The sequence below is a fragment of the Streptomyces sp. GS7 genome (assembly GCF_009834125.1).
GTDB lineage: Bacteria > Actinomycetota > Actinomycetes > Streptomycetales > Streptomycetaceae > Streptomyces.
Genome location: NZ_CP047146.1, coordinates 6,808,016 through 6,865,686, shown reverse-complemented (window position 1 = coordinate 6,865,686; position 57,671 = coordinate 6,808,016). Strand labels below are relative to the sequence as shown.

Below are 57,671 nucleotides of genomic sequence, written 5' to 3'. Positions count from 1 at the left end.
CGCGGGGTCCTTGTCGGCCCACGAGCGGGGCGGCGGCGGGCCGTTGAGCGGCTGGCCGGGCTGCGGCAGCTCGCTGTCCGGCAGCGCCCGGGCGCGGTCGACGGCGGCCTGCCACTGCTCCAGCTGGCGCCGGCCCATCCGGTGCCCGAAGCCGGGCAGCGCGGCCAGCGCATGGCTGTTCGGCGGCAGATGCAGCGCCGCCTCCACGATCGCGCCGTCGCCGAGCACCTTGCCCGGCGACACGTCGCGCCGCTGGGCGACCTGGTCGCGGGTGGTCCACAGCTCCCGTACGACCGCCATCTGCCGGCGCCGGCGGACCTTGTGCATCCCGGACGTACGGCGCCAGGGGTCCTTGCGGGGCGGCGGCGGGGGAGCGGCGGCGATGGCGGCGAACTCCTGCCGGGCCCACTCCAGCTTCCCCTGCCGCTCCAGCTCCTCCTCCAGCGCGTCGCGCAGGTCCACCAGCAGCTCGACGTCGAGCGCGGCGTAGCGCAGCCAGGGATCGGGCAGCGGGCGGGTGGACCAGTCGACGGCGGAGTGGCCCTTCTCCAGGGCGTAGCCGAGGACGTTCTCGACCATGGCGCCGAGGCCCACCCGGGCGAAGCCGGCCAGCCGCCCGGCCAGCTCGGTGTCGAACAGCCGGGTGGGGACCATCCCTATGTCGCGCAGGCAGGGCAGGTCCTGGGTGGCGGCGTGCAGCACCCACTCGGCGCCGGCGACCGCCTCGCCGAGCGAGGAGAGATCGGGGCAGCCGACCGGGTCGATCAGCACGCTGCCGGCGCCCTCGCGGCGCAGCTGGACGAGGTAGGCGCGCTGGCCGTAGCGGTATCCCGAGGCGCGCTCGGCATCGACGGCGACGGGGCCGCGGCCGGCGGCGAAGGCGGCCACGACCTCGGCGAGCGCCTCGGTGGTGGCGGTTACCGGGGGGATGCCTTCGCGGGGTTCCAGTAGGGGTACCGGCGCCGGTCGGGAATCCGGAGGCGAGTCTCCGGGTGCTCGCAGTGTCGTGTCTGCTGCGGTCTTTTGGGCGTCGGTCACCAGTCAAGGGTATCTGTGTATGCACGTCGCCCGTCGGGGGAATGTTCCCTCGACGGGCGAGACGGGTCGGAAGCGGGGGTTCAGTGGATGATGCCGGTGCGCAGGGCCACCGCCACCATTCCGGCCCGGTCGCCGGTTCCCAGCTTGCGGGCGATGCGGGCGAGGTGGCTCTTGACGGTCAGTGCCGACAGCCCCATCGACACGCCGATGGCCTTGTTGGACTGGCCCTCCGCCACCAGCCGCAACACCTCGACCTCGCGCCCCGACAGCTCGCGGTAGCCGCCGGGGTGTCCGGGCGCGCCCGGAGGGCGGCGCTGCATCCGGGCGGCGTTGGCGCCGATGGGCGCGGCGCCCGGCCGTCCCGGCAGGCCGAGGTTGGTGCGGGTACCGGTGACGACATAGCCCTTGACGCCGCCGGCGAGGGCGTTGCGTACGGCGCCGATGTCGTCCGCGGCGGACAGCGCGAGACCGTTGGGCCAGCCGGCCGCCCGCGTCTCGGACAGCAGCGTGAGGCCGGAGCCGTCGGGAAGGTGGACGTCGGCAACGCAGATGTCGCGCGGGTTGCCGACGCGGGGACGGGCCTCCGCGATGGACGACGCCTCGATCACGTCACGTACTCCGAGGGCCCACAGGTGGCGGGTGACGGTGGAGCGGACACGAGGGTCGGCCACGACGACCATGGCGGTCGGCTTGTTCGGGCGGTAGGCGACCAGGCTCGAAGGTTGCTCAAGGAGAACTGACACCGGGCCTCCTGGGGGAGTGGCGGGGACGGAAGCCGGCTGGGGAGAGCCGGAATGATCCGTGTTTGAAGGGTCACTGACCTCTTCGGCAGCAAACCGGCGGGACTTTAGACTTTGATCACGATTTAGTTAGGGGCAATTCGGGCAAATCGGATGCGTGAGCGATCAAGGTGAGCATGGAGTGCATATCGAGGTGATCACAGGCGTACGCGATGCCGCCCGGACCCTTCACGAGTCGGTGCCGAGGTGATCACGGCAGGGGCCGGGGCGGCGGACGAAGCGGCCCACGGCCGGCCCGCACACGGCGGCCCGCCGCCCGCGGGCCGCATCAAGAGGAAAGCGCCGCAGCTCAGTGGGGCTGCGGACCGCGCCGCTGGGGGAGCGGTACGACACCGCCGCGCGGCGCCGGGTCGAGCGGGGTCGGCGGCAGCCCGGCCACCTGGCACAGCAGATCGCACCACGCGGACAGGTGCGCCGCCAGATCCGGCACCCCACCCGGCCCCTCGGTCGGCGTCCAGGAAGCCCGGATCTCGATCTGGGTCGCCGGCTCCCGCGCCGCCAGCCCGCCGAAGTAGTGCGACCCGGCCCGCGTGACCGTGCCGCTGGGCGCCCCGTAACGCACGCCGCGCGCTTCCAGCGCGCCGGTGAGCCAGGACCACGACACCTCCGGCAGCAGCGGATCGGCGCCCATCTCCGGCTCCAGCTCCGCGCGCGCCAGCGTCACCAGCCGGAACGTGCCCTGCCAGGTGTCGTCGCCGGCGGGCTGGTGCAGCACCACCAGCCGCCCGTCCGCCAGGTCCTTGTCCTCCCCGCCCGGTCCCGCCTCGCGCTCGACCACGGCGGCCTCCAGCGCGTACGCGAAAGGGGCGAGCCGTTTCGGCGCGGGGGTCGGGTCGATCTCGATCTCCGGCCGCAGTCGTGCCGCCCGGAGCGCCTCGACCGCCTTGCGGAAGGGGATCGGGGTCTCGTCCGCGCTGTCCGCGAGGTGTTCGTGAGCCGCAGCCATGCCCGGAAGATTAGGCGGAAGACGGCGCTCATACGCGGAGGACACCCGATGCGCGCGTCGCCCGTTCGGAGGTGTCGACGGGCGCATGCGAAGATTCGGGTCGTGAGCGCCAACGACATTCCCCAAGCTCTCAACTCCGATCGAGCAGGGGAGACCCCAACTGTGGGCCAGCAGCAGACCGCGACGTACGACTCGGCATTCCTCAAGGCGTGCCGGCGCGAGCCGGTGCCGCACACGCCGGTGTGGTTCATGCGCCAGGCCGGGCGCTCGCTGCCGGAGTACCGCAAGGTCCGCGAGGGCACCGCGATGCTCGACTCCTGCATGCAGCCGGAGCTCGTCACCGAGATCACGCTCCAGCCCGTGCGCCGGCACGGTGTCGACGCCGCCATCTACTTCAGCGACATCGTCGTCCCCCTCAAGGCCATCGGCGTCGACCTCGACATCAAGCCCGGCATCGGCCCGGTCGTCGAGAACCCGATCCGCACCCGCGCCGACCTGGAGCGGCTGCGCGCCCTGGAGCCCGGCGACGTCCCGTACGTCACCGAGGCCATCGGGATGCTCACCCGCGAACTGGGCGGCACCCCCCTGATCGGCTTCGCGGGCGCGCCGTTCACCCTCGCCAGCTACCTCGTCGAGGGCGGCCCGTCCCGCAACCACGAGCACACCAAGGCCCTGATGTACGGCGACCCGCAGCTGTGGGCCGACCTGCTCGACCGGCTCGCGGACATCACCGCGGCGTTCCTGAAGGTCCAGATCGAGGCCGGCGCGAGCGCCGTGCAGCTCTTCGACTCCTGGGTCGGCGCGCTCGCCCCCGCCGACTACCGGCGCTCCGTCATGCCCGCCTCCCGCAAGGTCTTCGACGCGGTCGCCTCCTACGGCGTCCCCCGGATCCACTTCGGCGTCGGCACCGGCGAACTCCTCGGCCTGCTGGGCGAGGCGGGCGCCGACGTGGTCGGCGTCGACTGGCGGGTCCCGCTGGACGAGGCGGCCCGCCGGGTCGGCCCCGGCAAGGCGCTCCAGGGCAACCTCGACCCGGCCGTCCTCTTCGCCCCGCGCGAGGCCGTCGAGACCAAGGCCCGCGAGGTGCTGGACGCGGCGGCGGGCCTGGAGGGCCATGTCTTCAACCTCGGCCACGGCGTGCTGCCGAACACCGACCCGGAGGCGCTGACCCGGCTCGTCGAGTACGTCCACACGCAGACCGCGCGCTGACCGGACCGCACCGCGGTCGGCGGGGTCAGGCCGTCCCCCAGCCAACCCTGGGCGGTGCCCCAGCCGCCCGCACCGCCGCCGTCGCCTTGCGGGCCGCCATCAGCGCGCCCATGTCCGGGTCGGGTCCGGTGACCTCGGTGCGCATCCGCAGGGGCCGCGCGCTCAGAACGGGTACCCGGCGGGCGTGGCGCGCACCGTGGTCCAGCGGGTCTCGGTGAACGCGTCGAGGTTGGCCTCGCCGCCGAAGCGGGAGCCGGTGCCGGAGTCGGCCAGCCCGCCGAAGGCCGCGACCGGCTCGTCGTTGACGGTCTGGTCGTTGATGTGGAGCAGGCCGGTCGGGATGCGGTCGGCGAGGTCCAGCGCGCGGGCCGCGTCACGGGTGACGATGCCCAGGGCGAGTCCGTAGGTGGACTCGTTGGCGAGCGCCACCGCCTCGTCGAGGGTGCGGAAGGCGCGGACCGGGGCCACCGGGCCGAAGACCTCCTGGGTGTAGGCGGGGCAGGCGCCCACCGACCCCGGCCCGCTGCCCGCGCCGGGGTCCGCGTCGGCGAGGACCGTCGGGCGGTAGAAGAGTTCGCGATGGGTGCCGCCGGCCGCGATCCGCACACCGGACGCGGCGCTCTCGCGGACCAGCGCGTCGATCTTGTCGAGCTGGCCGCGGTCGATCACCGGGCCGAGGTGGACCTGCTCGCGAAACGGGTCGCCGACGGCCAGCGCGTCCGCCTTCGCCGCCAGCCGCTCGACGTACGCGTCGTAGAGCGAGGCGTGGACGAGGTGCCGCCCGGCCGTCATGCACACCTGGCCCTGGTGGAAGAACGACGCCCAGGCGGCGGTGGACATCGCGGCGTCCAGATCGGCGTCCTCCAGGACCAGGAAGGCGCTGTTGCCGCCCAGTTCCAGATGGGCGCGCTTGAGGTGCCGGGCGGCGAGGGCGCCGACGCCGCGGCCCGCGGCGGTCGAGCCGGTGAACGAGACGACCCGCACCCGCGGGTCCTCGACGAGCGCCCGCCCGGTGTCAGCGCCGCCGGGGAGGACGTGCAGCAGCCCTTCGGGGAGCCCGGCCTCGGCGAACACCGCCGCGAGCACCTGCCCGCCGCAGACCGCGGTGCGCGGATCGGGCTTGAGGACCACGGCGTTGCCGAGGGCCAGGGCGGGCGCCACGGAGCGGGTGGCGAGGATCAGCGGGGCGTTGAACGGCGCGATCACGCCGACGACCCCGGCCGGCACCCGCGTGGTGTACGAGAGGCGGGGCGCGCCGGAGGGCAGCACCTGGCCGAGCGGCCGGTGGGCGAGCGCGGCGGCCTCGTAGCACTCCTCGGCCGCGGTGCCGATCTCGAAGTCGGCCTTGCCCCGGATGCTGCCGGCCTCCCGGACGATCCACTCGCCGATCTCCGCCGCGTGCCGGTGGATCAGGTCGCCGGCGCGGCGCAGCACCGCGGCCCGTTCCGCGTACGGTCTGCGGGCCCAGTCGCGCTGCGCGCCGGCGGCCATGGCCGCGGCCTCCTCGACGTCCGGGCCGGCGGCGAGCGTCAGGGCGCCCAGGACCTCGCCCGTCGCGGGCTCCACCGCCTCGGCCGCGCCGCCGTGCAGGGAGAGCCAGTCCTTGGGATCGAGCAGGGGCATCGCGTCAACCTCCGGGAGACGGGCGACAGTTGATTGCTGAACGAGGGTGCCCCACGGTGGTCGGTGAGCCCTATGGAGCCGCCCGCGCCACCGGGACGGGCCCGCCGGCCCGCGGGCGGCCCCGCGCGGTGGCCCACCCGTCGGACGGGGCCTAGCGCTCCAGCACCAGCGCGAGCCCCTGCCCCACGCCGATGCACAGCGCGGCCAGCCCGGTGCCCGAGCCCGCGGCGGCCAGCTGATGGGCCACCGCGCCCGCGAGCCGGGCACCGGACGCGCCCAGCGGGTGGCCGATGGCGATCGCGCCGCCGCGCGGATTCACCACCGAGGGGTCCAGCTCCGGCCACTCGCCGAGGCAGCCCAACGCCTGGGCCGCGAACGCCTCGTTGAGCTCGAACGTCGCCAGATCACCGAAGCCGCGCCCGGCCCGGGTGAGCGCCCGCCGTACCGCCTCGACGGGGCCGAGCCCGAACAGCTGCGGCTCGACACCGGTCACCGCGCTCGCCCGGATACGGGCCAGTGGCTCCCGCCCGGTGGCCCGCAACCCCTCCTCGCCGACCAGCAGCAGCGCCGCCGCGCCGTCGTTCAGCGGCGAGGAGTTCCCGGCGGTCACCGTGCCGCCGTCGGAACGGAACACCGGCTTCAGCTTGGACAGCGACTCCAGCGAGGAGTTCTCCCGCACCGTCTCGTCCCGGGCCAGTGCCACGTCCGGCAGCGGCACCACCTCCGCGTCGTACGCGCCGGCCTGCCAGGCCCGTACCGCCTTCTGATGGCTGGCCAGCGCGAACACGTCCTGCTGCTCGCGGCTGATGCCGTGCTTCTCGGCGATCAGCTCGGCGCCCTCGCCCAGCGCCACCGTCCACTCCGGCGCCATCCGCGGATTGACCATCCGCCAGCCCAGCGTCGAGGAGAACAGCTCCTGATGGCCCGCGGGGAAGGCCCGTTCCGGTTTGCGCAGCACGTAGGGCGCCCGGCTCATCGACTCCACCCCGCCCGCCACCGCGATCTGCGCGTCGCCGTGCGCGATGGCGCGGGCGGCCTGGATGACCGCCTCCAGGCCGGAACCGCACAGCCGGTTGACGGTCACCCCGGGCACCGTCACCGGCAGTCCCGCCAGCAGGACGGCCATCCGCGCCACATTGCGGTTGTCCTCGCCCGCGCCGTTCGCGTCGCCGAAGTAGACATCGTCGATCCGCGCCGGATCGAGCCGCGGGGTGCGGTCCACCAGGGCGCGCACCACGTGGGCCGCGAGGTCGTCGGGGCGGACCGGGGCCAGCGCGCCGCCGTATTTGCCCACGGGGGTGCGGACCGCATCGACGATGTAGACATCCCGTACGCGTGGGTCGGTCATCAGGTTCTGTCCTCGCTGCACTCGCGGTCCCGGCTCGGCGGCCGGCGGGCGGTACGAAAGATCGCCGCTCGCCGCCCCGAGTCTTTGCCCGGCACCGCCCGCTGTCAACGGCAGGCTCGGCCACCTTCTCCGGAGGTACCGGGCCCGCCGCCCCGGCCCGGTCCGCCGGGCGCATCGCCGCCGGGTGCGCTCCGGTGCCCGGCCGTCCGGCCCGCCGATGCCGGGCGCCCGTCCCCCTGCCCCGTGATCCCCGCACGACGCCGTCCCCTCCTGATTCCGGCCTGCTGTGCCAACTGGCTTGATCTGGGCGCCGGTTCGACGCCGGGTACCCGAAGCGGGTTGCCGTCCGGGCCTCTCGACGAGGTCACGGTCCGGGCCCGGAGGGGACTCTGAGAGAGTGGAGGCATGAGCGCAGCGCACACCAGCAGGGGCCGGGCGCCCGGTCATGTCGTGGTCATCGGCGGGGGCATCGCGGGGCTGACCGCCGCGCACCACCTGCTGGAGGGCGGCGCCCGGGTGACCCTCCTGGAGGCGTCGGGCCGGCTCGGCGGCAAGCTGCTCGCCGGCGAGATCGCGGGCGTACCGGTCGACCTCGGCGCCGAGTCGATGCTGGCCCGGCGGCCGGAGGCGGTCGAACTGGCACGGGCCGTCGGGCTCGGCGAGCGCCTCCAGCCGCCCGGCACCGCCACCGCGTCGCTGTGGACCCGCGGAGCGCTGCGCCCGATGCCCAAGGGCCACGTCATGGGTGTCCCCGGCGACCTGGCGCCGCTCGCCGCCTCCGGTGTGATCTCCCCGGAGGGCATGGCGCGGATCGCCGAGGATTCGACGCTGGCGCGCACCGAGGCCGGGACGGACGTCGCGGTCGGCGAGTACGTTGCGGCACGGCTCGGCCGGGAGGTCGTCGACCGGCTCGTCGAGCCGCTGCTCGGCGGCGTGTACGCGGGCGACGCGTACCGCATCTCGATGCGCGCCGCCGTCCCGCAGCTCTTCGAGGCGGCCCGCACCGAGCGCTCGCTGATCGAGGGCGTACGCGCCATCCAGGCGCGCGCCGCGGCCCTCGTGCCCCCCGGCGGCCCGGTTGCCGGCGGCTCCGTCTTCATGGGCATCGACGGCGGCATCGGGACCCTGCCGGGCGCCGTCGCCGACGCGGTACGCCGTGCCGGCGGCGAGATCCTGCTCGGTACGGAGGTGCGGGAGCTGCGCCACACGGCCGCGGACGGCTGGCGGATCGCGGCCGGCGACCGGCGGATCGCGGCGGACGCGGTGATCATGGCGGCGCCCGCGGGCGCCGCCGCGCGGCTGCTCCGCGCCGGCTGCCCGGCCGCGGCCGACGAGCTGGAAACCGTCGACTACGCCTCGATGGCGCTGGTCACCATGGCCTTCCGCCGCTCCGACCTGGGCACCGTGCCCAGCGGCAGCGGCTTCCTCGTACCGCCCGTCGACGGCCACCGCATCAAGGCGTCGACCTTCGCCAGCCACAAATGGGACTGGATCGCCCGGGCCGACCCGGACCTGTTCGTGCTGCGCACCTCCCTCGGCAGGTACGGCGACGACGCCGACCTCAAGCGGGACGACGCCGAGCTGGTCGAGCTCTCGCTCACCGACCTCGGCGCTGCCGTCGGCCTGGCCGCCCGGCCGGTGGCCACCACGGTCACCCGCTGGGACGGCGGGCTGCCGCAGTACGCCGTCGGGCACGTCGACCGGGTGGACCGGATCCGCGCCGCGGTCGCCGGCGCGCCCGGCCCGCTGCGGGTGTGCGGCGCGCTCTACGAAGGCGTCGGCATCCCGGCCTGCATCGGCTCGGCGCGACGCGCCGCCGACGAGATCCTCGGGACCCTGGCGGCGGTCCCCGCCGAAGGCGAGTGAGAATGGACCACATGACAGACGCTTCCACCGCCCCCGAAAAGATCCCCAACGCCGGTAAGAAGGCCAAGGACCTCAACGAGGTCATCCGCTACACCCTCTGGTCGGTCTTCAAGCTGCGCGACGTCCTCCCCGAGGACCGCGGCGGCTACGCCGACGAGGTCGAGGAGCTGTTCGCCCAGCTCGCCGCCAAGGACGTGGTGGTCCGCGGCACCTACGACGTGTCCGGCCTGCGCGCCGACGCCGACCTCATGATCTGGTGGCACTCGGAGAGTTCGGACGCCCTCCAGGAGGCGTACAACCTCTTCCGCCGGACCCGTCTGGGCCGCGCCCTGGAGCCGGTGTGGTCGAACATGGCGCTGCACCGCCCCGCCGAGTTCAACAAGTCGCACATCCCGGCCTTCCTCGCCGACGAGGAGCCCCGCGCCTACGTGAGCGTCTACCCCTTCGTGCGCTCCTACGAGTGGTACCTGCTCCCCGACGAGGACCGCCGCCGGATGCTCGCCGACCACGGCAAGATGGCCCGCGGCTTCCCGGACGTCCGCGCCAACACCGTGCCGTCGTTCTCGCTCGGCGACTACGAGTGGGTGCTGGCCTTCGAGGCCGACGAGCTGTACCGCATCGTCGACCTGATGCGCCACCTGCGCGGCTCCGAGGCCCGGATGCACGTCCGTGAGGAGATCCCGTTCTACACGGGCCGCCGGAAGCCGGTCGCCGAGCTGGTCGCGGGCCTGGCCTGACCCGCCGGCCGGTCCGACCCGCCGGCACCCAGCGCCACGGGCCGCCCCCTCGGGGACGGCCCGTGCGTCGTGCGTGGTGCGCCGAGGGATCCCGGCCGCTACTTGCCCTGCGCCTGCTGCACCAGCTGACGCGCCCGCTGGAGCTGCTGGCCCGGCACCGGCTCGGCGCGCGGGCCGCAGTACACCCGGTGCCCCGGGACCCTGCCGCGCACCAGATACGCCTCGACGTAGGCGTTCACACAGGCGTTGCCGCCGAGTGCGATGCCGTGGGTGCCCGCCTTCCGCTCGGTGACCAGCGAGGAGCCCGGCAGCCGCCGCTGCAGCTCCAGCGCGCCCGGGTACGGCGTGGCCGCGTCCCGCTCGGCCGCCAGCAGCAGCACCGGGGGCAGCGCGCCGGGCTCGGTCCGGATGTCGAGCGGACGGCGCCGGCCGTGCAGCGTGTCGTCCAGGTCGTCCGCCGCCTGCAGCGAGGCGTCCGCCAGCTCCCCGGCGCCCAGCGTGCCCTGCGCCGCGCGGTCGGCCGTGCCGCGCACCGCGTCGTCGACGCCCGCCTGGGCCGACCGCGCCCGGTCCGGCCAGAACGCGCAGGGCAGGTTCATCCAGACGTTGTCCCAGGTCTCGAACGGCGCGGTCCGGGCGATCCGGGTGTTGTCCCGGTCCCAGACGCTCCAGTTGCGCGGCCAGGCCGCGTCATTGCACTCGACCGCCGTGTAGACCGCGTTGGAGTTCTCCTCGTCCTTGCCGTCGCCCGAGGGCATGGCCTGGGCGATCAGCTGCTTGGCGTCGCCGTGCAGGTACTTCGACAGCGCGTGGGCGCGCATCGGCCAGAAGAGGTCGTTGTAGCCGGTCTTGAGGAACGCGGCCTGCAACTGCGCCGGTCCGATCTTGCCGTTGACCGGCTTGCGGCGCAGCTGCTCGACGGCGGTGTCGTACGCGCGCTGGACGGCCGCCTTGCTCGTGCCCAGGTGGTAGGTGTCGTTGTGCTTGGCGACCCAGCGCAGCCAGTCGCTCCAGCGGCTCTCGAAGGCGACGCTCTGGTCGAGGTTGTTGCGGTACCAGATCTGCTGCGGCTGCGGGTTGACGATGCTGTCGAAGATCATCCGGCGGACATGGCCCGGGAAGAGCGTCGCGTAGACCGCCCCGAAGTACGTCCCGTAGGACGCGCCCATGAACGTCAGCTTCCGCTCGCCGAGCGCGGCCCGCAGCATGTCCAGGTCGCGGGCGTTGTTCAGGGAGTTGTAGTACGGCAGGTCGGCACCGGCCCGCTGCGCGCAGCCGCGCGCATACGCCTTCGCCTCCGCCACCTTCTGGCGCTTGAAGGCGTCGCTGGGGTACTTCGGGCTGTCCGTCGGCGCCTTGGTGAACTCCTTGGGGTCCTGGCAGGACAGCGGCGCCGAACGCCCCACCCCGCGCGGTGCGTAGCCGACGAAGTCATAGGAGCGGGCGGTCTGCCGCCAGGTGGGCAGCCCACCGTAGAGCGGGAACTGCATGCTGGACGCGCCCGGCCCGCCGGGGTTGAAGACCAGCGCGCCCTGCCGCTCGCCGGGCGCGGTGGCCCGGGCCCGGCTGACGGTGAGCCGGATCTTCCTGCCGTTGGGGCGCGCGTAGTCGAGCGGCACGGCGAGGGTGCCGCACTCGACGGCGGCTGGCAGACGCTCCACCGCCGCGCACCGGCCGAAGGAGATCGGGTGGACGGGGGCGGGCGGCGCGGCGGGGTCCCGGACCGCACCACCCGCCGGTGCGGTGGCGAGGGGGGTCAGGACCAGCGACCCGAGGGCGCTGTACAACGCAAGTGCTCTCACGAGCCGTCCCTTCGTATGGTGCGTGGCGCGCGGTGCGGGGCTCCCGGAGGGGCTCGCCGGCCCTAGGCCGCACGGTGTGCATACAAAAGGGATAGTTGGGCCGGATGGTGACGAAGTAAAGCACCGCGCTCCGGTGTCGGACGCTATGCCCCGGAAGAGTGGCGCGCCATGCGCAAGGCCGCGTCGCCGAGCCCGGCGGGCCCGCGGCGGAACCCCCGCAAGGGCGGCGAGCCGGAACCCGGCGCCGGGCCGCCCGCCCCGCACGCCGCCGGCCCCCGCACCGCCTCGACGGTGGCCAGGGTTGCCCGTATGGCGGGTATGCGGCGGCGGGGAGCCGCGTGGCGAATGGACCTATGGGGCGAACGGGCCTGCACGACGAAGGGCGGGGTGGCCCTCAACGTCGGTGCAGCGCACGCCGCACGGCGCGCGCGAGCCGGGCCACCGGTCGCGCGGACGGCGGCCGGGGACCCGCGCGCTCGCGCCACCAGCGCGTCAACTGCCGCCGCGCGGCCGGGTCTTCGGGGCGGCCCTGGGTCAGCAGGTACGCCGCGAAGTCCAGTGCGTCCTGGCGGTAGCCGCCGCGCAGGGGGCGGTACCGGGCGTAGCCGAGGAAGGCGGGACGGTAGGCGTCGCCGAGGATCTCCGGGAGTTCCGGGGCGACCTTGGCGACGACCGCGGCCCGCTTGGCGGTCAGCGCCCGGCTCTGCACCCGCAGCCGGCCGTGGTCGAAGCCCTCCGGCGCGGGCGTCCCCGCCACCAGTGCCGACAGCAGCGCGGCCTGCGCCAGCGCCAGCCGCTCCCGCGCGGCGTCCGTGGAGGAGGCCGGGCGCCGCTCGGCCCCGCCGGCACCGGGCGACGGCTGCGGGCCGGTCGCACCCGAGGACGGCGCCACCGGGTCCGCCGGGACCGCCTCGTCCCCGCCCTGTGCGGCGCCCTTGCTGTCCCCGGTTTCCCGGGCGGCCCTCCCGGTTCTCCCGGTTCTCTCGGCCCCCTCATCCCTCGCGTCCGCCGCGACGGTGCCTTCGCCGGCCCGTCCCGGGGCTTGCTCCTCCCGTACCGCGTCCTCGTCCCCCCGTACCGGCTCAAGCCGCCTGCGCATGACGGACGCCCCCCTTCACCACCGCGCGGATCGCGTCGAGTTCACCGGCCAGCTCGCCGCCCTCGGGGAAGTCGTCGTCGCGCTCCAGCAGTACACCGGGCGGGGCGATCCGGGCGCAGAGCTCGGCGAGCACGTCCAGCACCGGCTGGGTGACCGGGTGGGCGTGGCTGTCGTGCCACACCCCGTCGCGCTCGACACCGCCCGCGACATGCACGTACGCGATGGCCTCGACCGGAAGCCCGTCGAGGGTCGCGGCCGGGTCCTCGCCCCGGTTGACGTGGTTCGTATGGAGGTTGGCGACGTCGATGAGCAGCCGTACGCCGGTCCGCTCGACGAGTTCGGACAGGAACCGGCCCTCGGTCATCTCCTCGCCGGGCCAGTTGACGAGCGCGGCGATGTTCTCCAGCGCCAGCGGCACCGGGAGCGCGTCCTGGGCGATCCGGACGTTCTCGCAGAGCACGTCGAGCGCGTCGCGGGTGCGCGGCACCGGCAGCAGATGCCCGGCCTCCACGACCGGGGACGCGGTCAGCGGGCCGCCGGCACGGACGAACGCGATGTGCTCGGTGACCAGCGGGGAACCCAGGGCCGTGGCGCGTTCGGCGAGCGCGGCCAGCCGCCCGGCGTCCGGACGGTCGGCGCCGCCGAGGCCGAGCGAGACGCCGTGGGGTACGACGGTGGTGCCGCGCTCGCGCAACTCCCGCAAGGCGGACGGCAGATGTCCGGGGCAGACGTTCTCGGCCACCACCTCGACCCAGTCCACGCCGGGCAGCGCGGCGATCTCCGCGGCGATCTCCGGCCGCCAGCCGATGCCCGTACCAAGCCGCTCCATTGCTCCCCCTCTTGCCCCCCTTGTCCTGCTCCGTGCTTGTCTAGCTCCGTGGTCGGAGTACTCATGACCTCGTCAAGGCGGGCTAATCATGCGCCCGTGTGCTTCAGAGCTTGATTTGAGCTTCGGGGCGGGGCGGTTGCCGGGTGGGTCGGTTGACCGCTCGACGGGCGTCGACCGGTCAGCGCACCGGCGACGGCCAGGACCCCTGAAGTGCCGGATGGTCCGCGACGACCGTGCACGAGCCCGGCGCGATCTCCGTATACCCGGCATCCCGCACCACGGGCAGCCCGCTCCGGGTGAGCGCCTCCCACGCCGCGGGCTCCGCGACCCGTACGGCCAGCGGGAATCCCGCCTCCCGCCAGGCGACACGTGCCGCCTCGGGCAGCGTCCACCACGCCACCTGGGCGCCGTGCCCCGCCTGGGCCATTGCCTTGCCCGCCGACATCTCCAGCCCGGGATTGAGCCACAGCACCGGCTCCCCGGCGGCCGGCTCCCCGCACGGCTCCGGATCGTCGAGCTCGGTCCCCGAAACCTGGAGCCGCGCCAGATCCTTCGGCCAGCCGTCCAGCGGCACCGGCGGGAAGACCCGCACCTCGGCATCGCGGCCGGTGACGGTGATGCCCGGCAGCGCCTCGGCACGCCGCCACTCCGCGCCTCGGGCCCGCCGTACGACCTTCCGGATCCGGGAGTCCTCCCAGTCCCGCACGGCCTGGGCCCACTCGCCCTCCCCGGCGGCCCGCTCGTCGGACAGCAGCACCAGCACCGCCCGCGCCGCCGTCTCCAGCGCGTCCGTACGCGCAGGCGGTGCGGCCCGCTCTATTCGCACGACGAGCGGCAGCACGAACTGCGGTGCCTCCTCCGCGCCCGCCTCGTCCCGCACGCTCCGGTCGTCCTCGCCGGGCCGAGCCTCACGGCGAGCGGCCTCGTGGCGACCGGCGTCGGGGTGGGTGGTCTCGATGCGGTGGGTCGCGGGGCGGTCGGCCACGGGGCGATCGGTCGGGGTGTGGCCCGGCTCGGCGTGGTGGGCCTCAGCACGCCCAGACGGGCTGCTGGCGCTGTCGCCGGCCTGCCCGGCGGTCTCGGTACTGGTCACTCGCTCAGTGTGCCAGCGGGCACTGACAACGCGGGGAGTGAGGGGAGGGGGGAGTAGCGAGAGACCTCAGATTCTGAGACATGGTTGAAGCTCGGGTCCGGGCGTGCAAACGGCCACCCTCCGTGATGACGGTGGGTGGCCGTACTTGGTCTGGCGAACTTGGCTCAGGAGCCGTCGGGCGCAGCCTCGAAGCTGTATTCATAGCCGACGGTCAGCCGGTAGGGCAGGCACCATTCACCGAATTCGATGACACCATCGTTGTCCCAGAGCCGATGCGCACCAGCCAGGATGGGTGAACCGGTACGGAGACCAAGGTAGTTCGCTTCCCGTACGTCAGCGTCCCTGCCGTGGATGTCGTCGCGACCCGCGACGACGCGGCGCCCAATGGCCTTCTGGATCTTCGGCAGTAGCCCGGCCGAGGATTTCGCGGCGGTAGAGAGCAGCTCGGGAACGGCTGCGGCGAAGTGGGCGGGGTACCACGTCACGAATAGGCCGGTCCGCTGCTGCCCCTTGCCGGTGTGCCACTGACGGCGCACCACCTGGTCACCCTCAGAAAGATCGAAAATCTCGGAGATGTACTGCGGTGGCCTGATCAGCTCGGCGTGGGTGACGATCATCGTCTCCCCATCGGCCAGGACTGAACCAGTACGCAGGACGCGAGTGATTCGGTCGTAGCCCGAAGGCGCAACCTCCGGGGCGTTGGCAACGAACGTCCCCCTGCGTGATGTGGTGATGTACCCCTCCACCTGCAGTTGATCGAGGGACCGACCGAGGGTGGCGACCGACACCCCTTCTTGTCGGGCCAGCTCCCGCACGGGCGGGAGCTTTTCACCCTCCTTCAGGGCGCCATCCAGGATGCGGCGTCGGATGCGTTCCGCAACCTGCATGTACGGGTGATTGGCGTCCGTCATAGCGCCTCCTGTCGTCGGCATCCTAGGTCACTGATCAATGTACTAGGACACGCGTAATCCGTGCGGGCGAGATCGGCCGATCCCCTGTTGTGCTGTCCTAGGTCACGCTATGTTCTGACCTAGGACACGGATGTCTGAACCCCCGCGACGGGGGCAATCCGTCCGGGGGCATGGCCTTCAACTTCAAAGGAGTTGACAGCATGTCCAACGCTACAGCGAGGTTCTTAATCGCGCTGCTGCGCCTGCTCTTCCCGGCCCGTGGCTGCCAACGGTCGGCCAGCACGCCGCCCATCGCGTCGTGTGAGGACGACTCGACGGTCGCACTCCCCCGAGTCCCCGCTCGCCGACCGGAGTTGACGCTGCTGCGTGGTGAGGACGTCGCGTTCCTCCGTCCGTACGTCCTCACCCCCAAGGAGTGCCAGGAGCGGCGCTTGCAGCGTGGCCGGAGGCGGGCGTTGTGGCTCTGGACGCACGGCATCGATGCCGGGCCGCGTTGGATTCACGGTGTGGAGGTGACCGGCTGATGCCCAGTCTGAGCGGCCCCGTGCACCTGCCGGACCCGTACGGGAACCCTGAACCGGCGCCGGGGTGCGACGTCTGCCGGGAGCTGGTGAAGCAGCGAGCCGAAGCTCGGAAGCGCCAGGAGCACGGTCGCCCCGCTATGTGCACGGTCGAGATCGGGCAGCACCCCCACCCGAAGGCGGGCCGCAAATGAGCGCCTGGTGGCGGTCGTGCGACCGGGGAGAGCGAGCGTGGAACCAGCCTGCAAGGCAAGGGGAGTTGGGCGAGCAGCTTGATCTGCTGCGGACGGCACTCCAGGACCGTACCGCGTGGATGGATGGCCTCACGGAGCAGGATCTCGAAGAGATGCTGCGTGGTCTGCACGTGTGCATCGATGCCGTACAGGCAACAGGCAGTGATGCCCCGGAGCGTCCGGCGGGCACGTCATGAGGGCGCGTAAGAGGTCGCGGGAATGGACGCTCTTGGTCCATCCGGGGTGGCAGCAGAGGCACGTGGGGAAGTGCCAAATCTGCGGGGAGTTCTGCGTCGATACCGCAACGCCGGAGGAAGCTCGGGAGTGGTGTCTTGGGCACGCACGTGCCACTGGTGACGACCTCTTCGAGTTGACGGCGTTCGACTACTGCAGGGCTGTCTTCAGCGGCTGCCCGTCGGTGAACGGCACTCCGCCGACTTGGACCAGGGCGGGACTGACACCCACAACCCAGCCCCGCCCACCCCGCACGGCCGCGACCGCCCCCGGCAAGGCGCCGGTTGACGGTTCCGGCTACCGTCGACGGCGTAAGGAGGCCGGAGCGCCCGCCGGCGAGACCGTCGTGCCGGGAGCGTGCTACCGGCCGGCACGAGCCACCACAGGCCAGCGGGCGTCGCAGCGGTCCACGGCCTCATGGGTCGCCGTGGCCATAAGGACGGGGGAGGGGAAGCGTTGTCGCAGCGGATGAGGATGGACGGGGTCGGGCGGCGTTACGGGATGCGGGGACCATGGGTGTTGCGCGATGTGCAACTCGACGTTCCCGTAGGTGCGTTGCTGCGTATCGAGGGGACCAACGGGAGCGGTAAGTCCACGCTGCTGCGGCTGCTCGCCGGTATCGACCGGCCCACCGCCGGACGGATCACCGGACGCCCGCGTACCGCCTACGTACCCGAACGGTTCCCGGCGGCGCTGCCGTTCACGGCCGCCGGCTACCTCACCCACCTCGGCCGCGTTCACGGCCTGCGCACCCCGCAGGCCGCCCGCCGTGCCGCCGAGTGGCTCGAACGGTTCGGTGCGGCCGGGCACGCGCACACGCCGCTGGCCGAGCTGTCCAAGGGGACGAGCCAGAAGGTCGCGGTCGCCCAGGCGCTGCTCGCCGAGCCCGAACTCCTCGTCCTGGACGAGGCGTGGACCGGCCTGGACCGGGCCGCGCGCGGGCTTCTCGACCGCGCGGTCGCCGAGCGGGTCGCCGGCGGCGGCACCGTCGTCTTCGTCGATCACGATCCGCGCCGGCTGGCGGGCGCCGCGGATTCCGTACACCGCGTCGCGGACGGGCTGTTGCTGCCCCAGGAAGACGGTGCGGAGGAGCGGCGGGCGGCCCCGGTGGGCCCGCGGGTCGTCATCGAGGCGGAGGGGCCGCCGGAAAGCGTCCCGGGGAGCGCCGGGCCCCTGCCCGGGGCGCCGGACATCGTCCCCGGCCCCGGCGGTACGACCCGGCTGACGGTCCCGGCCGCCCACTCCGACGCGCTGCTGCGCGCCCTGCTCACCGCCCAACCCCCCTGGCACATCCGCGCGGTCACCGCCGCCGCGCCATCCCAGGGCACCGCCCACGAACCCCCGCACGACACCTCCCGGGCCGCCCAGCAGGCCACTCTCCAGGACACCCCTTACGAGGCCCCCCTCTCATGACCGCACTGCTCCGCTATCAGGCGGCCCTGCTCGTCCGCTCGCACCGCTGGCTGCCGCCGGTCATCGCCTACGCGGCGTTCCTGGCCATCGGGGTCCAGACCGGCGGCCCGATCCTGGACGCGTACGGCTATGCCGCCGCCGGTCTGCTGCCGGTCGCCGTCTGGCTCACCCGGGTCTGCGTCACCAACGAGCCGCCGGCCGCCCGCAATTGCGCCGCGGCGGCCACCACGCCCAGCCGGGTGCACCTCGCCTGCGTACTGACCGCGATCGGTGCCGCGCTGCTCCTCGCGCTCCTCGGTACGGCGTTTGTCGCCCTGTCGTCCGACCCGCGCTCCAGCGATCACCAGGTCGCCGTTCCGGTCCTGCCCGCGACCGGTGCCGGGCTGCTCACCGCGCTGACCTGCCTGCTGCCGGGCGTCGCGACCGGTGCGCTGTGCAACTGGCCCGTGCTCCGCCGCCCCGGCTGGGGCGTCCCCGTCGGGCTGGTCGCCGCCCTGCTGCTCCTCGTCCTGAGCGGCTCGCCCGCCAACGCCGCGCTGACGGGCATGATCACCGGTTCCGAGCACGGCACGGTCACCGCCCCCTGGATGCCGTTCGCCGCCGCCCTCCTGGGGGCGGCCGGTGCCACCGCCGCTTCCTGCACACTGAGTGCGCGCCGCGGCTGACCCGCCGCCTCGGGGGTCCGGCACAGCCTCCGCCCCGGCCGTCGGACACGGCCCGCGCGCAGAGGCCCGGGCAGGGAAGGAGAGGGCAGGGCCCGGCCGGGCAGGGACCGGTCAGGCCCGTTCGGTGCGCCTCTGCGGTCCGTCATGCTCCCGGGCACGCCGCCGCCGGGTAAGCGTTCCGCGCGGCGGCGTAGGCTCGCCCCATGGCGGGCACCGACGAGCACCAGGATGAGCGGGACAGCGCTTCCAGCACCTCAGCCGGCGTGGAGTCCCCCGGCGTCCCGGGTGCCGCGGTGGGACGGGAGGGGACCGCCGCGCCCTCCGAGGGCGGCTGCTACGCCGATGCGCGCCCGGATGCCGAGCCCGCGGCCGTGCGGGGGAGCGCCGTCGGCCCGCCCGCCGCGGACTCCGGGCAGTCCTTCGCCGACTGCGTGCAGTGCCGTCGGCCGACCGAACACCCGGTCTCCCGCCCCGGCATCGTCCTGTGCCCGGTGTGCGAATGGCAGGAGGCCCAGCGCTCGGCTTGCTCCGGCTAGCGCGGACTGCTTCCGATCCGGCCGTCGTCTCCGACCGGGCAGCGCACCCGATCCGGCCATCGGCGCTCCGCCGGGCCGAGGCGCCCGGTGCCCGGGCGGCCGACGGGGCCGAGCCGAAGCGCGCCCGGCGCCGCGCCCTGTCGCGTCGACTCCGCACGCCCTGCCAACTCCGCACGCGGGAAACGGGAACGGAGCGTCGCCCGTTACGGCACCAACGTCCCGGCGTCCCGGGCCAGTGCCGTCAGGCGGGAGATGGCGCGGAAGTACTTCTTCCGGTAGCCGCCGCGCAGCATCTCGTCGCTGAACAGCTCGTCGAAGGGCTTGCCGGAGGCCAGCACCGGCACCTCCCGGTCGTAGAGCCGGTCGGCGAGGACCACCAGGCGCAGCGCGGTGGACTGGTCCGGCACCGCCTGGACGTCGGTCAGGCAGACCGCCGCGATGCCGTCGCACATCGCGCCGTAGCGGCTGGGGTGCACCTTGGACAGATGCTCCAGGAGGGCGGGGAAGTCGTCGAGCGAGGCGCCGGGGGTGCGGTGCGCCGCGCGGGTCACGGTCTCGTCGTCGTACGGGGCGGGTGCCTCGGGCAGGCCGCGGTGGCGGTAGTCCTCGCCGTCGATGCGCAGCGGGCGGAACTGGGCCGACAGCCCCTGGATCTCGCGCAGGAAGTCGGCCGCCGCGAACCGGCCCTCGCCGAGCTTGCCCGGCAGGGTGTTGGAGGTGGCGGCGAGGGCGACGCCGGCGTCCACCAGCTTGCCGAGGAGGGTGGAGACCAGCACCGTGTCGCCCGGGTCGTCGAGTTCGAACTCGTCGATGCACAGCAGCCGGTGGCTGCTGAGGGTCCGTATGGTCTGCTGGAAGCCGAGCGCGCCGACCAGGTTCGTCAGCTCCACGAAGGTGCCGAACGCCTTGAGTTCGGGGGCCGCGGGGGTCGCGTGCCACAAGGAGGCGAGCAGGTGGGTCTTGCCGACGCCGTAGCCGCCGTCCAGATAGACGCCGCGCGGGCCCTGGGGGGCGGCGGGCTTCTTGGGGCTCCTGGAGAACCAGCGGCGCCTTCCGCCGCCGATCGCGGTCGCGCCGCACTCGATGCTCGCGGCGAAGGCGCTCAGCGTCCGGACGGCCTCGGCCTGGCTGGCCTGGTTCGGGTCCGGTATGTAGGTGTCGAAGCGGGCGCCCTGGAAGCGCGGCGGCGGCACCATCTCGGCAACCAGGCGGTCGGCCGGTACGTGCGGTGCGCGGGCGGTGAGCGCGGCGGGGGCCGCGGCAGTGTCCCCGTTGGCCGGGGTGCCGGCTATCGGGGAGGGCTGCGGGGAGGACGAGGGCTGGGAAGGTGACACGGCTGTCCAGCCTAGTCGCTGTGCGGGACCGCCCGGACCGGTGAGCGAGGCATGTCACACTGCGGCCATGCGACGCCTGTTCCCCCTCCCCGCCCTGCCCGCACCGGCCTGTGAGGCCGGCGACGCCCTTGCGGAGGCGGTGCCGCAGGCGCCCCCCGAGCCGGGCATTGTCCGCGACTGGACGGTCGACCGCGAGTGGGCGCTGGACGAGCTGGCCGATGCCTATGCGTATCCGGAGGCGGGCGATCCGGTGCGGTCCGGCCGGGCCGGGTGGCTGCGCGCGAACATGGTGTCCTCCCTGGACGGCGCGGCTCATCACGAGGGGCGTTCGCAGCCGCTCTCCGGAGCCGCGGACATGCGGATCTTCGGAGTGCTACGGAGCCTCGCGGACGCGGTGGTGGTGGGTGCGGAAACGGTCCGGCAGGAGGGCTACCGGCCCGCCCGCGCCCGGGACGCCTTCGCCGCACGGCGAGCCGCCGCGGGCCAGGGACCGGCCCCGGCGATCGCGGTGGTGAGCGCGGGCCTCGGGCTGGACTTCTCGCTGCCGCTGTTCACCGAGCCGCTGGTGCCCACCCTGGTGCTGACCGGCGCCGGCGCCCCGGAGGACCGGGTGCGCGCGGCCCGTGCCGCGGGCGCCGAGGTGCTGTTCGCGGGAGAGGGGACGGGCGTCGACCCGGAGCGGGTGACCGGGGTGCTGGCCGAGCGGGGGCACACCCGGCTGCTGACGGAGGGCGGGCCGCGGCTCCTCGGGCAGTTCGCCGCGGCCGGGGCGCTGGACGAGATGTGCCTGTCGCTGGCCCCGGTGGTGGCGGTGGGCGACGCGTCGCGGATCATGGACGGTCCCGCGGTCGCGGTTCCCGGGCGGTTCGCTCTGGCGTCCGTGCTGGAGGAGGCCGGGTTCCTGTTCACCCGTTACCGTCGGTCCTGACAAACAGCGGAATTGTCTGTTCCGCTTAGCTTCGGCTGGGCACACTAAAAGCCGACAGGTCCCGTGTGGCGACGGGGCAGGATGGTTTCTGTGGGCTCCGTGCCATGCGGCGCCCGGGAGAGAAGAAGGGCGTCCGTCGTGTTCACGAGCGTATTGATGATCGAGAAGCCTCTGACGCCCACCGACGTCGAGTTTGTGACCACACTGCACGGCGATGACCAGGTCTCTTTCGTGGTCCTCATGCAGCCGCGCGGCAAACAGGACGTCCTGTTGCGGGCGATCGACGATGTCGCCCTGGGGGAGTTCGAGGACGCCGTTCACGAAGGCGCGGAGCCGGGGGGCGCCAACGCCGAGGTCCCTGCCGAGCGCGCCCTGGCGCACACCCTGGCCCAGCTGCGCGCCGCCGGCGCCGAGGCCCTTGGGCAGGTGGTCCAGGACCACCCGCTGGACCTGTTGAAATCCGTCGTCGACGAGACCGGCGCGGACGAGGTGATCGTGCTGACCGCCCCGCACTTCGTCGAGGAGTTCTTCCACCGCGACTGGGCCTCCCGCGCCCGGCACAAGGTGGGCGTCCCGGTCCTGAAACTGTTCTCGCACGCGGCCGACGACCAGCCGGAGGCGGACGGCGGCGCCTGACCCCCCGGTGGGAGCGCCGCGCCCGCCGCGACCGACTCGTCAACCTCGCGTCAGCCGCTCACTCAAATGGATTGCTTGGAGCGCGCCCATGGCCCGAATCGGTGCGTTCCTGGTCAGAAAGCGCCATCTGAGGAAAGCCGGAACGAGACGAGGGATCGCCATGGCGGAGCAGCGGGAGTCGAACCCGGGCCGGGAGCGCGGACGCGAGCGGGACGGCGACGAGGGCACGGAGCGCGGCGAGGAGGCGGGGCGCACGGCCGCCGCGGAGAACGAGAAGCCGAAGTCCGCGGCGGACCGGGCGTACAAGGGCCGGGCGTCCGGCGAGCCCGGCCTGTTCCCCACCTTCTCGCACCGCGACGACTAGAGCCTGCCCGGTGGGTCAGGCTGCAGGGCCTTTCCGACGCTGACCCACCCGACAGACCCCAGGGCCGTTCCGACCCCGGCCCACCGGACGCGAGCCGGGGCGGCTCGCCCCCCGACGGACGGGTCGCCCGCCCGGCCCGCGTCACCCCGCTTCGCCCCGCACCGTCAAGTCCGGGAGCCGAGGCGGGAGTTCAGTCGCCCGTCCCGTACCTCCGCGATCTCGTCCACCGCGTCCAGATGTGCCCGGTCGTGGGTGACCAGCACCGTCGCGGTGGCCCGCTGGCGGGTGAGGGTGGTCAGCAGGTCGAGGACGGCGGCGCCCCGTTCGTGGTCCAGGGCGCTGGTCGGCTCGTCGACGAGCAGCACCGCGGGCTCGTTCATCAGGGCCCGCGCGATGTTGACCCGCTGCCGCTGGCCGCCGGACAGCTGGTGCGGCCGGCGGTCGGCCTGGTCCGCCAGGCCGACCGCCGCCAGCAGCTCCAGCGCACGGGACCGGGCCTTGCGGGGCGAACGGCCGTCAAGATGGGCCATCACCTGGAGCTGTTCCGCGGCCGTCAGCGAGGGCAGCAGATTCGGCTGCTGGAAGACCGTTCCGATGGTCGTCCGGCGCAGCGCCGTCAGCTCGGCGCGGCCCAGGCCCGCGGTGTCCGTGCCGTCGACCACCACCCGTCCGCTGTCCGGCGTGATCAGCGTCGCGGCGACCGCCAGCAGGCTGGACTTGCCGGACCCGGACGGCCCGATCACCGCCGTCATGCTGCCCGCCGGTACGGCCAGGGAGACCGCGTCCAGCGCGGTCAGCCGGCCGTCGCCGTCGGGGTAGGTGAGGGTGACATCGGTCAGTTCGAGGCTCATCGGGCACTTCCCAGGGCGGTCAGCGGGTCTACGGACGTGATGCGGCGGATGGACAGCGCGGCGCCGACGGCACCCAGCGCGATCATGATCAGGGCCGGGATCAGCACGGTGGACGGGTCGAGGACGAACGGCACGGTGCCGCCGACCGCGGCGCCGACCCCGGCCGCCACGGCGGTGCCGAGGCCCGTACCGAGCGTCAGCAGGACGACGGCCTGTCCGAGCGCGTCCCGCAGCAGCGAACCGGTCGAGGCGCCGAGCGCCTTGAGGACCGCGACGTCGCCGCTGCGCTGGATCGTCCAGACCGTGAAGAACGCGCCGATGACCAGCGCCGAGATGGCGAACAGGAAGCCGCGCATCAGCTGGAGCGAGCCGTTCTCGGCGCTGTACGAGCCGATGGCCTGGAGGGCGTCGTCCGCCGTCACCGTCCGGGTGCCGAGCCGTGTGTCGGCTCCGGCCAGACCGGACGTCCCGGTGGTGGAGAGGGCGAGGACGGTCGCGCCCCCGGAGCCCGCGTCCCCGCCGGGGCTCCCGGCCAGCCGCTGCCAGTCGCCGAGCGAGGTCCACACGACCGGGGTGTGGCTGTACATCGCCGCCCCGGACACCGCCGCGACGCTGACCGTGCGGCCGCCCAGGGCGAGCCGGTCCCCGGCCCGTACACCGAGGGCGTCGGCGGCCTTGCGGGACAGGACGGCGGTACCGTCGCGGACCGCCCCCGGGGACGGCGCCAGGTGCGAGCCGGGCCGTACGCCGAAGACGGACACCGCCGCCGTCCGGCCGCCGTCCGCCGCGGCCTTGGCCGTGGCGATCCCCAGCGGGTCGGCGCTGCGCACGCCGGGCACCCGGGCCCAGTCCCGTACCGTCCGCTCCGGCAGCCGGGAGTCGGCGAACGACAGCGAGCCGCCCTCGGGCGGGGCGGCGAAGACCAGGTGGTCGGCGGGCAGCGCGGTGATCGCCGAGGTGTTCTCCCGGCCCAGGCCCGCCGTCAGGCCGGACAGCAGACCCACCAGCACCGTGATCAGCACGATGACGGTGCCCATGAGGGCGAACCGGCCCTTGGCGAATCTCAGGTCTCTCCAGGCGACGAACACAGGCTTTGCCATCCTCGGGTCCACGGCGCCGGGCCCGCTTGCCCGGCTGTCGTCCCCACCGTCGCCCGCCGGCGGGGTACCGGGCATCGCGCCGAGGAGTGGTTCGCGGCCGTCGAAAGGTGCGGCCCGGCCTCCACCTTTGGATGCCGGTGGTCCACCTTTCGATTGATGCCGGGCGCCGGGCCGGCGCTTAGCCTGAAGAGGCCGTGACTGAAGAAGCCGGGACCGACCACTCCCTCACCCCCGTCCTGCGCGCCCTGCGCCTCTGCCTCCATCTGATGGTGGCCGCGCTGCTCGGGCTCGCCGCCGTACGCGCCGTGGCCGACCGGTCGGCCGCCGCCCCGGCCGTCATCGCCACCGCCGTCGTGCTGCTCGCGCTGTACGTCCTCGGCCCGGCACTGCCCCGGGTGCGCACGTCCTCCCGGGCCGCCGTGCTCTGGCTGGCCGCGGTCGTCCTGGTATGGATGGTGCTGCTGGCGCTCACCCCGGACGGCGTCTGGCTGGCCTTCCCGCTCTACTTCGTCCAGCTGCACCTGCTGCCGCTGCGCTGGGCGCTGCCCGCCGTCGCCTCCAGTACGGCCCTCGCCATCGCCGGCTTCGCCTGGCACACCCACTCGCTCAGCGTCGGCACGGTCATCGGCCCCGTCCTGGGCGCGGCCGTCGCGGTCGCCGTCGTCCTCGGCTACCAGGCCCTCTATCGGGAGAGCGAGCAGCGCCGCCGCCTCATCGAGGAGCTCACCGAGGCCCGCAGCGAACTGGCCGCCGCCGAACGGGCCGCCGGTGTGCTCGCCGAACGGGAGCGGCTGGCCCGCGAGATCCACGACACCCTCGCCCAGGGCCTGTCCAGCATCCAGCTGCTGCTGAGGGCCGCCGAGCGCGCCATCCCGGAGCGGCCCGAAACCGCCCTCGGCCATGTCCGGCAGGCCCGTACGGCCGCCGTCGACAACCTCGCCGAGGCGCGCCGCTTCGTGCGCGCGCTGAGCCCGCCGGACCTGGAGGCCGGGTCGCTGCCCGCCGCTCTGGAGCGGCTGTGCGCCGCCACCGCCCGCACGTCCGGCCTCGCCGTGCACTGCCAGGTCTCCGGCGCTCCCACCGCCCTGCCCACCCCGCACGAGGTCGCCCTGCTGCGCATCGCCCAGTCCGCGCTCGCCAACACCGTCCGGCACGCCGCCGCCCGGCGCGTCGAGCTGACCCTCAGCTACATGGACACCGAGGTCGCACTGGACGTCGTCGACGACGGCGCCGGGTTCGTGCCCTCCGAGGTGCCGCCGCCCGGCTCCGACGCGGCCGCCGGCACCGGCTTCGGGCTGGCCGCGATGCGCGCGCGGGCCCGCGCCCTCCAGGGGACCCTCGCCGTGGAGTCCGCCCCCGGGGAGGGCACCGCCCTCGCCGTCACCCTGCCCTGCCCCGCCGCCACCTCTGCCCAGGAGGCCGCCCTGTGACCACGACCGGCGCCCCCGTCCGGCTGCTGCTCGCCGACGACCACCCCGTCGTACGGGCCGGGCTGCGCGCCGTCCTGGAGACCGAACCGGACTTCACGATCGCCGCGGACGTCCCGACCGCCGAAGCGGCCGTGGACCTCGTCGGCCGGCTGGAGGTCGACGTGGTCCTGATGGACCTCCAGTTCGGCGGTCGGATGCTCGGCGCCCAGGCCACCGCCGAGATCACCGCCCGCCCCGGTGCGCCCCGCGTGCTGGTCCTGACCACGTACGACAGCGACGCCGACATCCTCGCCGCGATCGAGGCGGGCGCCACCGGCTACCTCCTCAAGGACGCCCCGCCCGAGGAGCTGGCCGCCGCGGTCCGCACCGCCGCCGCCGGGAAGTCCGCGCTGGCCCCCACCATCGCGCTGCGCCTGATGGACCGGATGCGCACCCCGGCCACCGCGCTCTCCCGGCGCGAGACCGAGGTGCTGCAGCTGGTCGCCGACGGCCTGTCGAACGCGAAGATCAGCAAGCAGCTCTTCCTCAGCCAGGCGACCGTCAAATCCCACCTCGTCCACATCTACGCCAAGCTGGGTGTCGACTCCCGTACGGCCGCGGTCGCCGCCGCCACCGCCCGCGGCCTGATCCGCCGCTGAGCCGGTCCGGCCCCCGCGGCGGGCCCGGCCGCGGTCCTCGGACCGGCGCTGTCGGTGCCGGGTGCGAGAATCGTCGACAGCACGACGACACCACGCACGACAGCACCACCGCACGCGACGCTCGACGATCAGGGAGATCCACCCATGGCACCCGCCATCCCAGCCTCGATGGACCGGCCGCACTTCATCGGCATCGGCGGAGCCGGCATGTCGGGCATCGCCAAGATCCTCGCGCAGCGCGGCGCCCGGGTGGCGGGCAGCGACGCCAAGGACTCCGCCACGGCCCAGGCCCTGCGCGACCTCGGCGCCACCGTCCACATCGGGCACGCCGCCGAACACCTCGCCCCGGACGCCACCAGCGTCGTCGTCTCCTCCGCGATCCGCGCCGACAACCCTGAGCTGGCCGCCGCCCGGCAGCGCGGCATCCCCGTCGTCCACCGCTCCGACGCCCTCGCCGCCCTCATGGACGGCCTGCGTCCCATCGCCGTCGCCGGCACCCACGGCAAGACCACGACGACGTCCATGCTCGCCGTCTCCCTCGGCGCCCTCGGCCTGAAGCCGTCGTACGCCATCGGCGGCGACCTCGACGCCCCGGGTTCCAACGCCGAGCACGGCAGCGGCCGGATCTTCGTCGCCGAGGCCGACGAGAGCGACCGCAGCTTCCACAAGTACGCCCCCGAGGTCGCCATCGTCCTCAACGTCGAGCTGGACCACCACGCCAACTACGCCTCGATGGACGAGATCTACGAGTCCTTCGAGACGTTCGTGGGCCGCATCCGCCCCGGCGGCACCCTCGTCATCGCCGCCGACCACCCCGGCGCCCGCGAGCTGACCGCCAGGGTCGCCGGCCGCCACGACATCGAGGTCGTCACCTACGGCGAGTCCAAGGACGCGGACGTCCGCATCCTCCAGATCACCCCGCACGGCCTCGCCAGCGACGTCACCGTCACCCTCACCAGCGGCAAGATCCTCACCTTCACCGTCTCCGTCCCCGGCCGGCACTACGCCCACAACGCCGTCGCCGCCCTGGCCGCCGGAGTCGCCCTCGACCTGCCGCCGCACACCCTCGCCGACGCCCTCGGCAAGTACACCGGCGTCAAGCGCCGCCTCCAGCTCAAGGGCGAGGCCGCCGGCGTCCAGGTCATCGACTCCTACGCCCACCACCCCACCGAGATGACCGCCGACCTGGAGGCCATCCGCGGCGCCACCCAGGAGGACGGCGGCCGGATCCTCGTCGTCTTCCAGCCGCACCTCTTCTCCCGCACCCAGGAACTCGGCACGGAGATGGGCCAGGCGCTGGCCCTCGCCGACGCCTCCGTCGTCCTGGACATCTATCCCGCCCGCGAGGACCCGATCCCCGGCGTCACCAGCACCCTGATCATCGACGCCGCACGGGCCGCCGGCGCCGCGGTCACCCCCGAGAGCGACAAGGGCGCGATCCCGGACCTGATCGCCGGAATGGCGAAGCCCGGTGACCTTGTTCTCACCATGGGCGCGGGCGATGTGACCGACCTCGGCCCCGCCATCCTGACCCGCCTGGGCAGCTGAGCTGAGGAGGCACCCCAGATGTCGTACGAGATCGACAAGCCCGACGAGCAGTGGCGCGCCGAGCTGACCCCCGCCGAATACCAGGTCCTGCGCCAGGCCGGCACCGAGCCCGCCTTCGTCGGCGAGTACACCGACACCAAGACCGCCGGTGTCTACTCCTGCCGGGCCTGCGGCGCGGAACTGTTCCGCTCCGACACCAAGTTCGAGAGCCACTGCGGCTGGCCCTCCTTCTACGACCCCAAGGACTCCGACGCCGTCGAACTCCTGGAGGACCGCAGCCACGGCATGGCCCGCACCGAGGTCCGCTGCGCCCGCTGCGGCTCCCACCTCGGCCATGTCTTCGAGGGGGAGGGCTACCCGACCCCGACGGACCAGCGGTACTGCATCAACTCGATCTCGCTGCGGTTGGCCCCGGACGAGGGCTGAGCGGGCCGGCGGCGAACGAAGCTGTGGTCGGCCGGGAGCGGCGGGCGTAAGGCGCGTGTGTCGGAGGCAAGGCCCGGTGGTCCTGGGGGAGTCGGCGTGCCCCGGTCCGTGGTGCCCGCCGGCCGGTGTGATCCGCTGAGGCGGTGCGGCCCGCTCGCCGGGAGGAGCGGGCGCAGTGGGGCGACCACACCGCCCGCGCGATCCACAGGCGCCCGTTTTCGCCTTGCCTCACCCGGCCATGATGATCCAACCGCATTGCCGGCGGGCCGAGTTGACGATGTCTTCTCCTGCTCCGGGGCCGGCGGGGCGGTGTGCGCCGCGCCGGGGGAGCGGGCCGGTCACCCCGTCGCCGCCGGTACCGTCACCGCCGTCAGCACCAGGCCCGACCCGATCAGCCACCGGCCGCTGAACTCGTCCAGCCGCCGGCCGTCGACGACCGGGCCGGGGACGAGGAGGCGGGCGGTGAACGTGGCGTCGGTCGGGTCGAGGGTCAGCCGGGCCTCCTCGAAGCCCAGCCAGCGGCCGGTGAGCGGGTACCACGCCTTGTAGACGCTCTCCTTGGCGCTGAAGACCAGCCGGTCCCAGGAGACCTCCGGCTGGTGGGTGGCGAGCCGGGCGATCTGGTCGCGCTCCTCGGGGAGCGACACCAGGTCGAGGACGCCGGGGTCGTCGATGGGCTCGTTCGGCTCCGCGTCCAGGCCCAGCGCGCGGACGTCCGCCGCGCGGGCCACCGCCGCGGCGCGGTAGCCGGTGCAGTGGGTCATCGCGCCGACCACGCCGGCCGGCCAGCGCGGGGCGCGGCCCGGCCCGGGGAGCACCGGGGCCGGCGCGACACCGAAGGCGGCCAGCGCCCGGCGGGCGCAGTTGCGTACGGTGCCGAACTCCCGCTGGCGATGGGGAACGGCGTTCGCGACCAGGGCCCGCTCCTCCGGGTACATCTCCTCCACCGGGTCGTCGTGGAAGGACTCGGCGGCGGATATCGGGGCGGGCAGCAGCTTCTCGATCACGCAGGGACTCCGGTGGTCGCGACGGGGAGGATCTGGACCGGGCGGCCGGGGGAGCCGGAGCGGCGCCGCCATTCGCGAGGGTAGCCCAGTGACACCTCCTGGTGCGGCACACCGTCCGAGATGATCAGGCGGGGGATGTGCAGGTGCCCGTAGACGACGGACGCGGCGCGGAAGCGGCGGGGCCAGTCGGCGGTGGCCTCGGTGCCGCACCACAGGGCGAACTCCGGATACCACAGGGGCCGGGTGGGTTCGCGGACCAGCGGCCAGTGGTTGACGAGAATGGTCGCGGCATCCTCGGGGAGGGCGGCGAGCCGGGCCTCCGTCTCCGCCAGCCGGGCCCGGCACCACGCCTCGCGCGTCGGATAGGGGTCGGGGTGGAGGAAGTACTCGTCGGTGCAGATCACCCCGGCCTTCTCGGCGAGGGCCAGCGCCTTCTCCTTGGTGTCCGCCCCCGGCATCCGGAAGGTGTAGTCGTAGAGCAGGAACAGCGGCGCGATGACGACCGGGCCGCCGGCGCCCTCCCAGACCGGATAGGGGTCCTCGGGGGTGAGGACGCCCAACTCCCGGCAGATCCCGACCAGATGCTCGTAGCGGGCCACCCCGCGCAGCTGTACGGGGTCCTTGGCGGGGGTCCACAGCTCGTGGTTGCCCGGCACCCACACCACCTTGGCGAACCGTTCGCTCAGCAGGGTGAGCGCCCAGCGGATATCGGCTTCGTACTCCCCGACGTCCCCGGCGACCAGCAGCCAGTCCTCGTCGGACTCCGGCCGTAAACGCTCGACGATGTCGCGGTTCTCCTCGTACCGGACGTGCAGGTCGCTGACGGCGACCAGCCGGCCCTCCCGGGACGCGGGGGCCGGCCTGATGGTGGCGTGCTCGGCGCCGGGGGCGAAGGTGCGGATCTCGTAGGTCACCTCAGAAGTAAAGACGGTGACGCGGGGAGAGTGAAGCGCGGCCCGGCCTCCGGGGGAGGATGCCGCGGGGCCGTCATGGGGCCGTCACCGGCCCGTCACCGTCCCCCGGGGCGGGGGCGCCGCCGCGGCGGATGCGGGTGGCGAGCCAGAGGTCGAAGCGGTCGTCGGGGTCGTCGAGGCGGCGCCCGGTGAGGTCCATGGCCTTGTCCAGGCGGTTGCGCACGGTGTGGCGGTGCACGCCGAGGCGGCGGCTGGTGGCGTCCCAGGCGCCGCCGGTCTCCAGCCAGGCGGCGAGCGTCGCGATCAGCTCCGCGCCGTTGTCCGCCAGGTCCAGCGGGCCCAGCACGGCATCGGCGTAGCCGTGCAGCGTACGGCGGTCGCCCAGGTCCAGCAGGAGCCGGGCGGCCTCGCTCTGCCGGGCCTCCGCGGGCCGGCCGCTGCTCCGGCTGACGGCGAGCAGCCCGGTCGCCTGGCGCAGCGACACCCGCACCGCCTCCGGCGCGGCGGCCGGGCCGATGCCCGCCGGGCAGTGCGGGGCGAACCGGTCGAGCACCGCGTGGATGTCCAGTTCCTCGCCCACCACCGCCTCGATGACCGGGCCCGGTACCGACGCCGGGCCGGCGGCCACCCGGACCAGCCCGCCGGGCATCGCCAGCGCCAGATCGGCGGCCGTCTCCTGTGCGGCGCCCTCGGCCGCCCCGGCCTCTGGCGGCGGGCCGCCGGGCCGCGCCCCCGGCGGCGCGGCCTCCACCACGACCCCCCGCACCCGTTCCGCGGTCAGGCCCGCCGAGGCGAGCAGGTCCCGGGCCCGGTCCGCCGGCAGGTCCTCGTCCGCCAGCAGTTCCGACAGCAGCGCCGACCGGCGCCGCCGCTCCGGCTCGTCGCGCAGATGGCGCCGCTCCAGCTCCAGGGAAAGCAGCGAGATCAGCCCCGGGACGACGGAGCGGGCGGCGTCGTCCGGGCGGCCGGTGAGCAGCAGCAGCCCGCGCAGCCGGCGGGCGCCCAGCGGCTGCACCTCCAGCTGCTGCCCGCCGGCGGTGCTCGACGCGCTGCCGCGCAGCCCGCGGGCGGCGACCCGCTCTATCAGATCGCGGGCCTGCGCCAGCGGTGCCCGCGCCGCCGGCTCACCGGCCGCCAGCTGCCGCCCCAGCGGGTCCAGGACGGTCGCGCCGACACCGGTGGCGGCGGTCCACTCCTCCAGCATCGGCTGCAGCCCGTCGCTGGTCGCCGCCGCGGCCGTCAGCCGCCGCTGGGTGGCGAACGCCCGGTGCAGCACCTCGCGCTGCTCGTCGGCGCGGGCGTCGAAGACCGCCTTGGTGACGGCGATGAACGGCACCTCGTCCGGCACCGTCAGCAGCGGCAGGCCGGCTTCCCTGGCCGCCGTGACCAGTGGCTCCGGAGCCGCCTCGTACGGGAGCCCCTGCCCGAGCCCGAGCGCCAGGCAGGCCGCGCCCCCCTCGGCCACGTCCCGGACGTACGCCCGGCAGGCCGCCGGTTCCATCGGCAGCAGCAGGCCGATGGTCATCAGCAGCTCACCGCCCTGGAGCCACTTCCCCGGGGCCGGCAGATCGGACACGGTCGCGGCCTCGACGGTGCGCGCCAGCAGCTCCGGCGGTACGTCGTAGGCCACCGCCAGATGCAGGCCGGGCCGGTCCAGCAGGTCCGAGATTCGCAGAGGCATGGACATAGTGTCCATCACATAGGGAGGGGATGGACGATCCGGCGCGGCGTGGAGTGCTCGCCGCCGGGTGCGCGGGCGCTACTCCGCGACATCCACATCCACCGCCGCCTCCACCACCGTCACCGACTCCGCCGCCAGCCGCAGCACCCCGTCGCCGTCCGGAAGCCGGGGCTCCGGCCAGCCCGCCAGCGCCCGGAACGCCGGCGTCCGGGCCGCCGCCGTCCGGGCCGCCCCGGCGACCGGTACGGCGGCCGTACCGGTCGCCGCGAGGTTGACCGCCAGCGCGAGCGGGCCGCGGCGCAGCAGCAGCCAGCGGGCCTCCTCGTCGTAGGTGACCCGGGTGCGGGCCGGATCCGGGTCGGTCAGCGCGGGATGGTCGCGGCGCAGCGCGAGCAGGGTGCGGTACCAGGCCAGCAGCGCGGCGTGCGGCGCGGCGGCGGGCTCGGTCCAGTCCAGGACGCAGCGGTCGCGGGTGGCCGGATCCTGCGGGTCCGGCCAGTCGGCGGCGGGGCCGCCCCCCTTGGCTGCCGCGCCGCCCTCCTGGGCGGCGAACTCCCGCCGCCGCCCGGCCCGTACGGCCTCCGCCAGCTCCGGGTCCGTGTGGTCGGTGAAGTACTGCCAGGGCGTACGCGCCCCCCACTCCTCGCCCATGAACAGCATCGGCGTGAACGGTGCGCACGCCACCAGCGCGGCGCCGCAGGCGAGCAGTCCGGGGGAGAGGTGGGCGGTGAGCCGGTCGCCGAGCGCGCGGTTGCCGATCTGGTCGTGGGTCTGGGCGTAGCCGAGCAGCCGGTACGGCGGCGTCGCCCGCAGGTCGAGCGGTGCGCCGTGGGCCCGGCCGCGGAAGCCGGAGTAGCTGCCGTCGTGGAAGAAGCCGCCGGTCAGCGTCTTGGCGAGGGCGGCGAGCGGGGCGCGCGCGAAGTCCGCGTAATAGCCGTGCGATTCGCCGGTCAGCGCGGTGTGCAGGGCGTGGTGGAAGTCGTCGTTCCACTGGGCGTGCAGGCCGTGCCCGCCGTTGGTACGCGGTGCGGTGGTGCGCGGATCGTTGAGGTCGGACTCGGCGACCAGGAACAGCGGACGGCGCAGATGCCCCGCCAGCGCGTCCACGGCGGCGGACAGTTCGGCCAGGAAGTGCCGGGCGCGGCCGTCGTGCAGGGCGTGCACGGCGTCCAGCCGGAGCCCGTCGACGCGGTAGTCGCGCAGCCAGCCCAGCGCGCTGCCGACGAGGTAGCGGCGCACCTCGTCGGAGCCGGGGGCGTCCAGATTGACCGCCGCGCCCCACGGGGTGTGGTGGGTGCCGGTGAAGTACGGCCCGAATTCCGGGAGATGGTTGCCGGACGGGCCGAGGTGGTTGTGGACCACGTCGAGGACGACGCCGAGGCCGTGGCCGTGCGCCGCGTCCACGAAGCGCTTGAGGCCGTCCGGTCCGCCGTACGGCTCGTGCACCGCCCAGGGGGCGATCCCGTCGTAGCCCCACCCGTGGGTGCCGGGGAACGGGCAGACCGGCATCAGGGAGACATGGGTGATGCCCAGGCCGGCGAGGTGGCCGAGGCGGGCCGCGGCGGCGTCGAAGGTGCCCTCGGGGGTGAACGTCCCGATGTGCAGCTCGTAGAGGACCGCGCCGGGCAGCGGGCGGCCGGGCCAGGGATGCCGCCAGGCGAACCGGCCGTGCTCGACGACCGCGCCGGGCCCGCCGGGGCCGTCCGGCAGCCGGGCGGCCCGCGGGTCGGGGCGCGGCGGGCCGCCGTCGATCCGGAAGGCGTAGCGGTCGCCGTGCCGGGCCGGCGCCTCGGCGCGCCACCAGCCGGCGCGGCCGGCCTCGCGCGCCAACGGGACGGCCGGTTCGGCGGACCGGTCACCCGCCCACTGGAGAGCGACCCGCCCGGCGTCCGGCGCCCACACCTCGAACAGCACGGCTGTCCTCCTTCGTTCGCTCCCGGCCGGGAACGCCCCGGCCCCCACGACGAAAGCACGTCGCCGCGCCGCCCGACAGTGCGACGTGGCGCGGCGGGCCGGTATCGGGCCGGTGCGCTGGGCCGTTCCGGCGAGCCGCGCCGCGGCCCCGCCGCGACCGCCGCCGCCCACCGCACCCACATCGCCTGGACACCGGCTCAACGGGACCGGAGAATCACGGTATGACTTCGCTCCAGTTCCCCGCGCGGCCCTCGGACGCCGACCGGGAACGCGCCCTTGAGCTGCTGCGTGACGGCGCGGCGCAGGGACGGCTGTCCCAGGACACCTTTCTCCGGCGGCTGGAACTCGTCCTGTCCGCCCAGCAGCAGTCCGAACTTTCCCTGGCCACCGCCGACTTGGAGAGCCGCGGCAAGATCCAGGGCGTGGTGCTGCGGATGGTCGGCCGGGTGTCGGCGTTCCACATCCGGGTGCGCAGGGCATGGCGTACGGAGCGGCTGCCGAAGCTGATGCTGCCGGAGCCCGGTCCCTTCCCGCTGCTGATCGGACGGGCGCCGGGCGTCGGGCTGCGGCTCAACCACGAGACCGTCTCCCGCAACCACGCCGAACTGCGCAGCGAGGGCAAGGGCTGGATGCTGCGCGACCTCGGCTCCACCAACGGCACCTGCGTCAACGGGCGCCGGGTGGTGGGCGAGATACCGGTCGGGCCGGGCGACCACATCCGCTTCGGGCAGGTGGACTACGTCCTGACGGAGCGTTGAGGGACCGCCCGGACCGTCCGGACCGGCCGCCCGACCAGAGCCCGTCCGGTGGGCCGGGGTCGGAAAGGCCCTAGGCTCCCCGACCCGTTCCCTCGCCCTCCGGTCCCGCCGGCAGGCACCAGGCGCCCTCGCCCCGCACCGGCCGGTCCCCCGACGGGGCGGACGTCCAGACCCCTTCCCCGTGCGTCAGCCCCGGCAGCGCCGCCTCACAGGCCCGCACCCGGCGCGCCGGGACCACCCCGCCGACCAGCCACATCGGCCGCCCCCCTGAGGTCTCGGCGGAGGTCTCACCTATCTCCGCGCCCAGCGCCCCCAGCCGCGCGGCCACCGGGGCGAGCGCGTCGAACGGCAGCTCCGCCTCGAACGCGTGGTACGGCTCGTGGATCCGGGTGCCCGCACGGCCAAGTGCCCGCAGCAGGACGGCGGACGTGACCGTACGGAAGTGCCCCGCGACGCTCACCGGCCCGACGAATCCGGAACGGGTCAGCACCACCCGGCAGTCGGTCACCGCCAGCCCCCGCGGCCCGCGCCGAAGCGTCGCCAGGGCGGTCTCCTCGACGGCCTGGTGGAAGCCGTGCGGCAGCGCGCCCAGTTCGGTCTCGTACGCGAACACCGGGCCGGAGCCGCGGGGGCCCGGCTCGACCCGCAGGCCGACGGTCGCCCACGGCCCGGTGTGGCCGCGCCGGGCGATCTCGTGGCACGCCTCGCCGGTCCCGCACGGCCGCTCGAAGCACACCACCCGGCTCGGCGCGAACTCCGCCTCGACGCCGTACTCCTGAAGCAGCGTCGCCGCGATGATCTCCTTCTGCACCTCGCCGTGCAGCAGCAGCGAGGTCGCGCCGCCGTCCGCGGGCCGCGCCTGGAGCAGCGGGTCCTGGTCGGCGAGGGCCAGCAGCGCGGCTCGCAGCGCGGCGGCGCGCGCCGGGTTCCGGGCCCGGACGAGGGTCTCCAGGGTGGGCGCGGCGAAGAGGCCGAGGTCACCCTGCCCGCCGGACCGGGCGTCGCCCCCACGGCCACCGGCGCCGGAGTCCGGGAGCGGCGTCCCGAGCCGGTCGCCGGTCCGGATGCCGGGCAGTCCGCGCAGTACCGCGATGTTGCCCGCGGTGAGCGGCCCGCCGTCTCCCGGCGGCCGGCCGACGACGTCGAGTCCGGTGATCCGCCCGGCCAGCGCCGTGCTGCCGCCGTCCGCGGTGCGGCGGTGCAGCACGACCCGCTGCCGCGGCCGCAACTCGCCCTCGTACAGCCGGACATGGGCCGTCCGCTCGCCGCCCGGCGGCTGCCGCACGGCGAACACGGTGCCGCGTGGCCCGCCGCCGGACCGCACCGGCGCCGGCGGGATCAGCCCGGCCATGCCCGCGATCAGCGCGTCGACGCCCTGCCCGCCGAGCGCCGACCCGAAGTACACCGGGTGCAGCGAGCCGTCCGCGGTCCGGGCGGCCAGCGCGGCGCGCAGCTGCCCGGCGGACGGCGCCCCGCCGTCGACCAGCCGCGCCAGCACCGCGTCGTCCGCCTCCGCGACCACCTCGGCGATCCGCTCGCGGACCAGCGGGTCGGTCAGCGGGTGCGCGCTCGCGCGCGCCCGGGGAGTGCCGAGCCCGGTCACGGCCGTCATCGGGACGGCGACCGGGGCGAGGCCGCGGCGGATGTCCGCCAGCAGCGCGTCGCCCCGGGCGCCGACCCGGTCGATCTTGTTGACGAAGAGCAGTGTCGGCAGCCGCAGCCGCCGCAGCGTCCTCATCAGCAGCCGCGTTCCGGCCTGTACGCCCTCCACGGCGGACAGCACCAGCACGGCGCCGTCGAGCACCCCGAGGGCGCGTTCGACCTCGGCGATGAAGTCGGCGTGGCCAGGGGTGTCGATGAGGTTGATCTGCACGTCGCCGGCGGTGAAGGAGGCGACGGCGGAGCGGATGGTGATACCGCGCTGCCGCTCCAGGTCACCGGTGTCCGTACGGGTGTCGCCGGCGTCCACGCTGCCGAGCCGCTCGATGGCGCCGCTGTCGAACAGCAGCCGCTCGGTCAGACTGGTCTTACCCGCGTCGACGTGGGCCAGGATCCCGATGTTCAGGGTGTGCGAAGGCGAAAGGGCCATGGAAGGTGGATTCCTCGAGAACTGTCGTCCGGCTGGGGCGATGAGTAGTTCCGAGGAATCGGCGCATTCCGGGCTCCTTGGTCAGGGGATACGGGCGTACGGGCCGATGGTGCCAGCCGTACGCCCGGACGCAACCGAATTAGTCCGTGACGGGCCCGCGGCCCGCGCCCGCCCGTGGCCTCAGTGCTGGTGCAGCCCCCGCCCCGCCAGCGTCAGAAACGCCTCGCCGACCGCCTCCGACAGCGTCGGATGGGCGTGGATGTGCTGGGCGACGTCCGCCGGCTCGGCGTCCCAGGCCACGATCAGCTGGCTCTGCGCGATCATCTCCGAGACCTGCGGCCCCACCAGATGGACGCCCAGCACCGCACCGGTGGCCTCGCCGCCCGCCCCGTCCGCCGCCGCGATCACCTTCACCATGCCGCCCTGACCGTGCACCATGCCCTTCGCGGTGGCGGTCAGCGGCAACGTGTTGACCTTGATCTCCAGCCCTCTGGCGCGCGCGTCGGCCTCGGTCAGCCCCACCGACGCGGTCTGCGGGCTGGAGTACGTCACCCGGGGCACCGCCGCGTAGTCCACCGGCCGCGACGGGATGCCCGCCAGCGTCTCGGCGACCAGCAGCCCCTCGGCGAACGAGGCGTGCGCCAGGCCGGGCGACGGCGGCGGCAGCAGATCGCCCACCACGTGGATGCCCGGCACGGCGGTCTCCAGCCGCGACCAGTCCGCCGGCGGAACGAAGCCCCGCTCGTCCGCCGTCAGTCCGGCCGCCGCCAGATCGAGCCCGTCGGTCACCGGGACCCGGCCGACCGCGACCAGCAACCGCTCGGCCTCCAGGACCAGTTCCGTCCCCTCGGGTGTGCGGACGGTGGCCCGTATCCCGTCCGGCAGCAGCTCCGTACGGGTCAGCGTCGACCCCGTACGGACCGCGATGCCGCGCTTCTTCAGCCCGCGGGCGAGATGCCGGCCGACGTCCGCGTCCTCCAGCGGCAGCAGCCGGCCAGCCGCCTCGACGAGGGTGACCTCGGCGCCCATCGAGCGGTGGAAGGACGCGTACTCGACGCCGATCGCGCCACCGCCCAGGACCAGCACCGACCCCGGCAGCCCCGGGGCGAACAGCGCGTCGTCGCTGGTCACCACCCTCCGCCCGTCGGCCGCCAGGCCCGGCAGCATCCGGGGCCGGGAGCCGGTCGCCAGGACGGTCCCGCGCCGGGCGGTGAACGAGCCGCCTTCGGTCCCGTCGACGGCCACCGAACGCGGCCCGGTCAGCCGCGCCGTACCGCGCACCACCCGCACCCCGGCCTGCGCCAAGTGCCCTGCCACGCCTCGGTGGTTGCGGGCCACGATGTCGTCCCGGGTGGCGGTCAGCGCGTCCCAGTCCACCGCGTCCAGGGTGGCCTTCACCCCCCACCGCGCACCCGCCTCCGCGATACCGTCCACCAGCTCCGCGGCGTGCAGCATCGCCTTGCTGGGGATGCAGCCGCGGTGCAGGCAGGTGCCGCCGACCAGGTCGCGTTCGGCGAGCACCACCCGCAGGCCGAGCGCGGCGGCCCGCAGCGCGGTGCTGTAGCCGCCGGTCCCGCCGCCGATGACGACGACATCCGTGACCTCCGCCGCACCCCGCGCGGCCGACTCCCGGTACGTGCCCAAGTCCGTGTTCATGTCCCTCAGCCTCCGCCCGCCTGGGCGGATGAGTCCAAGGCAATGTTTGTATGGGGGCGATGAGCGGTGTGCATGGGCGCCGTCGGGGGAGTTCAGGGGGAGGGCCGGTGAGCCTGCGGCAGATGGAATACCTGGTGGCGGTCGTCGAGGAGGACTCCTTCACCCGCGCCGCCGAGGCGCTGCACGTCACCCAGTCCGCGCTCTCCCACCAGATCAAGGCGCTGGAACGGGAGGTCGGCGGCCCGCTGCTGGAGCGGATGACCCGCGGCGTGCGGCTGACCGCGATGGGCCGGGCCTACTTCCCGCATGCCGAACTCGCCGTCCGCAGCGCCCGGCAGGCCCGCCGCGCCGCGCTGGCGGCGGGCGGCGCGGAGAGCGGCGAACTCCACATCGCGACGGTGCACGCCCAGGCCGTCGGGGTGCTCCCGGAGGTCTGCGCGCGCTGGGCCCGGCGGCGCCCCGGCGTCCGCCTGGTGCTCCACGAATACGCCACCACCGGCGAGCTGTCCGAGCAGATGGCGCGCGGCGTCGCCGACATGGCGCTCGGACCGCGGCCCGTGGACTGGCCGGGGCCGGTCACCGTCGTCGGCCGGGAGCGGATGGTGCTGGTCGTGCCGCACGACGATCCGCTCGCCGGCCGGGCCTCCGTACGCCTGGCCGATCTGGCGGACCGCTCCTGGGTGCGGTGCGGTCTGGAACCGGTGGTGGACGGGCGGCGCTGGCTGGACCGGGAGTGCGAACGGGCCGGTTTCACCCCGCGCACCGCGGTCCGCACCCAGCACACCTCGACCGCCGTCCGGATGGCCTCGGCCGGCGTCGGGGTGCTGCTCACGGCCTCCCACGAACTCGCCGGCCTGGACTGCGTCCGGATCCCCACGGACCCGCCCTGGCGCCGCGAGATCACCGTCTTCTCGCGGGTGGAACTGACCGGCGCGGCAGCGGAGTTCACCGAACTGCTGAAGGATCGCGGCGACCGGGACGACAGCTGAAGCACCATCAGTCGCGCGCCCCCTGCTCCTCCCGTACGAGCAGCGCCACCGGCCAGCCCGCCAGCAGCTCCTGCACCGCCACCGCGGCCCCGCCCTCCAGCGCGCGGCCGGTCAGCAGCTCGCGCCAGGTGCCGCCGGGCGGCAGCCGCAGCACCGTGTCCCACCAGCCGCCGGTCTCCACCATCCGCAGCGACAGCCGGGTCACCGCCGTCACCACACGCCCGCCGCGCGCGAAGGCCACGCAGTGCTCCGCCGCCGGGCCCTCCGCGGTCAGCGGCTCGTACGGCGCGGCGGCGCCGAACCACTCCGGATGGTCGCGCCGCAGCCGCAGCGCGGCCGTCGTCAGCCGCAGCTTCTCGGCCGACAGGTCGCCCGGTGCGACACCCCCGCCCGGTCCGTCCGGTCCGCCCGGTCCGTCCGGCGGCTCGGGCCAGAACCGCGCCGGCTGCCGGTTGTCCGGGTCGACCAGCGCCGCGTACTCCCGCTCGGTGCCCTGATAGAGGTCGGGGACACCGGGCATGGTCAGGTGCAGCAGCGTCGCCCCCAGGACGTTCGCCCGGACGAACGGGGCGAGTTCGGCATCCAGCGCGGCCAGTGCGGCGGCCGCCGGGCCGCACGGCCCGCCGCGGACGAACTCCGCCACCGCCTCCTCGTACGCCGCGTCCGGCTCCGTCCAGGACGTCCGCAACCCGGCCTCCCGTACGGCCTTGAGGACCGCGGGCGCCACCCGGCCGCAACCGTCGCCGGGCGCCTGGGCCGCCGGGCCCCCGGCGGCCGGCGACCCCAGCCCGAACGCGGTCTGCCAGGCCGTCCACGCCGCCATCGGATCCACCGGAAGCGCGTCCTGTGCGAGCTGGCTCCCGTCGCCCACCTCGCCCAGCACATCGCGCCAGCGGTCCGGGCACTCGGAGAGCACCGCGATCCGCGCCCGCACATCGGCACTGCGCTTGGTGTCGTGCGTGGAGAGCACCGTGCCGCTCGCCGGCCAGTCCCGCTGGATCCGCGCGCAGTACTCGTGGAACGTCCCGGGGCCCAGCGCGGGTTCCCCCGGATCGCCGCCGACCTCGCAGGCCGACAGCAGCACCGGATAGCGGTAGAAGGCGGTGTCCTCAACGGACTTGGCGTGCAGCGCGGACGCGGTCTGGGCGAACCGCACCGCGAAGTCCGCGATGTCCGCGGCGTTTTCGGTCTCCGCGATGCCTTCATCGGCCGCGGCGTTCGCGGTGTCCGGGTCCTCCCCGGCGCCGGCGCGGAAGCGCCCCAGCGCCAGATCGCGGACCAGGTCCACCGCCGCGGCCTCCTCCGGTACCCGGAACGCGGTCCGCGCCCGCTCGGCCGCCGCGTCCAGCATCGCCGCGTCCGCCGCCGCCCGCGCGGCATCCGCGCCCTGCGCCGCGTACGGCCGGTAGACCGGCAGCCGCACCAGCAGTTCGCGGATCGCCCGGCGCAGCGCCCACGGCGCATGGTCGCCCGGCCGCGGTGCCCGGTCGCTGATCCGGACCGCGGTGCGCACCAGCCGCGCCACCTCCGCGGCCAGATCGTGCGTCACCACCTCGTAGGCGGCCCGGCGCACCGTCTCCTCCCAGTCGCCGCCCTCGTCGGCAAGCGGGGTGACGAAGTCCCGGTAGTGCGAGAACAGCCGCCCGGCGCCCTGCGGGCAGACGAACAGCCCGTCGATGTGCCGCAGCGCGTCATAGCCCGTGGTCCCCGCGCACGCCCAGCCGTCCGGCAGCCGCTCGGCACCGGTCAGGATCTTCTCCACCACCGTCCAGCGCCCGCCGGTGCGCTCCCGCAGTCGCGCCAGATAGCCGGCGGGGTCCGCCAGCCCGTCCGGGTGGTCGATCCGCAGCCCCTCGATGACGCCCTCGCGCAGCAGCCGCAGCACCGTGCCGTGCGTCGCCTCGAAGACCTCGGGGTCCTCGACCCGGACCCCGATCAGCTCCGAAATGGTGAAGAAGCGGCGGTAGTTGAGTTCGGTGCGGGCCAGCCGCCACCACGCCAACCGGTACCACTGCGCCTCCAGCAGCCGCCCCATCGGCAGCCGCTCGGTCCCGGGCCGCAGCGGAAAGGCGTGCCCCCGGTAGCGCAGCACCCGCCCTTCGACCGCGAACCGCCCCAGCTCGTCGCCGATCCGCCCTTCCAGTACGGGCAGCAGCAGCCGCTGCCGGTGCCCGCCGTCCCAGTCGATGTCGAACCAGCGCGCGTACGGCGACGCCGGTCCGTCGCGCAGCACCTCCCACAGCGGGCCGTTCAGCGACACCGGCGCGGGCACCGCCATGTGGTTCGGCACGATGTCGGCGACCAGCCCGAGGCCGTGCGCCCGGGCCGTCGCCGCCAGCGCCCGCAGGCCCTCCTCACCGCCCAGTTCGGCCCGGACCACCGTGTGGTCGGTCACGTCGTAGCCGTGCGCGGACCCCGGCACCGCCTCCAGCACCGGCGACAGGTGCAGATGCGACACCCCGAGCCCGGCGAGATACGGGACGGCCCGCTCGGCGGCGGCGAACGGGAAGTCCGGCTGGAGCTGCAGCCGGTAGGTGGCGGTCGGCGACGGACTCGTGGGCTGCGTCATGGGAACACCCGTACCCCGCTGGCGGCTCGTTGTGTCATCGTGTTGCGTCATCTCGGGCCGCCCCGCATGTCATGTGTTCGTCCACACCAGGGGCCGGCGGCGCCGTGGATCTTCGTACGTCCCGCCCGTACGGTTCCCCGCCGGGCCTCGATAGCGTCGTGCGATGACCGCTGGCACAGCCACCTACCGCCGGGTGATCGCGCTGGGCGGGCCGCTGCTGCCCGTCGTCTCCTTCCTGGGGCGGCTCCCGACCGCCATGTGCCAGCTCGGCAGTCTGCTGCTGGTGGCCGAGACCAGCGGTTCGCTGACCGCCGCGGGCCTGGTCGGCGGTGCGCTGGCGGCGGGTCAGACGGTCGCCGGCCCGCTGATCGGCCGGCTCGCCGACCGGCACGGGCAGCGCCCGGTGGTGCTCGCCGCCTGCTGGGTCAACGCGCTCGCGGTCGCCGCCCTGGTGGCCACCTCCCTCGCCGGTCTCGCGACGTTGCCGCTCGCCCTGATCGGCCTGCTGGCCGGGGCGAGCGTGCCGCAGATCGGGCCGCTGGCCCGCACCCGGCTCGTCGCCCTCGCCCACCGGGCGGCGGCCGGCGACCAGGTGGTGGGCGCCGCGCTGTCCCTGGAAGGCACGCTGGACGAGGCGTCCTTCGTGCTCGGCCCGGCGCTGGTGGGGCTGGCCGCGTCGGTCGCCCACCCGGCCGTGGCGCTGGCGCTGGCCGCGGTGCTGCTGGCGGTCTGCGGCTCGGCGTTCGCGCTGCACCCGACGGCGCTCGCGGTGCGGCCGGCGGGCGGCCCGGGGCCCGGGGCCGGCCGGTCCGCGGGGCGCCCCGGGGAGCCGCCGCACAGCCGCCCGGCCCGTACGAGAACGCCCCGCGCCGTACACGCCATGCGGCTCTCCACGGCGCTCCAGGGCGCCATGTTCGGCGCCTGCCAGGCCGGCATCACCGCGCTCACCGAGCGCCTCCACCAGCCCGCCCAGGCGGGGCTGGTCTATGCGGCGATGGGCGTGATGAGCGCGGTCGCCGGGCTCTCACTGGCCCTGGTGCCGGACCGGATCGGGCTGCCGGCCCGCTGGCGGGCAGCCGCCGTGGCGCTGATCGCGCTCTGCGCGCCGCTGCTGTTCGTACGGTCGCTGGGCGCGCTCTATCTGGTCGTCGTGGTGCTCGGCGTCGCCTTCGCCCCGCACCTGATCACCCTCTTCGGCCTCACCGAACGGCTGGTGCCCGCCACCCGGCTGGCCGAATCGATGGCCTTCCTCACCAGCGCCGTGGTCGGCGGCCAGGCCCTCGCCCTGGCCGTCTCCGGCCGGCTCGCCGACGCCCACGGGCCGTCCGCCGCCTTCGCGGTCGCCGTCGGCGCCGCCGTGCTCATCCTCGTCGTCGCCCTCACCACCCGCGCCGGCGCCCGTCCCGCGCCGCCGGTACGCGGCTCCCGGCCCGCGCGGGAGCCGACCGCGGACGCCCCGGCACCCTAGGACCTGCCCGACGGGCCGGCGCCGGACAGGCCCCGGCCCGGCCGCCTTCAGGCGGGCCGTTGCAGCACCAGCAGGCTGCGCCCGACGAGCGTCAGCCGGTCGCCCGCCTTGACCTTGGCGCCGGCGCCGTCCGCCGCCGTCCGCGGCCGGTCGGTGTCCACCACGACCTGCCACTGCCGGCCCAGATGCTCCGGCACCGTGAACTCCTTCTCCTGGTCGTGGGCGTTGAACATCAGCAGGAACGAGTCGTCGGTGACCGGCTCGCCGCGCGGCCCCGGTTCGGAGATCGAGCTGCCGTTGAGGAAGACCGCCAGCGACTTGGCGTGCACCGACTGCCAGTCGCGCGGCCCCATCTCCGCGCCCGCCGCGGTGAACCAGGCGATGTCGGACAGCTCGTCGTGTGTGCCCTCCATCGGGTGCCCCTGGAAGAAGCGCCGCCGCCGGAAGACGGGATGGTCCCGCCGCAGCCACACCATCCGCCGGACGAACTCCAGCAGTTCGCGCTCCTCGTCCTCGTCCCACTCCTCCGTCCCGTCCGCGCCCCCGGCGCCGTCCGCCGCTGCCGCCCCATCGGCCCCATCGGCCCCGTCGGTTCCGGCCGCGTCGTCACCGGCGCCGGACCCGTGCTCGCCGCCGGCCGCCGCCCGCTCCGGCCAGCGCACCCACGACAGCTCGTTGTCCTGGCAGTACGCGTTGTTGTTGCCGCGCTGGCTGCGCCCGAACTCGTCGCCGTGGCTGAGCATCGGCACCCCCTGCGACAGCATCAGCGTGGCCAGGAGGTTCCGCATCTGACGGGCCCGCAGCCGCCGCACCGAGGGGTCGTCGGTCGGCCCCTCCACCCCGCAGTTCCAGGACCGGTTGAAGCGCTCGCCGTCCCGGTTGTCCTCGCCGTTGTCCTCGTTGCGCTTGTCGTTGTACGACACCAGGTCGCGCAGGGTGAAACCGTCGTGGCAGGTGACGAAGTTGACGGAGGCGAGCGGACGCCGCCCGTCCTCCTGGTAGAGGTCCGAGGAACCGGCCAGCCGGGACCCGAACTCCGCAAGGGTGCGCGGCTCGCCGCGCCACAGGTCCCGCACGGTGTCCCGGTACATCCCGTTCCACTCGGTCCACAGCGGCGGGAAGTTCCCCACCTGGTAGCCGCCCTCCCCGACGTCCCATGGCTCGGCGATCAGCTTCACCTGGCTGACGACCGGGTCCTGGTGCACCAGGTCGAAGAACGACGACAGCCGGTCCACCTCGTGGAACTGCCGGGCCAGCGTCGCCGCCAGATCGAACCGGAACCCGTCGACACGCATCTCCTGCACCCAGTAGCGCAGTGAGTCCATCACCAGCTGGAGCACGTGCGGACTGCGCATCAGCAGGGAGTTGCCGGTGCCCGTGGTGTCCATGTAGTACTGCCGGTCCTCCGACAGCCGGTAGTACGAGGCGTTGTCCAGCCCCCGGAACGAGAGCGTCGGCCCCAGATGGCTGCCCTCGGCGGTGTGGTTGTAGACGACGTCGAGGATCACCTCGATGCCGGCCTGGTGCAGCGCCCGTACCGCCGTCTTGAACTCCAGCACCTGCTGCCCGCGGTCCCCCCAGGAGGCGTAGGCGTTGTGCGGGGCGAAGAAGCCGATGGTGTTGTAGCCCCAGTAGTTCGTCAGCCCCGCGTCCACCAGCCGGTGGTCCTGGACGAACTGGTGCACCGGCATCAGCTCCAGGGCCGTGACCCCCAGTTTCGTCAGATGGTCGATGATCGCCGGATGCGCCAGCGCCGCGTACGTGCCGCGCAGCTCGTCGGGCAGCTCCGGATGCCGCATCGTCAGGCCCTTCACATGGGCCTCGTAGAGCACCGTCTCGTGGTAGGCGGTGCGCGGCGGGCGGTCGTCACCCCAGTCGAAGTACGGATTGACGACCACCGACGCCATGGTGTGCGGCGCCGAGTCGAGGTCGTTGCGGACCTCGGGGCGGCCGAAGTGGTAGCCGTAGACCGCCTCGTCCCAGTCGATCACGCCGCTCATCGCCCGCGCGTACGGGTCGAGCAGCAGCTTGGCGGAATTGCAGCGGTGCCCGCGCTCGGGCTCGTAGGGGCCGTGCGCCCGGAAGCCGTAGCGCTGCCCCGGCATCACCCCCGGCAGATACGCGTGCCGAACGAAGGCGTCGGACTCGCGCAGCTCGACGGCGGTCTCCGACCCGTCGTCGTGCAGCAGACACAGTTCAATGCGCGTCGCGGCTTCGGAGAACACCGCGAAGTTGGTGCCCGCACCGTCGTAGGTGGCACCCAGCGGATACATCTGTCCCGGCCAGACCTGCATGCGTAGACTCTTCCACTTTCTCCACGGGGCTGCGGCGACTCCACGACACGCGTCCGCGGACCGAATCGGAATCCTTCCGCAACTTTTCGCAACGTGCCGGATACCGCAGGCTTTTCGCGAGATATCCGCTGAATGGGGGTACATCCGCAGGCGTGTCGGATCGTCCCCCCGGAGGGCCGGCGGGTCGATCCGCCCCCGACGGATGCCCGGCGGACGGTTTTCACGGGGACGCGGGGGAGGAACCGGACAGGCTCCAGGTACACCAAACGCCGCATCTCCGCCATGGACTACAGCAAATGTGCCCACTTCACCAGCGGCAACCTGGCCATTCGCCCTGTCCGAGCCGTTCGCGGGCGATCCGCAGCCCGGTCAACGGGCGTCCGCGGGAACACCCCATCGCGTGTGCGGACCCCGCCCGGAGCCCTGCGCACGGCTATGAATCCGCTCACTCCAGCCGCGCTTTCGGGTCACAACGTGCACTATGGATAAGGGGAGTTGGCAGCCGACTCGATCCATCAGGCTGCACCGCCCCTCACGCCGCAGTAGTCTGCCTTGATCGTTGGCACGGGGGTTCGGAAGGCGGTGGCAGGTGAGCGGCGGGCTGGAGTTGCCCCCTGGTGACGAGAGTCACGAGGGCCAGGAGGGCGGCTCCGTGGACGCACCGCCCGGCGCGGTTTCCCTGGCGAGACCGCTGGAGATCGGTGCGGAGCTGGACTGGGGGGCCGATGCCTGGAGCGAGGTACGCACCCGCGCCCGCCGGGCCGGACGCGCCTACATCTGGCTGAATCTCGTCGAGCAGCGCCTACGGGCCGTCGTGTCGGCCGTACTGCGCCCCATCTACGAGCCGGTGCACGGCGACGAGTGGGTCATCGCCGCGGCCGGGCCCGCGGGCCAGGAATGGGTGCAGCGCGCGGTGGCGGTCCGCGAGGTCAGCCGGCGCAAGGGCTACCTCCTCGACCCCGCCGACGACAACATCGTCAGCTTCCTCACCCTCCCGCAACTCCGCGAACTGATGGTCCAGCACTGGCCCTGCTTCGAGCCCTACGTGGACGACCGGCGCGATGTCGAGCTGGCCCTGGACGAACTGGAGGTCGCCCGCAACATCGTCTCCCGCAACCGCGCGCTGTCGGAGACCGTCCTCGCCCAGGCCGAGCGCGCCTCCGCCCGCCTGCTGGACACCCTCGGCTCCGGCGCCGGCACCCGTATTTCCGGGCGGCTGCCCATCGACGCCGTCGAGGACCTCGTGGGCGACCGCTACGCCGACGTCATCGGCGTCCACCCCGACCGGGTCCGGCTCCAGCGCCAGCTCCCCGCGGAGGACCTCTTCGGCGGCGCCCGCCGCCTCGACGCGGTGGGCATAGGTCTCAACCTGCTCGTCCAGAACTACTCCGGCCGCCGGCTGGTCCGGCTCGCCGAGTCCGGCTGCCGCGTGCGGCTGCTCTTCCTCAACCCGGCCAGCAGCGCGGTCCGCCGACGGGAGCGGGAAATCGGCCTCAAAAAGGGCGAGATGAGCCGCTCCATCGAGATGAACATCCTGCACATGCGGCGGGTGCGCGCCCGGCTGCGCGACCCCGGCGCCTTCGAGATCCAGGTCTTCGACGAGACCCCGCGCTTCACCGCCTACCTCGTCGACGGCGACGGCCCCGACGGGATAGCCGTGGTCCAGCCCTACCTCCGCAAGAGCCGCGGTATGGAGTCCCCGGTGCTCGTGCTGCGCGGCGGCGCCCGCGAGGTGGTCCGCCAGGACGCCCGCGACGGACGGGACGGCGACCACGGCCTCTTCGAGATCTACCGCGAGGAGTTCGAGAGCGTCTGGGCGGACTCGCGGCCGGTCTCCTGAGGGAGCGGCCGTCCGGAAGCCGCCCCCACGGGCGGTGCCCCGCCGCGGGGTGCCCGCACACGGGCGGCCGGCCGCTTGTCAGTGGTGCGTGCGAGAGTGGTCGGGCAACGGGGGAAGCACCACTGAAGGAGGCCCCATGGGTGAGCGTAGCGAGGCGATCGAGGAGAGGCGCGGACCGGGCGGACGCGGGACCGGTCGGCGCGGGGTGCCGGCATGAGCTGGCATCAGGGGCCGCTGGCCGGCTTCGACCTGGAGACCACCGGCACCGACATCGAGCACGACCGCATCGTCACCGCCGCGCTGATCCGGCTGGACGGGGACGGCCGGGCGGCCGGAGCGCAGTCCTGGCTGCTCGACCCGGGTGTGCCGATTCCCGCCGAAGCCTCGGACATACACGGCATATCGACCGCGTACGCCCGCGAGCACGGCAGCCCGCCCGCGACCACCGTCGAGGACATCACCGAAGCCCTCGCCGCAGTCCTGCGCGCGGACGTACCGCTCGTGGTGATGAACGCCCGCTACGACCTCTCGCTCCTCGACCGCGAGTGCCGCCGCCACGGCGTGCCGACCCTGACCGAGCGGCTGGGCCACGGCCCGGCCCCGGTCATCGACCCCCTGGTCCTGGACAAGCACGTGGACCGCTACCGCAAGGGCAAGCGCGCCCTCCAGGCACTCTGCGGGCATTACGGCGTGCCGCTGGACGGCGCCCATGAGGCGGGCGCCGACGCGGCGGCGGCTGCCGGGGTCGCCCGCCGCATCGGTGCGAAGTACCCGGCCGTCGCACTGCCTTCGCCGCGCGCCCTGCACACCCTCCAGGAGGAGGCCGCCGCCGAGCAGGCCGCCTCGTTCCAGGCGTACTTGCGCCGCACCGGCGACCCGGGGGCGATAGTCGAGGCGGCCTGGCCGCTGATCCCGTACCAGCGCTGAGCCGCTGACCCGCCCCGCCCCACCGGTTCGCCCCGGTGAGTCAGCGGCTCAGAACGGATACCACCGCACCGTCGCGTCCTTCTCACGCAGGGAGGCGATCCGGCGCCGGAACTCCTTGAGCGCGGCCGGGTTTCCGGGCGCGTGCTGGGAGACCCAGGCGCAACTGGCCGTCTCCCGGGACCCGCGCAGCACCGCGCAGCCCTCCCAGTCCCGGACGTCCCAGCCGTAGGCGGACACGAAGGCGCCGTAGGCGTCCGCGCCCAGGCCGTAGCGGTCCCGGCTCAGCGCCATCACCACGAGGTCGTGTTCGCGCAAGTCGCAGGAGAAGGTCTCCAGGTCGACCAGGACCGGGCCGTCGGGCCCGACATGGACGTTGCGGGGCAGTGCGTCACCGTGGATCGGTCCGCGCGGCAGATGCGGCTCCAGCGCCGACGCGGCCGCCGCGAACGCGTCCCGCCGCCCGCGCAGATACTCCGCGTCGGACGCGGAGACGGCGTCGCCGGCCAGCCGCAGCCAGCGCTCCACGCCGTCCAGCAACTCCCGCCGGGGGAGCGCGAAGGGCGGCTCCGGCAGCGCGTGGACGCGCTGCAGCAGTGCGGCGAGATCGTCCGGTCCGGCGGGCCGGACGGCCTCCGGAAGCCGCCGCCAGTAGGTCACCGGATGGCCCTCGACGAGCGCGGCCACCGGCTCCGCGGCCCGAACGGCCGGCACGTCCTCGTCCGCCAGCCAGCGGGCCACGCGCAGTTCCCGCTCGGCCCGCTCCAGCAGTTCGGCGCTGCGGCCCACCCGTACGACCGGACCGCGCCCGCCGAGGGCGAAGACGGCGTTCTCGCCCAGCGAGAGCAGCGGGGCGTCCGCCGCCGCATCCGGGTGCCCGGCCGCGGCCAGCACCTCCCGGGCGCGCGCCTCCGTGAAGGCGGCGGGGCTGGGTCGGGTCATCGGCGTGCCTCCTGCGGTGCGTACTCGCGACCAGTGTCGCAGGTGCCGCCGACCGGGCCGGAGCGCCCCGGGGCGTGCTCCGGCCGGCCGACCCCGCGTGGGCCGCGGGCGCGAGCGGCACGGCAGCGGCGGCGAACGCGGCGGGGGAGAGGGGCAGTTGGCGCTTTGTCCCGCCCGGCGCCGTCAGCGAATCCCCATTGCACGATACGTATCGTCTCGCGTAGCGTGCGGAGCATGCCTCACCACCCCTCGCACATCGCCATGTTCAGCATCGCGGCCCACGGCCACGTCCGGCCCAACCTCGGCGTCATCCGCGAACTCGTCGACCGCGGCCACCGCGTCACCTACGCCGTCCCGCCCGCCTTCGCCGACCTCGTCGCCACCACCGGAGCCGAGCCCCGGCCGTGGACCACCACCCTGCCCACCGACGAGAGCCCGCAGGAGTGGGGCGCCGAACTCATCGACCACCTCGAACTGTTCCTCGACGACGGGATCCAGGCCCTCCCACAGCTCATCGCCGCCTACGAGGGCGACACCCCGGACCTCGTCCTGCACGACACCGCGGCCTATCCCGCGCCGCTGCTCGCCCACCACTGGGGAGTGCCGGCCATCCAACTGACCCCGCACATGGTCATCTGGGACGGGTACGAGGAGGAGGCCGGGGCGGCGATACGGTCCCAACTCCTCGGCACCGGGCGCGGCCGGGCGTACTACGCGCGCTTCCAAACCTGGCTGGACGACCACGGCATGACCGCGCTCACCGACCCCGACCGGCTGGCGTCCCGGCCCGCCCGTGCGCTGGTCCTGATTCCCAGGGCCATGCAGCCGAACGCCGACCGGGTCGACGACGCCGTCTTCACCTTCGTCGGCTCCTGCGGCGGAGACCGCTCCGGCGCGAGTGACTGGCGGCCTCCGGCGGACCTCGCCCCCGGCACCAAGGTGCTCGCGGTCTCCCTGGGTTCGGTCTTCACCGACTCCCCGGACTTCTACCGCGCCTGCATCGACGCGTTCGGCGGGCTGACGGACTGGTACGTGGTCATGCAGACCGGGAAGTTCACCGACCCCTCCCTGCTCGGCGAGATCCCGGACAACTTCGCGGTGAGCGACTGGATTCCGCAGCCGGCGGTCCTGCGCCGGGCGGACGCCTTCATCACCCACGCCGGGATGGGCGGCAGCCAGGAAGGACTGGCCAACGGGGTGCCGATGGTGTGCGTACCGCAGGCCGCCGACCAGTTCATGAACGCCGACCGACTCCAGGCGCTGGGCGTCGCCCGGCATCTGCCGAAGGAGGAGGTGACCGCCGGGGCGTTGCGGGAGGCGGTGCTCTCGCTCGTGCGTGACCCTGAGGTGGCCGCGACCGCCGAGCGCATCCGCCGGGAGACGGCGGACGAGGGCGGCAGCCGGCAGGCGGCGGACCTGATCGAGGCCCAACTCCCTTAATAATTCAGCCAGATGGCCGGATCGCGTGGACCGCGTGCCTGCCACAGGGGGACGGTTGACAGAGCAAACAACTCGTCAGCTGTCCCCCTTCATTTCGTCAACGTAAACGGAGTTGAGCCGCTCACCGTCAACTCGGCTGGTGTTTTGGGAAGGTTCTGCGGTCTTTTGTGTTTTTGCAGGGTTGTTGTCTATCTCACACGGCCCGGCGGCCCTTGAATTGACCTCGTCAATCCGACAAGGTTTCGAACCAGTCCGAAGGAGATCTTCCGGTCCCTCCGGGCTGTTGCGCAACGCTTCCCCCCACACCACGAACGAGGAGAACCCTCGCAATGGCTCATAAGCGTTCCAGCAAGAAGCGGCTCGTCACGGCAATATCCGCCGCGGTGGCCGCCACTGGTATCGCCGCTGTCACCGCGGTCACCGCGGGTGCGTCGCCCGCCGCCGAGGGCAAGGTCTACGGCGCCGAGGCCAAGGGCGCCGTCAAGGGCAGCTACATCGTCATGCTGAAGAAGTCCGTACACGCCACCGAGAGCGGCGACCTGGCCGCCAAGTACGGCGGCAAGGTCAAGCGGACCTTCACCTCCGCCATCAACGGCTTCTCGGCCAACGGCCTGTCCGACGAGGACGCCAAGCACCTCGCCGCCGACCCCGCCGTCGACAAGGTCGTGCAGAACCACACGTTCCACATCGACGGCACCCAGGAGAACCCGCCGTCGTGGGGCCTGGACCGCATCGACCAGACGGACACCAAGCTCGACGGCAAGTACACCTACCCGGACAGCGCGGGCGAGGGCGTCACCGCCTACGTCATCGACACCGGTATCCACATCAGCCACAAGGACTTCGGCGGTCGCGCGTCGTACGGCTTCAACGCCATCGACAAGAGCGACAAGGCCGAGGACGACAACGGCCACGGCACCCACGTGTCCGGCACCATCGCCGGCACCAACTACGGTGTCGCCAAGAAGGCCAAGCTGGTCGCCGTCAAGGTCCTGGACGCCCAGGGGTCCGGCAGCACCGAGCAGGTCGTGGCCGGCATCGACTGGGTCACCAAGAACCACAAGGGCCCCTCGGTCGCCAACATGTCGCTCGGCGGCGGCGCGGACGAGGCGCTCGACGCGGCAGTGAAGAGGGCCATCGACTCCGGCGTCACTTTCGCCGTCGCGGCCGGCAACGAGTCCACCGACGCGGGCCAGAGCTCTCCGGCACGCGTCAAGGAAGCCATCACGGTGGCCTCCAGCACCAAGGACGACCAGCAGTCCGACTTCTCCAACTACGGCAGCGTCGTCAAGCTCTACGCTCCGGGTACCGACATCACCTCGGACTGGAACAACAGCGACGACGCCACCAAGACCATCTCGGGTACGTCCATGGCGACCCCGCACGTCACCGGTGCCGCCGCGATCTACCTGGCCGGCCACAAGGACGCCAAGCCGGCGGACGTGGAGAAGGCGCTGACCGACGGCGCCACCCCGGACAAGATCAGCAACCCGGGCCAGGGCACGCCCAACAAGCTGCTGAAGATCGTGGAGTAACCGACACGATCGCTCAGCACCGCACGCCGGCCGTCGCGCTCGCCCCCACGGGGCGCGGCGGCCGGCGTCGTTGTGCCGAGAGCCGGCAATTCACCTTCCCCTGCGCGGAGTTCTCTCGGAGTTATCCACAGGAGGCTCACTCCGGAACCGGTGGCGGGGTGCTGCGACTACCGTCAGTGACATGCACGGAGGACTGCCGTTCATCGGCATCAGCACCATCATCTACGGCGTCATCGGAATCGTCTGCGTCGTGGTCAGCGCGATCCGCAGGACAGGGGGAAGCTCATCATGCACACCGTCACCGTCATCGTTCCCGCCCACAACGAAGAAGAGGGCCTTCCGGACACGCTGGAATCCCTCGCACGGCAAACCGTCCCGCCCGACCGGATCCTGGTCGTGGACGACGGCTCCACGGACCGCACCGGAGAAGTCGCCGCATCGTACGGAGTGACCGTTCTCCGCCCACCGGACCGGCTCGGCAGCAAGGCCAGGGCGCAGAACCACGCCCTGCCGCACTGCACCACCGACCTCGTCCTGGCCGTCGACGCGGACACCGTCCTCGCCCCGGACTACCTCGCCCGCGTCCTCCCGGTCTTCGACGACCCCGACGTCGCGGTCGCGGCGGGCACCGTCCGCACCCGCCACACCCGCACCGTGTGGGAGCGCGGGCGCTCCACGGAGTATCTGTTCGGGTTCCACTGGCAGCGGCCCATCCAGGCCCGCGCCAACAGCCCCATGGTGTGCTCGGGTTGCTGCTCGGTGTTCCGCCGCGACGCGCTGACCGCCTTCGGCGGTTTCCCCGAGCGGACCATCGTCGAGGACATGGACTTCACCTGGTCCCAGCAGATCGCCGGCCGTCGCGCGGTCTACGTCTCCGACGCGGTCGCCCTGGCCGCCGATCCCGAGGACCTCACCTATCTGCGGAAACAGGTCTGGCGCTGGATGGCCGGCTTCTGCCAGAACGTCCGGCTGCACCTCGGGCAGCTGATCCTGCGCAAGCCCCTGCTGGCGCTCTGGGTACTGCTCGCCCTGTTCGAGATCCTCACCGCGCCCCTCTGGTTGGCCACCCCGTTCCTGATCGCCGCGAACGGCGGTGCGTCGGCCCTGCCCGCCTTCGCCTGGTGGGCCGGTGCCGATCTGCTCCTGACCGCACCACCCCTGGTGTACGCCGCCCGCCGCCGCGGACTCCCGCTGGCCGGCGTGCTGCTGAACATCCCCTGCGTCTACGCCACCAAGGCCGTCAACCTCGTCTACGCATGGAAGGCGCTCGTCGTGGAACTGGTCCTGGTGCCCCTGCATCTCGCCCGCGGCCTGACGGTCTACGAGAAGGGGCGGGCCGACACCCCGCGGGGAGGGGCGGAGGCCGTGGCGGTGTGAGGCACCGGGGCTGCGGCCGGCGCTGCGGCGGACACCGAACGGGGGGCCGGCCGCGGCGGGTTGAGCGCTCGGCGCCGCGGCGGCCGGCCCCGCGGGTCGCCCTCAGGCGGCCAGCGGTGCCGCGTTTCCTCGGGCGCCCGCGCGGACGGCTTGGTCGTAGCGTCGCAGGAGCAGCCGGGCCAGTTCGGGGGCGGGGCCGAGGACCGGGGCGAGGATGTCGGCGCGGGCTTCGCGGGCGCCGGCGGCGATGCGGTCCGGGAGGAAGCCGGGTGCGATGACGTACGGGGCGACGGCGACCCGCTGGATGCCTTCGGCTCGTAGGGCTCGTACGGCGTCGGCCGTGCGGGGAAGGGATGCGGAGGCGAACGCAGGTCGCACGGCGCACCATTGGGCGGTGCGCTGCCACTCCCGCGCGGTTTGAGCGATCGCTGCGATCGCCTCCGGGTCTGAGGAGCCCGCCGAGGCCAGGACGATCCCGGTCGTGCGGTGGTCGCCGGGCCGCAGCCCGGCTTCTTCCAGTCGGCGTTCCAGGGCGCCGGTCAGGAGGGGGGAGGGGCCGAGGACATCGGCCTGGTGGACGGTGAGCCGGGGCAGCCGCGCGGCGGCCTCCCGCAGTACCGCGGGGATGTCGGACTTCGCGTGAAAGGCGCGGGTGAGGAGGAGCGGCAGCGCCACCACATTCCGTACGCCCTCGGCCGGACGGCGGGTCATAGTTCCATCCAGCTGCGCCGACCGGTGCGGCCGTCGAGCGACCACCACACCGGAGCCGATGCCCCAAGCTCCTCCAACTCCTCCAGGACCGCGGCACCAACAGGCACGTCCTCGGCGAACCGCGCCGTCGACGGATGCCCACGCACCATCGCTCGCAGATCCGCGACCCGATGGAGAAGCGCCTGCCGGCCGGCTCCGGTCAGGACGAACAGAAGTCGGGGGAAGACGAGGTACGACCGCTGCCAGGCACGCATCCCCGACAGATCCGCCGCACTGCGCCGACCAACGACCGGGATGTGATCGTAGAACCGCGCGTAGGTGATCACCTTCGACGCCAGACGCTCGGACGACTCTGTCGCGCGGTCCACTTCGACGAAGGCACGCAGCATCGCCCGCGTGGGCGCGGTTCGGGTGTAGCGCAGCAGAGCATCAGCGATCAGCGCGCGGTCTCCGACACCGGCACCGTCGCGGATCGGATGCGCCACTTCCGGGGTCCAGTCCAAGGCCGTGACCTCGTCGCCCCGCCGCCGCGCATCTTCGATGAACGCCAGCGCCGTCCTTGTCACGGCCAGCGTGTGGGCACTGCGTGCCCCCATCGTCGTATGCCGACGAAGGCGCCGCCCCGCGAACTCGGGCCAGCTCGCGACGTTCCGGGCGCCCTGATCGGTAAGTGACCAGACGCTGGGACAGTGAGCCCGGGTAACACTGTGGACCAGACCGAGCCCTCGGAGATCACGAAGGCAACGCCGCAGGTACCTCAGTTCAGGCGGAGGCGCCAGCAAGCGGCGCAACTGCTCGGTCTCCGCGGCACGGTGCACGAACAGCGCAGCCAGTGCCTGCTCCCGCACCGGCGCTGCGCGGTGGGATGAAGCCGTGGAGGAGGGGGTGGGCATCAAAGCTCCCGGGCGTGGAAGGGCCCGCGGCGAAGCGGCCGCGAGGAGGGCTGGGAACCCTCGCCTTCAGCTCACCCGAGACTCCTTACCACCGCGCTTACCACTACGCCCCGCCCCCATTACGGAACGATCACACCAGCACTTACCAGCACATGCCGACAGCGTGGGGCGGCCCCCAACTTCCGGGAGGAATGTGGTGGCAAGCTCACGAGGCGCAGAGACTTCCCGGTGCCAGCAGAGACACGTGAGCAACACATCGGGTGTGAGCGGTTATGCACGGTTATGTTGATCGGGTTCATCGTCGAGTTCCTTCCGGGCTCCCGGACCGCCTGGCTCCACAGAGTCAGCGACTGCAACTCTCCATGCATCTTCGCCAGTTCGGCCACGACACGCGGTACCACGCCTGACGTCGCTGTGGTGTCGATCGGCCCCCCGTACGGATCCGCGGGACCGGCCTTGGCGTAGGCGGGGAGGGCCCCGGTTGTGCCCACCGCGGCGGTCCGCGACCATGACCTCTGTACCGAACAGCGGGAACCGCCAGGCCACGCAGCTGCCCAGGTTGTTCCGCGACCAGCCGGCGCCATCCATCCCGTTGCACTTCAGGAACCACGCGACGTCATTGTCTCGTTGACATGAAGCTCGTAGTCGGGCCAGCGCTGGAAATTGGTCGCTTCGCAAGGTGGGCCGACCCGTTCGGGCATCACCTTGGGCATTCACCCGCGCCCTGCGGGTACTCCACCTTTGGCTGTGCCTTCCCGGGGGTGTATCGCCGCCGTGGTGTCCGGCGGTTTCGGTTTGGCTAGCAATGCACTCTCGTGGCCGTGCGCCTGATTCCGTAGTAGGACCCCGTAAAAGACTCCGTGAGGGGCTCCTCATGAGACCCCTTACAGGACTCCTTGAGGGACCCCTCACAGAGAGTGCCATCCGGAGGAAATGCCTGGTCAGGGAGGGTTGGTAAGTGCGTGTGAGGCGCTGACAACCCTCCTTCCTCTCCTGTTCCTTGGTTTTGGGTTGGTGGTTGTGCTTGGTGGTTGTGTGGGGTGGATGCCGGTTCGTGTGTCGGGTTGGAGTGAGTCGCTGGGCGCTATGCCTGGATGTTGACCCGCCTGGGTGCCGGCGGGCTTTCGTTGTGCAGGTTGTGTCGTGTGCGCCCGTGCGGGCGTGTGTCCGGCGAGCGCCTGTGCTTCTGCGCTCGCACCGCCGCTGTGCGTGAGGTCAAGCTCCGCACCTCGTTCAGCCCTGCCGTACATCCCTTCCTCGCAGCGTCGCGTAAGCCATCGCCAGTGCCATGGCCACCCACAGCGTCAGGACGCCGAAGCCGGGCCAGGGGCCGAGGGGGCCGGGCGCGGGATGGACCTCGGTGATTCTGGAGCCGGCAGCGTCCGGGAGGTAGGCGGCGAACCGGGAGGTGGCGGGGAGAGCGCCGAGGAGGGGGGAGATGAGGAAGAAGAAGGGGATGAGGATGCCCAGGGCGAGGACCGACGTGCGCAGGGCCATGGTGATACCCAGGGCGAAGAGGGCGAGCGACGCCATGTAGAGGCCGCCGCCGAGGACGGCGCGGAGGACACCGGGGTCACCGAGGGAGGCGGCAAGGCTGCCGAGGGTCGCCTGGCCGATGAGGAAGGCCGTGAACGAGGTGAGGCAGCCGGTCAGGAGGGCGACGGTGCCGACGATCGCGGCCTTGCAGGTGAGCAGCAGGCCGCGCTGAGGCACTGCTTGGACGGATGCGGTCAGCATGCCGGTGGCGAACTCGCCCGAGGCGGCGAGAACCCCGAAGAGGATTATGGCGAGTTGGCCCAGGACCATGCCGGACAGACTGGTCGCGGTGGGATCGAGTGTCGCGCGGTCGGCGGCCGTCATCTCGTGGGCGGCGTAGCGGGTGAGGAGGCAGAGGAGGGTGCCGGTGACGACGGTGATGACCGTGGTGGAGGCCAGTGTCCAGGCGGTGGAACGGACTGTGCGGAGCTTGGTGAACTCGGAGAGCAGGACGGCGCGGAGGAGGGAGGGGCCGCCGGGCACGGTGGTGAGGGGGCGGGTCATGGCTCATGCTCCCTGGTGAGGGGGGACGGCTGGGACGCCGGTGAGGGCGGTGCGGTATTCGGTGTCGCCCGCCACGACGCCGAGGTACGCCTCCTCCAACGAGGCATGTTCCGGCCGTAGTTCGTGTAGGGCCAGGCCCGCTGAGGCGGCCAGGTCGCCTACGGCTGCGGGTTCGGTGTCGTATGCCTGGAGGCTGTGCTCGTCGTCCCCTGGCGAAAGGACGTGGTTGATGCCGGCGCCGTCCAGCAGCGTGGTGAGGCGGTCCCGGTGCGGGGTGCGGACGTGGACGACCCGGCGGGCGTGGCCGGCCACGAATTCCTTGACCGTGGTGTCGGCGAGGAGGCGGCCGCGGCCGATGACGACGAGGTGGTCGGCGGTCAGCGCCATCTCGCTCATGTGGTGGCTGGAGACCAGTACCGTGCGCCCCTCGGCGGCCAGGCTGCGCATGAGATCGCGCACCCATCGGATGCCC

At 73.6% G+C, this 57,671-nt stretch carries 47 protein-coding genes and 3 pseudogenes (2 of these 50 running past the window's edge); 24 read left to right on the top strand and 26 right to left on the bottom strand.

All coding sequences use genetic code 11. From position 1 onward, the window contains the following. The 3 genes from GR130_RS29845 to GR130_RS29835 form a co-directional block, all read right to left on the bottom strand. Nucleotides 1–1,038, bottom strand: the 5' portion of a protein-coding gene (locus tag GR130_RS29845) for a ribonuclease D (RefSeq protein ID WP_159507582.1). It extends 237 nt beyond the left edge of the window; 1,038 of the gene's 1,275 nt are visible here — the first part of the coding sequence; it begins with the start codon at nt 1,036–1,038; its stop codon lies off the left edge, out of view. 80 nt (nt 1,039–1,118) lie between these two features. After that, a complete protein-coding gene (locus tag GR130_RS29840; protein ID WP_016573641.1) occupies nt 1,119–1,781 on the bottom strand; it encodes a response regulator transcription factor in 663 nt (220 codons plus the stop codon). 346 nt (nt 1,782–2,127) lie between these two features. Continuing rightward, on the bottom strand, nt 2,128–2,784 hold the full coding sequence (locus GR130_RS29835; RefSeq protein ID WP_159507581.1) for a DUF3000 domain-containing protein: 657 nt from the start codon (nt 2,782–2,784) through the stop codon (nt 2,128–2,130). A 162-nt stretch (nt 2,785–2,946) separates the two neighbouring features. Between GR130_RS29835 and hemE the strand changes: the two genes are divergently transcribed. Further along, entirely contained in the window at nt 2,947–3,993 is a 1,047-nt protein-coding gene (gene hemE / locus GR130_RS29830) for a uroporphyrinogen decarboxylase (RefSeq protein WP_236574038.1), read from the top strand. A gap of 162 nt (nt 3,994–4,155) precedes the next feature. On the opposite strand, the gene GR130_RS29825 is transcribed toward hemE, so the two are convergent. Next, nucleotides 4,156–5,616, bottom strand: a complete 1,461-nt coding sequence (locus GR130_RS29825; RefSeq protein WP_159507580.1) for an aldehyde dehydrogenase family protein — start codon at nt 5,614–5,616, stop codon at nt 4,156–4,158. A gap of 151 nt (nt 5,617–5,767) precedes the next feature. Continuing rightward, entirely contained in the window at nt 5,768–6,964 is a 1,197-nt protein-coding gene (locus tag GR130_RS29820) for a thiolase family protein (protein ID WP_159507579.1), read from the bottom strand. Nucleotides 6,965–7,369: 405 nt separating this feature from the next. On the opposite strand from GR130_RS29820, the gene hemG reads away from it, so the two are divergent. Together hemG and hemQ are read left to right on the top strand one after the other, a co-directional pair. After that, a complete protein-coding gene (hemG, locus tag GR130_RS29815) occupies nt 7,370–8,830 on the top strand; it encodes a protoporphyrinogen oxidase (RefSeq protein WP_159507578.1) in 1,461 nt (486 codons plus the stop codon). Nucleotides 8,831–8,832: 2 nt separating this feature from the next. Beyond that, nucleotides 8,833–9,567 carry a hydrogen peroxide-dependent heme synthase gene (hemQ, locus tag GR130_RS29810; RefSeq protein WP_159507577.1) on the top strand — a complete coding sequence of 245 codons (735 nt, stop codon included), beginning with the start codon at nt 8,833–8,835 and terminating at the stop codon, nt 9,565–9,567. A 98-nt stretch (nt 9,568–9,665) separates the two neighbouring features. Here hemQ and GR130_RS29805 read toward each other — a convergent pair whose 3' ends face one another. The 5 genes and pseudogenes from GR130_RS29805 to GR130_RS29790 form a co-directional block, all read right to left on the bottom strand. Continuing rightward, nucleotides 9,666–11,369: an alpha/beta hydrolase gene (locus GR130_RS29805; RefSeq protein ID WP_236573644.1), complete on the bottom strand. Its 1,704-nt coding sequence runs from the start codon at nt 11,367–11,369 to the stop codon at nt 9,666–9,668. 394 nt (nt 11,370–11,763) lie between these two features. Continuing rightward, a pseudogene (locus GR130_RS42105) lies at nt 11,764–12,174 on the bottom strand (endonuclease); the annotation flags it as partial. Between the two features lie 280 nt (nt 12,175–12,454). Then, a pseudogene (locus tag GR130_RS42100) lies at nt 12,455–13,297 on the bottom strand (DUF692 domain-containing protein); the annotation flags it as partial. 178 nt (nt 13,298–13,475) lie between these two features. Continuing rightward, nucleotides 13,476–14,177, bottom strand: a complete 702-nt coding sequence (locus tag GR130_RS29795) for a peptidyl-tRNA hydrolase (protein WP_159510303.1) — start codon at nt 14,175–14,177, stop codon at nt 13,476–13,478. A 377-nt stretch (nt 14,178–14,554) separates the two neighbouring features. Beyond that, nucleotides 14,555–15,301: a GntR family transcriptional regulator gene (locus tag GR130_RS29790; RefSeq protein WP_236573642.1), complete on the bottom strand. Its 747-nt coding sequence runs from the start codon at nt 15,299–15,301 to the stop codon at nt 14,555–14,557. Nucleotides 15,302–15,501: 200 nt separating this feature from the next. Between GR130_RS29790 and GR130_RS29785 the strand changes: the two genes are divergently transcribed. From GR130_RS29785 to GR130_RS29770, 6 genes are all read left to right on the top strand, one after another. Further along, a complete protein-coding gene (locus GR130_RS29785) occupies nt 15,502–15,825 on the top strand; it encodes a hypothetical protein (RefSeq protein WP_159507576.1) in 324 nt (107 codons plus the stop codon). A 256-nt stretch (nt 15,826–16,081) separates the two neighbouring features. Next, nucleotides 16,082–16,252, top strand: a complete 171-nt coding sequence (locus GR130_RS29780; protein WP_236573641.1) for a hypothetical protein — start codon at nt 16,082–16,084, stop codon at nt 16,250–16,252. Further along, a complete protein-coding gene (locus GR130_RS42095) occupies nt 16,249–16,761 on the top strand; it encodes a DUF7848 domain-containing protein (protein WP_443043690.1) in 513 nt (170 codons plus the stop codon). Before GR130_RS29780 ends, GR130_RS42095 begins: the two co-directional genes overlap by 4 nt. Further along, entirely contained in the window at nt 16,758–17,702 is a 945-nt protein-coding gene (locus GR130_RS40040) for an ABC transporter ATP-binding protein (protein ID WP_201305233.1), read from the top strand. The genes GR130_RS42095 and GR130_RS40040 overlap by 4 nt, the downstream gene beginning before the upstream one ends. Continuing rightward, a complete protein-coding gene (locus tag GR130_RS40035) occupies nt 17,699–18,367 on the top strand; it encodes an ABC transporter (protein WP_201305043.1) in 669 nt (222 codons plus the stop codon). Before GR130_RS40040 ends, GR130_RS40035 begins: the two co-directional genes overlap by 4 nt. A 203-nt stretch (nt 18,368–18,570) precedes the next feature. Next, nucleotides 18,571–18,903, top strand: a complete 333-nt coding sequence (locus GR130_RS29770) for a hypothetical protein (RefSeq protein WP_159507574.1) — start codon at nt 18,571–18,573, stop codon at nt 18,901–18,903. Nucleotides 18,904–19,106: 203 nt separating this feature from the next. Here GR130_RS29770 and zapE read toward each other — a convergent pair whose 3' ends face one another. Then, nucleotides 19,107–20,237, bottom strand: coding sequence for a cell division protein ZapE (gene zapE, locus GR130_RS29765; protein ID WP_201305042.1), 1,131 nt, complete (start codon nt 20,235–20,237; stop codon nt 19,107–19,109). A 67-nt stretch (nt 20,238–20,304) separates the two neighbouring features. Here zapE and GR130_RS29760 point away from each other — a divergent pair, with 67 nt between their 5' ends. The 3 genes from GR130_RS29760 (at nt 20,305) to GR130_RS29750 (ending at nt 22,165) form a co-directional block, all read left to right on the top strand. Then, nucleotides 20,305–21,165 (top strand): pyrimidine reductase family protein, encoded by an 861-nt coding sequence (locus GR130_RS29760; protein ID WP_159507573.1) that lies wholly within the window; start codon nt 20,305–20,307, stop codon nt 21,163–21,165. Between the two features lie 156 nt (nt 21,166–21,321). Next, on the top strand, nt 21,322–21,801 hold the full coding sequence (locus GR130_RS29755; protein WP_159507572.1) for an indole-3-glycerol phosphate synthase: 480 nt from the start codon (nt 21,322–21,324) through the stop codon (nt 21,799–21,801). A gap of 160 nt (nt 21,802–21,961) precedes the next feature. Beyond that, a complete protein-coding gene (locus tag GR130_RS29750; protein WP_159507571.1) occupies nt 21,962–22,165 on the top strand; it encodes a hypothetical protein in 204 nt (67 codons plus the stop codon). A gap of 164 nt (nt 22,166–22,329) precedes the next feature. Here the strand turns inward: GR130_RS29750 and GR130_RS29745 are convergent, their stop codons facing one another. Continuing rightward, on the bottom strand, nt 22,330–23,016 hold the full coding sequence (locus tag GR130_RS29745) for an ABC transporter ATP-binding protein (RefSeq protein WP_159507570.1): 687 nt from the start codon (nt 23,014–23,016) through the stop codon (nt 22,330–22,332). Continuing rightward, nucleotides 23,013–24,104, bottom strand: coding sequence for an ABC transporter permease (locus tag GR130_RS29740; protein ID WP_159510300.1), 1,092 nt, complete (start codon nt 24,102–24,104; stop codon nt 23,013–23,015). Before GR130_RS29740 ends, GR130_RS29745 begins: the two co-directional genes overlap by 4 nt. A 206-nt stretch (nt 24,105–24,310) precedes the next feature. Here GR130_RS29740 and GR130_RS29735 point away from each other — a divergent pair, with 206 nt between their 5' ends. The 4 genes from GR130_RS29735 (at nt 24,311) to msrB (ending at nt 28,158) form a co-directional block, all read left to right on the top strand. Continuing rightward, on the top strand, nt 24,311–25,546 hold the full coding sequence (locus tag GR130_RS29735) for a sensor histidine kinase (protein WP_159507569.1): 1,236 nt from the start codon (nt 24,311–24,313) through the stop codon (nt 25,544–25,546). Next, nucleotides 25,543–26,184, top strand: a complete 642-nt coding sequence (locus GR130_RS29730) for a response regulator (protein WP_159507568.1) — start codon at nt 25,543–25,545, stop codon at nt 26,182–26,184. Before GR130_RS29735 ends, GR130_RS29730 begins: the two co-directional genes overlap by 4 nt. A gap of 144 nt (nt 26,185–26,328) precedes the next feature. Further along, on the top strand, nt 26,329–27,732 hold the full coding sequence (murC, locus tag GR130_RS29725) for a UDP-N-acetylmuramate--L-alanine ligase (protein WP_159507567.1): 1,404 nt from the start codon (nt 26,329–26,331) through the stop codon (nt 27,730–27,732). A gap of 18 nt (nt 27,733–27,750) precedes the next feature. Continuing rightward, complete coding sequence (gene msrB / locus GR130_RS29720; protein WP_159507566.1) at nt 27,751–28,158, top strand: peptide-methionine (R)-S-oxide reductase MsrB; 408 nt, start codon at nt 27,751–27,753, stop codon at nt 28,156–28,158. Between the two features lie 338 nt (nt 28,159–28,496). On the opposite strand, the gene GR130_RS29715 is transcribed toward msrB, so the two are convergent. The 4 genes from GR130_RS29715 to treZ form a co-directional block, all read right to left on the bottom strand. Beyond that, on the bottom strand, nt 28,497–29,165 hold the full coding sequence (locus GR130_RS29715) for a 4'-phosphopantetheinyl transferase family protein (protein ID WP_159507565.1): 669 nt from the start codon (nt 29,163–29,165) through the stop codon (nt 28,497–28,499). Beyond that, entirely contained in the window at nt 29,162–30,079 is a 918-nt protein-coding gene (locus GR130_RS29710; protein ID WP_159507564.1) for a metallophosphoesterase family protein, read from the bottom strand. The genes GR130_RS29715 and GR130_RS29710 overlap by 4 nt, the downstream gene beginning before the upstream one ends. 73 nt (nt 30,080–30,152) lie before the next feature. Next, nucleotides 30,153–31,760, bottom strand: coding sequence for a PucR family transcriptional regulator (locus tag GR130_RS29705; RefSeq protein WP_159507563.1), 1,608 nt, complete (start codon nt 31,758–31,760; stop codon nt 30,153–30,155). A gap of 78 nt (nt 31,761–31,838) precedes the next feature. After that, nucleotides 31,839–33,722: a malto-oligosyltrehalose trehalohydrolase gene (gene treZ, locus GR130_RS29700; protein WP_159507562.1), complete on the bottom strand. Its 1,884-nt coding sequence runs from the start codon at nt 33,720–33,722 to the stop codon at nt 31,839–31,841. Nucleotides 33,723–33,895: 173 nt separating this feature from the next. Here treZ and GR130_RS29695 point away from each other — a divergent pair, with 173 nt between their 5' ends. Further along, complete coding sequence (locus GR130_RS29695) at nt 33,896–34,432, top strand: DUF1707 and FHA domain-containing protein (RefSeq protein WP_159507561.1); 537 nt, start codon at nt 33,896–33,898, stop codon at nt 34,430–34,432. 70 nt (nt 34,433–34,502) lie between these two features. Here the strand turns inward: GR130_RS29695 and otr(A) are convergent, their stop codons facing one another. Both otr(A) and lpdA read right to left on the bottom strand, forming a co-directional pair. Beyond that, nucleotides 34,503–36,521 carry a tetracycline resistance ribosomal protection protein Otr(A) gene (otr(A), locus tag GR130_RS29690; protein WP_159507560.1) on the bottom strand — a complete coding sequence of 673 codons (2,019 nt, stop codon included), beginning with the start codon at nt 36,519–36,521 and terminating at the stop codon, nt 34,503–34,505. A 180-nt stretch (nt 36,522–36,701) separates the two neighbouring features. Beyond that, on the bottom strand, nt 36,702–38,177 hold the full coding sequence (lpdA, locus tag GR130_RS29685) for a dihydrolipoyl dehydrogenase (RefSeq protein ID WP_159507559.1): 1,476 nt from the start codon (nt 38,175–38,177) through the stop codon (nt 36,702–36,704). A gap of 107 nt (nt 38,178–38,284) precedes the next feature. Here lpdA and GR130_RS29680 point away from each other — a divergent pair, with 107 nt between their 5' ends. Next, nucleotides 38,285–39,166, top strand: a complete 882-nt coding sequence (locus GR130_RS29680; protein WP_159507558.1) for a LysR family transcriptional regulator — start codon at nt 38,285–38,287, stop codon at nt 39,164–39,166. Between the two features lie 7 nt (nt 39,167–39,173). Here the strand turns inward: GR130_RS29680 and treY are convergent, their stop codons facing one another. Then, nucleotides 39,174–41,735: a malto-oligosyltrehalose synthase gene (gene treY / locus GR130_RS29675; protein WP_159507557.1), complete on the bottom strand. Its 2,562-nt coding sequence runs from the start codon at nt 41,733–41,735 to the stop codon at nt 39,174–39,176. A 163-nt stretch (nt 41,736–41,898) separates the two neighbouring features. Between treY and GR130_RS29670 the strand changes: the two genes are divergently transcribed. Continuing rightward, nucleotides 41,899–43,203 (top strand): MFS transporter, encoded by a 1,305-nt coding sequence (locus tag GR130_RS29670; RefSeq protein WP_159507556.1) that lies wholly within the window; start codon nt 41,899–41,901, stop codon nt 43,201–43,203. Between the two features lie 47 nt (nt 43,204–43,250). Here GR130_RS29670 and glgX read toward each other — a convergent pair whose 3' ends face one another. After that, nucleotides 43,251–45,497: a glycogen debranching protein GlgX gene (gene glgX, locus GR130_RS29665; protein ID WP_159507555.1), complete on the bottom strand. Its 2,247-nt coding sequence runs from the start codon at nt 45,495–45,497 to the stop codon at nt 43,251–43,253. 589 nt (nt 45,498–46,086) lie between these two features. Here glgX and GR130_RS29660 point away from each other — a divergent pair. Both GR130_RS29660 and GR130_RS29655 read left to right on the top strand, forming a co-directional pair. After that, complete coding sequence (locus GR130_RS29660) at nt 46,087–47,337, top strand: SAV2148 family HEPN domain-containing protein (protein WP_159507554.1); 1,251 nt, start codon at nt 46,087–46,089, stop codon at nt 47,335–47,337. A 213-nt stretch (nt 47,338–47,550) separates the two neighbouring features. Further along, entirely contained in the window at nt 47,551–48,264 is a 714-nt protein-coding gene (locus GR130_RS29655; protein ID WP_159507553.1) for an exonuclease domain-containing protein, read from the top strand. Between the two features lie 48 nt (nt 48,265–48,312). On the opposite strand, the gene GR130_RS29650 is transcribed toward GR130_RS29655, so the two are convergent. Beyond that, nucleotides 48,313–49,203, bottom strand: coding sequence for an aminoglycoside phosphotransferase family protein (locus GR130_RS29650; protein WP_159507552.1), 891 nt, complete (start codon nt 49,201–49,203; stop codon nt 48,313–48,315). Nucleotides 49,204–49,400: 197 nt separating this feature from the next. Between GR130_RS29650 and GR130_RS29645 the strand changes: the two are divergent. From GR130_RS29645 to GR130_RS29635, 3 genes and pseudogenes are all read left to right on the top strand, one after another. Beyond that, a pseudogene (locus tag GR130_RS29645) lies at nt 49,401–50,643 on the top strand (macrolide family glycosyltransferase). A 329-nt stretch (nt 50,644–50,972) separates the two neighbouring features. Next, complete coding sequence (locus tag GR130_RS29640; protein ID WP_159507550.1) at nt 50,973–52,178, top strand: S8 family peptidase; 1,206 nt, start codon at nt 50,973–50,975, stop codon at nt 52,176–52,178. A gap of 288 nt (nt 52,179–52,466) precedes the next feature. Next, nucleotides 52,467–53,555: a glycosyltransferase family 2 protein gene (locus GR130_RS29635; protein ID WP_159507549.1), complete on the top strand. Its 1,089-nt coding sequence runs from the start codon at nt 52,467–52,469 to the stop codon at nt 53,553–53,555. 102 nt (nt 53,556–53,657) lie between these two features. Here GR130_RS29635 and GR130_RS29630 read toward each other — a convergent pair whose 3' ends face one another. The 4 genes from GR130_RS29630 to GR130_RS29615 form a co-directional block, all read right to left on the bottom strand. After that, on the bottom strand, nt 53,658–54,266 hold the full coding sequence (locus GR130_RS29630) for a sirohydrochlorin chelatase (protein ID WP_236573639.1): 609 nt from the start codon (nt 54,264–54,266) through the stop codon (nt 53,658–53,660). Continuing rightward, complete coding sequence (locus GR130_RS29625; protein ID WP_159507548.1) at nt 54,263–55,159, bottom strand: replication-relaxation family protein; 897 nt, start codon at nt 55,157–55,159, stop codon at nt 54,263–54,265. Before GR130_RS29625 ends, GR130_RS29630 begins: the two co-directional genes overlap by 4 nt. 1,233 nt (nt 55,160–56,392) lie before the next feature. Further along, nucleotides 56,393–57,199, bottom strand: coding sequence for an ABC transporter permease (locus GR130_RS29620; protein WP_159507547.1), 807 nt, complete (start codon nt 57,197–57,199; stop codon nt 56,393–56,395). 3 nt (nt 57,200–57,202) lie between these two features. Continuing rightward, nucleotides 57,203–57,671 carry the final stretch of an ABC transporter ATP-binding protein gene (locus tag GR130_RS29615; protein ID WP_159507546.1) on the bottom strand. Its footprint extends 482 nt past the window's final position, so only the last 469 of its 951 coding nucleotides appear in the window; the start codon falls outside the window, past its right edge — the gene reads right to left on this strand; its stop codon occupies nt 57,203–57,205.

Coding starts and splice junctions, on each gene's coding strand:
- GR130_RS29835 (WP_159507581.1), bottom strand. CDS start 2,784: ATGGCTGCGGCTCACGAACACCTCGCGGACAGCGCGGACGAGACCCCG.
- GR130_RS29825 (WP_159507580.1), bottom strand. CDS start 5,616: ATGCCCCTGCTCGATCCCAAGGACTGGCTCTCCCTGCACGGCGGCGCG.
- GR130_RS29820 (WP_159507579.1), bottom strand. CDS start 6,964: ATGACCGACCCACGCGTACGGGATGTCTACATCGTCGATGCGGTCCGC.
- hemG (WP_159507578.1), top strand. CDS start 7,370: ATGAGCGCAGCGCACACCAGCAGGGGCCGGGCGCCCGGTCATGTCGTG.
- hemQ (WP_159507577.1), top strand. CDS start 8,833: ATGGACCACATGACAGACGCTTCCACCGCCCCCGAAAAGATCCCCAAC.
- GR130_RS29790 (WP_236573642.1), bottom strand. CDS start 15,301: ATGACGGACGCCAATCACCCGTACATGCAGGTTGCGGAACGCATCCGA.
- GR130_RS29785 (WP_159507576.1), top strand. CDS start 15,502: ATGTCCAACGCTACAGCGAGGTTCTTAATCGCGCTGCTGCGCCTGCTC.
- GR130_RS42095 (WP_443043690.1), top strand. CDS start 16,249: ATGAGGGCGCGTAAGAGGTCGCGGGAATGGACGCTCTTGGTCCATCCG.
- GR130_RS40040 (WP_201305233.1), top strand. CDS start 16,758: ATGAGGATGGACGGGGTCGGGCGGCGTTACGGGATGCGGGGACCATGG.
- GR130_RS40035 (WP_201305043.1), top strand. CDS start 17,699: ATGACCGCACTGCTCCGCTATCAGGCGGCCCTGCTCGTCCGCTCGCAC.
- GR130_RS29770 (WP_159507574.1), top strand. CDS start 18,571: ATGGCGGGCACCGACGAGCACCAGGATGAGCGGGACAGCGCTTCCAGC.
- GR130_RS29760 (WP_159507573.1), top strand. CDS start 20,305: ATGCGACGCCTGTTCCCCCTCCCCGCCCTGCCCGCACCGGCCTGTGAG.
- GR130_RS29755 (WP_159507572.1), top strand. CDS start 21,322: ATGATCGAGAAGCCTCTGACGCCCACCGACGTCGAGTTTGTGACCACA.
- GR130_RS29750 (WP_159507571.1), top strand. CDS start 21,962: ATGGCGGAGCAGCGGGAGTCGAACCCGGGCCGGGAGCGCGGACGCGAG.
- GR130_RS29745 (WP_159507570.1), bottom strand. CDS start 23,016: ATGAGCCTCGAACTGACCGATGTCACCCTCACCTACCCCGACGGCGAC.
- murC (WP_159507567.1), top strand. CDS start 26,329: ATGGCACCCGCCATCCCAGCCTCGATGGACCGGCCGCACTTCATCGGC.
- msrB (WP_159507566.1), top strand. CDS start 27,751: ATGTCGTACGAGATCGACAAGCCCGACGAGCAGTGGCGCGCCGAGCTG.
- GR130_RS29705 (WP_159507563.1), bottom strand. CDS start 31,760: ATGCCTCTGCGAATCTCGGACCTGCTGGACCGGCCCGGCCTGCATCTG.
- GR130_RS29695 (WP_159507561.1), top strand. CDS start 33,896: ATGACTTCGCTCCAGTTCCCCGCGCGGCCCTCGGACGCCGACCGGGAA.
- lpdA (WP_159507559.1), bottom strand. CDS start 38,177: ATGAACACGGACTTGGGCACGTACCGGGAGTCGGCCGCGCGGGGTGCG.
- treY (WP_159507557.1), bottom strand. CDS start 41,735: ATGACGCAGCCCACGAGTCCGTCGCCGACCGCCACCTACCGGCTGCAG.
- GR130_RS29670 (WP_159507556.1), top strand. CDS start 41,899: ATGACCGCTGGCACAGCCACCTACCGCCGGGTGATCGCGCTGGGCGGG.
- glgX (WP_159507555.1), bottom strand. CDS start 45,497: ATGCAGGTCTGGCCGGGACAGATGTATCCGCTGGGTGCCACCTACGAC.
- GR130_RS29655 (WP_159507553.1), top strand. CDS start 47,551: ATGAGCTGGCATCAGGGGCCGCTGGCCGGCTTCGACCTGGAGACCACC.
- GR130_RS29650 (WP_159507552.1), bottom strand. CDS start 49,203: ATGACCCGACCCAGCCCCGCCGCCTTCACGGAGGCGCGCGCCCGGGAG.
- GR130_RS29640 (WP_159507550.1), top strand. CDS start 50,973: ATGGCTCATAAGCGTTCCAGCAAGAAGCGGCTCGTCACGGCAATATCC.
- GR130_RS29635 (WP_159507549.1), top strand. CDS start 52,467: ATGCACACCGTCACCGTCATCGTTCCCGCCCACAACGAAGAAGAGGGC.
- GR130_RS29630 (WP_236573639.1), bottom strand. CDS start 54,266: ATGACCCGCCGTCCGGCCGAGGGCGTACGGAATGTGGTGGCGCTGCCG.
- GR130_RS29625 (WP_159507548.1), bottom strand. CDS start 55,159: ATGCCCACCCCCTCCTCCACGGCTTCATCCCACCGCGCAGCGCCGGTG.
- GR130_RS29620 (WP_159507547.1), bottom strand. CDS start 57,199: ATGACCCGCCCCCTCACCACCGTGCCCGGCGGCCCCTCCCTCCTCCGC.